We start from the raw sequence: 45,564 nt of genomic DNA, 5'->3' as shown, positions 1-45,564 counted from the left end.
GCGGCGTGCGCGGCGTCAGGCGGCGATGGTGTTCCAGCAGGTGCTCGTCGTTCGCCGCCGCACCTCCCTGGAGAACGTCGCTTTCGGCGCCCTCGGCGAGCTGCCGCTACGGCGCTCTCTTTCCACGAAGCTCTTCCCGGCGGAGCTGAAGGCCCGCGCGCTCGATTCGCTCGACCGCGTGGGGCTCGCCGAGTACGCCTCGCAGCGGGCAGGAACGCTCTCCGGCGGCCAGGCGCAGCGGGTCGCGATCGCCCGGGCGCTCACCCAGCAGCCCCGGGTGCTGCTCGCCGACGAGCCCGTCGCCAGCCTCGACCCCGACGCCACCGAGGAGGTGATGGCGCTGCTCCGCAGCCTCGCCGTCGACGAGGGGATGGCGGTGGTCTGCGTGCTCCACCAGCCCGAGCTGGCGCGCTGGCACGCCGATCGCATCGTCGGGCTGCGTGCCGGCCGGGTGGTGGTCGACAGCCCCGCCGCCGAGGTCGACGACGCCGCCCTGACCCGGCTCTACCGCGGGCTCGGCGTGCCGGCGTGAGCCTCGCCGCCGCCGGTCGCCGCCCCGGCGGCGAGCTGCCCCGCCCCCGCCGCGGCGGCCGCGAGCTGGCCGGCAATGCCGCCGGCGCCGCCGTCATCCTCGTGGTCCTGGCCCAGGCGGTGCACGTCACCCACTTCAACCCCGCGGAGGTCGTCACCGGGGTGGGCGGCATCGTCGACATCCTCCACCGCGGCTCACCTCCGGACGTCACCGACCTGCAGCCCGCCCTGGGAGCGGCGGTCGAGACCCTCGACGTCGCCCTCCTGGGGACGGTGCTGGCGATGGTGATCAGCGTCCCGCTGGCGCTCTGCGCCGCCGAGAACACCACCCCGAACCCGGTCGCCTACTACGCCAGCCGGGCGGTCATCGGCATCTGCCGCGCCATCCCCGACATCGTCTGGGCGCTGCTCTTCGTCACCGCGGTGGGTCTGGGCCCGTTTCCCGGCACGCTCGGGCTGGGCGTGCACTCCGTGGGCATCCTCGGCCGGCTCTACGCGGAGTGCATCGAGGACATGGAGATGGGCCCGGTGCACGTGCTCCGGGTCGGCGGCGCCGGCCGCATGCAGGTGGCCACCCACGCGGTGCTGCCCGGGGTGCTGCCCACCCTGCTCGGCCTCACCATCTACCGCTTCGACACCAACCTCCGCTCCACCATCGCCCTCGGCTTCGTCGGCGGCGGCGGGCTGGGGCTGCAGATCTTCACCACCCTCAACCTCTTCCAGTACCAGAAGCTCACCACCCTGCTGCTGGTGATGCTGGTGCTGATCCTCATCGTCGAGGGGCTCGCCGTGCTGCTGCGCAGGCGCATCCGATGATCCCGGCAGCACCGCGGGCGTTGAGGTTGTCTAGACATGTTGATATGCTGCGGACGGTGCGCACCACCAGCCCGCAGCAGCCGACGTATCTCAGCCTCGCCGACGAGATCGAGGCCGGCATCGCCCGCCGGCCGGCGGGGACGCCCCTGCCCTCCGAGCACGAGCTGGCCCGCCAGCGGGGGGTGAACCGGCTCACCGCTCGCGCCGCCCTCGACGAGCTGGAGCGGCGCCACCTGGTCCGCCGCAGCCAGGGCAGGGGCACCTTCGTGGCCCACCGGGTCGAGTACCGGATTGCCCCCGACCTCCCGCCCAGCTGGAGCCACGCGGTGCGTCTCGGCGGGGCGGTGCCCTCGACCCGCACCGAGCGGCTCCGCCTCGCCCGGGCGCCACGCTGGGTCCGTGAGGTGCTCGAGGTCGACGACGCCACCCCGCTCCTCCAGCTCCGCCGCCAGCGCGGCGTCGACGGCGAGCCCGCCGCCTGCGCCGACACCTGGCTGGTGGCCGAGCTCGTCCCCGGCCTCGCCAGGGTACTGGCCGAGGACGGGTCGCTCCACCGGACCCTCGCCGAGGAGTACCGGCTGCGCCCGGTGCGCACCTGGGCCCGCGCCGAGCTGGTCACCGCGTCCTCCGACGTCGCCCAGCGGATCGGCGTGGCCGGGCGCCCGGCGGTCTACGAGGTGCGCGCGCTCACCGGCTCCGCGAGCCACCGCCGCCCCGTCGAGGTGACCACCTCGTGGCTCCGTGCCGACATCTTCCGGGTCGTGTTCGAGATGGGCCGGGTGCCGTGACCGCCGCCCAGCGCGCCTCCGGCCTGGCCGCGGCGGCGCGCACCCGGCGCGAGGCGCTGCTCTCGCTCGCGGCCGCCATCGCCGCCGGCTCCGGCGCCGGGGTGGTGGAGCCGCCGGCGGCGGCGGTGGTGCCGGTGCGGCTGGCGACGGTGGCGGGCGAGCTCGCGCTCGTCGACGCCGTGGTGACCACCGCCACCGTCGAGCTGGCGGGCCGCCGCGGCTGGGCCTGCGTGCTCGGCTGGGACGACCGCGCCGCGCTCGCCGCCGCGCTCTGCGACGCCCGCGCCGACGACGCGGTGACCGCCCTCGCCACCGCCGCCCTCGCCGACGAGCGGGCTCGGGCAGACGCCGGCGCGGCGGCGGTGGCCGCCACCCGGGTGGTCCCCGGATGACCCGCGCCGCCGCGCTCCATCGCGCCTACCGGGCGGTCCTCGTCGCCCTCGGCTACCCCGGCCGCCGGGTGCCGGTCGCGCCCACCACCGAGGCGGCCCTCGCCCTGGTGCTGGGCTCCACCTGGGACGCCGGCTGCCGGGTGGCCCTGGCGGGCGTGCCGCCGCCCCTGCCCTGGGCGTCCGCCGCGGCGCCGGCGGCCGGCGCCGAGCTGCTGGTGGTGGGCGGCGGCGGCTCCGGCGGTGCCCTCGCCCGCCTGCCCCGCGGCGACGAGGCCTGCCCCGAGGCGGGCGCGACCGCGGTCTATGCGGTCGCCGAGCCGGGGCCCGGCCGGCGGCTGCGGCTGCGGGGCCCGGGGGTGGCGGGGCACCTCGACACCGAGCTGCCGCTCGACGCCTCCGAGCTCGACGCCCGCGACGCCGCCTGCGCCACCTGGCCGCTCGGTGTCGACCTGCTCGTCATCGACTCCGCCGGGCGGGTGGCCGCCCTGCCCCGCACCACCCGCGTCGAGCGGCTGCGCTGATGTACACCACCGTCCTCGACCAGACCGGCGCCATCGCCGCGGCGGCGCGCCTGGCCCGCGACGGCGCCGCCCCGGTCGCCGCCGGCGAGGCCGGGGTCGACGACCTCTGCGCCCTCCTCCCCCTCCTCGTCGACCAGGTCGCCGCCGAGGCGGGGGTGGCGGAGCCGCGGATCTGCGCCCGGGCGCTCCGCCAGGCCCGCGGCGACGTCGCCCGCGCGGTCTCGCTGGTGCGCGCCTGGGCGGCGACCCTGCCCCGGCTCGCCGGCTGCACCGTCGCCGCCGGCGGGATGCGGCCGCTGCGCCGGATCACCCCCGCCTTCGTCGACCCCCCCGGCGGCCAGTACCTCGGCGCCACCCTCGACTACGCCCAGCGCCTGCTCGACCTCGACGAGGACCCCGGGCCGGCAGCCGGCGTCGAGGGCGGGCCGGCGCCCGAGCCCGCCGCGCCGCCGCCGCGGTGCTTTCCCCGGGCGCTCGAGGGGCTGGAGCGTGGTGGCCTGGTCGCCGCCGCCGGGGGCGACGATCGCGGTGACCTGCGGGGGCGGCTGGCCCGGGGCGAGACCGGGGCGATGACCGCACTCGCCTACTCCGGCATCCGCGGCTACGGCCAGCGCAGCGACCCCACCCTGGTCGAGCTCCGTCAGGGGACGCTCTCGGTCTCCGTCACCCACCCGCTCAGCGGCGAGCCGGTGCGGGTGGGCGAGCTGGTCGCGACCAGCGCCGAGGTGGTGCTCTACCGGGTCCACGACGGGGTCGCCGACCCCCGCCTGACCGTCGGCGTCGGGGGCACCTGCGGCCGGGTCGAGCGCCGTGCCATCAGTGCCGCGCTGCTCGACGCCAACTGCGCCCGCGCCTCCCTCGACTCCGACGCGGCGCCGCCGCCCTGCGACGACCGCGAGTTCCTCGAGACCGTCCTCGACGGCCAGGAGGCGGCGGGCTTCGTCGAGCACCTCAAGCTCCCGCACCACGTCACCTTCACCAGCGACCTGGAGCGGCTCGCCGCCCTCGGCGACCGGGTCGAGGACGCCACGGTGGCGGGGCGGTGAGCGCGGCGCTCGACGGGCTGCTCACCGGCGGCGCCGCCGGGCGGCGCGGCTACAACCACGCCTACCTCGACGAGACCGCCAAGCGCGAGGTCCGCCGGGCCCTGCTCAAGGCGCTCTGCATCCCCGGCCACCAGATCCCCTTCGCCTCCCGGGAGATGCCGGTGGCGCGCGGGTGGGGCAGCGGCGGCCTCCAGGTCACGCTCGCGGTGGTGGTGCCCGAGGACAGCGTGAAGGTGATCGACCAGGGCGACGACGACAGCCTCAACGCCGCCGGCATCCGCGACCTGGTGACCCGCACCACGGGCGCCCGCGCGACCACCGAGACCCCGCGGGCGACGCTGATCCAGACCCGCCACCGCATCCCCGAGGAGGAGCTCGACGAGGAGGTGGTGCTGGTGTTCCAGGTGCCGATCGCCGACCCGCTGCGGATCGTCGACCCCCGGCCCTCGGTGACCCGGCGGATGCACGCCGAGGGCGACTACTCCGGGGTCTGGCTCTACCTCTACGAGGACCTGGTCCACCACGACCACGCCTCGTTCACCCACAGCCACCCCGTCGAGGTCGAGGGTGGCTACGTGATGAGCCCCTCGCCGATCCCCCGCCACGACCTGGGGCGGCTCGACGGCGCGCCCCACATCTCGCTCTTCGGCGCCGGCCGCGAGGCCACGGTGTACGCGGTGCCCCCCTACACCGCGGTGCGCCCCCTCGCCTTCGACGACCGCCCCTTCGAGGCCGAGCGCTTCGCCGCCCCCTGCAGCCGCTGCGGGTCGGCGACCAGCTTCCGGGTCGAGTGCTCCGGCGGCGGTGCACCGCCCCGGCTGATCTGCTCCGACACCGACTGGTGCCGCCGCCGCCGCGAGGGGCGGATCCGATGAGCGCGGCCGCCCTCGAGCTCCGCGACGTCACCGTGCGCTACGGCGCCGGCTGCGCGGAGTGCTCCGACCCGGCCGAGGCGCCGGCCCGCTGCGCCGCCTGCGGCGCGGTGATCGGCTGCCGGCGGCTCAGCCTCGACGTGCGCCCCGGAGAGGTGCTCGGCATCGTCGGCGAGTCCGGCAGCGGGAAGTCGACGGCGCTGGGCTGCGCCAACCTCGACCTCGCCCCCACCCGCGGCCGGGTGCTGGTGGGCGGCGAGGACGTCACCGACAGCCGCGGCGGCGCCCGCCGCCGGGTGCGCGCCGAGCGCCTCGGCATCGTCTACCAGACCCCGCAGCAGGGCCTCGACCTCGACGTCTCCGCCGGCGGCAACGTGGCGGTGCGGCTGCTCGCCTCGGGGTGGCGCGGCTTCGACGACATCCGCCGCCGGGTGCTCGACCTGCTCGCCGAGGTGGAGCTGCCCCTCGACCGCGCCGACACCCGGGTCAGCCTCTACAGCGGGGGCATGCGCCAGCGGGTGCAGCTCGCCCGGGCACTGGCCAACTCGCCGGGGGTGCTGCTTCTCGACGAGCCCACCTCCGGCCTCGACGTCAGCGTCCAGGCGCGCATCCTCGACCTGGTCCGCCGCATCCACGAGGAGACCCGGGTGGCGGTCCTGGTGGTCTCCCACGACCTGGGGGTGATCCGCACCCTGGCCCAGCGGCTGCTGGTGATGCACCGGGGACGGGTGATCGAGGAGGGTCTTTGCGACCAGCTCCTCGCCGACCCCCAGCACCCGTACACCCAGCTGCTGGTCAGCTCGCAGCTGTGAGCGTGGGGGTGAGTGTCGGCGGGCTCCGCAAGGGCTTCACCCGTCACCTCCTCGACGGCCTCCGGGTCGAGGTGCTGCGCGGTGTCAGCCTGGAGGTGGCGCCGGGAAGCTGCACGGTGATCACCGGGGAGAGCGGGTCGGGCAAGTCGTCGCTGCTCCGCTGCATCCACGGCACCTACCACTGCGACGCCGGCAGCATCGTGCTCCGCCACCGCGGTAGCGACCTCGACGTCGCCGCCGCCGGCGCCCGCGAGATCCTCGCAGCGCGCCGCGGTCTGATGTCGCTGGCCACCCAGTTCCTCGAGGCCATCCCCCGGATCGCGGCGGTCGACCTGGTCGCCGCCGCGGGGGTGGCGCGCGACGACGCCGCCGACCGGCTGCTCCGCCTCGGCCTCGCCGAGCGGCTGCTGGAGGCACCCCCGGCCACCTTCAGCGGAGGCGAGCGCCAGGTCGTGAACATCGCCCGCAGCCTCGCCCTCCCCCGGCCCCTGCTGCTCCTCGACGAGATCACCGCGTCGCTCGACCACCACCGGCGCGAGCGGGCGCTGGGGGCGGTGCTGGACCGCAAGCGCGAGGGCGCCACCATCCTCGCCGTCTTCCACGACGTGCCCACCGGCGGCGGCCTGGTCGACGAGGTGCTGACCATGCGCGAGGGCGCCCTGGTGGCGGCATGATCGCGTACCGCGGCGCCCGCCTCCCCATCGCCGGTGCCACCCGCCGCGGCTGGTGGGTCGCGGTCGAGGACGGGCACATCGCCGGGGTGGGCCCGGAGCCGCCCGCCGCCGCCACCCGCGTCGACCTCGGCGACCTCGACCTGCTCCCCGGCCTGGTCGACCTCCACTCCGACTGCCTGGAGCAGCGGGCCCGGCCGCGGCCGACCACGGTGCTGCCCCTCGAGGCGGCGCTCCACGACCTCGACGGCGAGCTCGCGGGCCACGGCATCACCACCCACATGCTCTGCATCTCGCTCGAGGACGACGCGGTCAAGCACCGCAGCATCGACCGCGCCCGCACCGTCGCCGCCGCGATCGTCGCCCAGCGGTCAGGGCTGCGCGTCGACCACCGCCTGCACCTGCGCGTCGACGTCACCGGCACCACCGTCGAGGCGGCTCCGGAGATCGCCGCCGGCGGGGCGCTCGGGCTGATCTCGTACATGGACCACACCCCGGGGCAGGGCCAGTTCACCGATGTGACCGCCTGGCGGGGCTACTACACCCAGCTCGCCGAGCACGCCGACGGCGACGTCGACGTGGAGCTGCGGCTGCGCCTGCTGGAGAAGCAGCGTGGCCAGGGGCGGGCCGCGGAGGTGCGCGAGCGGGTCGCCCGGCTGGCGCGCAACGCCGGCGTCGCCCTCGCCTCCCACGACGACGACTCCGCGGCGACGGTGCGACGCGCCGCCGGCCTGGGCGCGGTCATCGCCGAGTTCCCGGTCACCCTGGAGGCCGCCCACGCCGCCCGCGAGGCAGGCCTGGGCATCCTCATGGGCGCCCCCAACGCCCGGCGGGGGATCTCCCACTACGGCAACCTCTCGGCGCGCGGCGCCCTCGCCGACGGCTGCCTCGACGCCCTCGCCTCCGACTACCACCCGCCCTCGCTGCTGGTCGCCGCCTACCTGATCGCCGCCGACACCGGCTGCGACTGGGCGGCGGCGGCGGCGCTGGTGACCGAGGGTCCGGCCCGGCTGGCCGGCCTCACCGACCGGGGGCGCCTCGAGGTGGGCTGCCGTGCCGACCTGGTGGCGGTGGAGTGCGTCGCCGGCCACCCGGTGGTGCGCCAGACCTGGGTGGCGGGGCATCCGGTGCTGGGCGCCGTCGCCGCCGGCGTGGGGGCACGGTGACCCCCGCCGGCGTCTGCGAGCTGCTCCTCCGGCTCGCGGCGCTGCCGCCGATGGGCGAGCCCGTCGACCAGCTCGCCCACGCGATGCAGACCGCCGGCCAGGCGATCGCCGCGGGCGCCGACAACGCCCTGGTGGTGGCCGCGGCGCTCCACGACATCGCCCGGCTGCCCGAGGTCGCCGGGGAGTGCCCGCGGCTTCCCCACGAGGCCGCGGGGGCGCGCTTCTGCTCGGCGGTCCTGGGCGCGCGGGTGGCCTGGCTGGTGGGCGCCCACGTGCTCGCCAAGCGGGTGCTGGTGGCCACCGAGCCGGCCTACGCGGCCACCCTCAGCGTCGCCTCGACGAGCTCGCTCACCGACCAGGGAGGGGCCGCCACCGGCTCCGACCTGGGCCGCTTCACCGCCCATGCCTGGGCGGCCGACGCGCTCTCGCTGCGCCGCTGGGACGACCGGGCCAAGGTGCCCGGCGCCCCCACCCCGCAGCCCGCCGACCTGCTCGACCGCCTCACCCGCCTGTGGCTCTGACCATCCGCCCCGCCACCGGCGGGGACGCCGCCGCGGTCGCCGCGCTCGTGGACGCCATGGGCGGCCACGACGGCGCCACCGGCAATCCCGCGGTCGGCGCCGTCTACCACGCGGCGCTGAGCACCCCCGGGGTGCGCATGCTGGTGGCCGAGGAGGACGGCGCCGTCGTCGGCTACGCCGAGGTGCAGGCCCGTCCGTACATGCTGGACGGCGTCCGCCAGGGCTGGCTGGCGGCGCTCTGCGTGGCCTCGGAACGGCGCGGCGGCGGTGTCGGCGCGGCGCTGGTGGCGGCCGTCGACGAGGCCGCGGCGGCGCTCGGCTGCAGCGAGATCGCGGTCGACTCGTCCTCGTTCCGCACCGCCGCCCACCGCTTCTACCGCCGGGAGGGCTTCGAGCAGCGGCGGCCGGCGATGCGCTTCCGGCGCGCGGTTCGCAACCCGGGGGTGAGCATCGCCGGTGCACCGGTGCCACCATGAGTGACGTGATCGCTCACTCGATGCGCGGCGCCCTCGACCGGGACCTCGCCGCGGTCCGGGAACTGGCCCTGCGGATGGCCGAGTTCGTCGAGCGCGCCATCCCGCGTGCGGTCGCGGCGCTGGTCGAGCACGATGCCGCGCTCTGCGACGAGGTGGTCGCCGGCGACGCCGAGCTCAACGCGCTCCAGCTCCAGCTCCGCGAGCTGGCGACGACCACCATCCTCACCCAGGCGCCGGTGAACGGCGACCTGCGCCGGCTGCTCGCCTACCTGCACATGTCGGCGGAGCTGGAGCGGATGGGCGACCACTGCGCCAGCATCGCCAAGATCGCCCGCGAGCTCGTCGACGATCGCTCCGAGGGTGGCCTTCCCGGCCTCTCCCGGATGGCCGAGCTGTGCCGCACCCAGCTCGGCGACATGCTCGACGCGGTGATCGCCGGTGACGTGGAGGAGGCCCGCACCGTCGCGTCCCACGACGACCGGGTCGACCGCATCTACCGCCGGCTCTTCGACGAGCAGGTGCGCGCCTGCGCGGCGGGCGAGGAGGCCGCCGCCCGCGCCACCCGCCTGACCCTGATCGCACACCACCTCGAGCGCATCGCCGACCGGGTCACCAACATCGGCGAGGACCTCGTGTACCTGCGGACCGGCCTGGTCGAGGAGCTGGGGTGACCGCGGAGACCGGGACCACCACCGGCGCCGCCGTCGACGGCGAGCAGCGACCCGCCGCGCCCTCCGGCTCGCGGTTCCTCAACCGGCACCTCAGCTGGCTCGAGTTCAACGCCCGGGTGCTCGCCCTTGCCCAGGACCCGGAGCAGCGCCCCCTGGAGCGGGCCAAGTACCTGGCGATCTTCAGCACCAACCTCGACGAGTTCTTCGCGGTACGGGTCGCCGGCCTCCATGCGCGGCGCGCCGCGGGGGTGCGCACCCGCTCGGCCGACGGTCTCACCCCGGCCGAGCAGCTGGGGCTGATCCGCCGGCGGGTGCTCGACCTCTACGAGGAGCAGGGCCGCGCCTTCGGGGCGCTCACCGAGTGCCTCCAGGAGGTCGGGTTGCGCTACAGCACCCACGCGTCCCTCGACGACGAGGATCGGCGCCACCTCGACACCGTCTTCGACGAGCAGGTCTTCCCCGTGCTCACCCCGCTCGCGGTCGACCCCGCGCATCCGTTCCCCTACATCAGCAGCCTGTCGCTCAACCTCGCCGTGGTGGTCGCCGACCCCGACGGCGAGGTGACCCGGATCGCCCGGGTCAAGGTGCCCCCGCTGCTGCCGCGGTTCATCGTGCTCCCCGACCACGAGCGGTTCGTCCCCCTCGAGGAGGTGATCGCCGCCCACCTCGACCGGCTCTTCCCGGGGATGCGGGTGCTCGGCACCCACCCCTTCCGGGTGACCCGCAACGCCGACTTCCTCGCCGACGAGCGCGGCGAGGACGTGATGAGCGCGGTCGAGGACATCCTCCAGAAGCGGCGCCACTCGCCGACGGTGATGCGGCTGGAGGTCGACGCCACGATGTCCGGCGAGGTGCTCGAGCTGCTCGTCCGCGAGCTGGAGATCGGGCCCGACGAGGTGTACCGGGTGGAGGGGCCGCTCGACCTCGGCGGCCTCTGGGGCCTGTACAGGATCGACCGGCCGGAGCTGAAGGACCCGCCCCACGAGCCGGTCACCCAGCCCCGGTTGCGCGGTGACGACGAGGGCGGGCCGGCGGACATCTTCCGGGTGATCCGGGACGGCGACGTGCTCGTCCATCTCCCCTATGAGTCCTTCGCCACCTCGGTCGAGGCCTTCATCGAGCAGGCGTCGCGCGACCCCGACGTGCTCGCCATCAAGCAGACCCTCTACCGCACCTCCGACGGCGACAGCGCGATCGTCCGCGCCCTGATCGGCGCCGCCGAGGCGGGCAAGCAGGTGGTCGCCCTGGTGGAGCTGAAGGCCCGCTTCGACGAGGCCGCGAACATCGCCTGGGCGCGGGTGCTGGAGCGCGCCGGGGTGCATGTGGTCCACGGCATGGTGGGGCTGAAGACCCACGCCAAGACCACGCTGGTGGTGCGTCGCGAGGGCGGCGCGATCCGCCGCTACTGCCACATCGGCACCGGCAACTACAACCCGCAGACGGCCCGCCTCTACGAGGACCTGGGGCTGTTCAGCTGCGACCCCGAGCTCGGCGCCGACGTCACCGACCTCTTCAACTACCTCACCGGGTACAGCCGGCAGCGACGCTACCGGCGGCTGCTGGTGGCGCCGAGGACGCTGCGCCCCGGCCTGCTGGAGCTGATCGGCCGCCAGGCGCGGAACCGCGGCCGCATCGTCATCAAGGCCAACCACGTCGTCGATCCGGAGATCATCGAGGCGCTCTACGCGGCCTCGACCGCGGGCGCGCAGGTGGAGCTCATCGTGCGCAGCACCTGCTCGCTGCGTCCCGGCGTGCCGGGGATGTCCGAGCACATCCGGGTGCGCTCGCTGGTGGGCCGCTGGCTCGAGCACTCGCGCATCTACGGTTTCGGCAGCGGTGACGGGGCGGAGTGGTACATCGGCTCCGCGGACATCATGGCCCGCAACCTCGACGACCGCGTCGAGGCGGTGGCACCGGTGCTGGACCCCCGGCTGCAGATTCGGCTCGCGACCATCGTGGACGTGCTCCTCGCCGACGACCAGCTCGCCTGGGAGCTCGACGCCGACGGGGTGTGGCACCGGGTCCCGCGCCGCCGCGGGATCAACGCGCACGAGGTCCTCGCCGAGCTCGCCCGCGGCGCCGAGGAGCATGTCATCGAGATCATCGGCACCGGCCGGGCGGGCGCGTGAACTGCGGTTCACGCGGCGCCGCGAGCCCCCTGTACTTGACGGAGGCGGCCAGAACACAGTAGGGTGCGCCGCTCGGACAGTGGGCATGCCGTCGGCATGCCATGGGCACTGCGGGTGCACAGGAAGGGATGGATGTGATGGCCGCCAGGCTGCGGCCGCGCCGCTGGATGATCCCGGCGGCGCTGCTGCTCGTCGTCGCCATCATCGGCGTGCTCGTCGCCCGCCGCGGGCCCGCCCCGTCCAACCTCCGCACCGCCCAGGTGCAGCGCGGCACCGTGACCCAGACCGTGGACGTCACCGGCACGCTGCAGCCGGCGAGCGAGACCGACCTCGACTTCGGCACCGGCGGCCATATCGCCAGCGTCGCCGTGCAGGCGGGGCAGCACGTGGCCGCGGGCGGCATCCTCGCCTCCCTCGACACCACCGGGGTGGTGGCGCAGCTCGACCAGTCCCGCTCGGCGCTGGCCTCCGCCCAGGCGAGGCTCCGCCAGGACGAGGGAGGGCCCAACAACACCGGGGAGGTGACCGCCGAGGGGGCGGTGGGGTCGGCGCGGGGGGCGCTGGGGCCCGCCCAGGTCAACCTCTCCGACACCGCCCAGCTCGGCCAGGAGGTGGTGCAGGCGGCGCAGATCGCGCTGCAGACCGCCCTCGCCGCGGCCCAGGGACAGATCGGCGCCGACGAGGCCACCGTCGCCGCCGACCAGCGCAGCCTCTTCGACGTCCAGATCTCCGGCCAGGAGACCGTCGCCCTCGCCGCCGCGACCTTCGCCCAGGCGCAGGCGCAGGGCCAGGCGGCGGTGGCGACGGCTCAGGTGGCGGTCACCGCCGGCCAGCGCAACCTCGGCGACGTCCAGCGCCTCGACGGCGCCGCGGTGCAGGCCGCGCAGGTGCAGCTCGCCGCCGCCGCCGCCCTGGTGGCGGTCGACCAGCACGGCCTCGGCACCGACCTCGGCCAGCTCCACCAGGACCAGGGCCGCGAGAACGCCGACTGCGCCCATCCCCCGGCCACCGCCCAGTGCCAGGCCGACCGCCAGGCGGTCACCTCCGACCAGCAGCGGGTCAACGGCGACCAGCAGACCCTGGTCAAGGACGAGGGCGCCGCCGCCGTCGCCCAGAGCCAGGTGGTGCAGGCGCAGGCCCGGCTGCAGCTCGACGCCGGCCAGGCGGAGCAGCAGCTCGCCACCGCGCAGGTGCAGCTGCGCAGCGCCGCCGTCCAGCTGCAGGGGTCGACCCGCCAGGGGCTGGCGCAGGTCGCCCAGGCCCAGGCCCAGCTGCAGAGCGGCGTCGACCAGGCCCAGGCGCAGCTCGCCGCCGCCACGATCCAGCTCCAGAACGCCCGGGTCGCGTTCCAGTCGGCGCAGCAGACCAACTCCAACTCCGTCGTCCAGGCGCAGACCCGGACGGTGCAGGGCACCCACCAGGCCCAGGCCCAGGTCACCACCGCCACCATCCAGCTGCAGAACTCGCTGGCCCAGCTGAGTGCCGTGATGAACGGGACCATCCCCCAGCAGGTGGCCATGGACGAGGCACAGGTGCAGGCCGACCAGTCCCAGGTGGTCGCCGCCCAGGACGCGGTGGCCTCGGCGGTGCTGGTGGCCCCGGTGGACGGTATCGTCGAGCAGGTGAACGTCGCCCCGGGCCAGGCGATCGGCAGCGGCAGCGTGGCCGGCGTGGGCACCGGCACCGTGTCGGTCGGCGGCGGCGCGCTGCTGGCCACCGCGGCGAGCAGCGGGCCCACCGCGGGGAACAACGGCGTCGCCAACCTCACCCACGCCGTCGTCCTGCTCACCCCCACCGCCTACCAGGTCAGTGGCCCGGTGAGCGACGCCCAGCTGCGGCTGATCCGCGCCGGTGACCGCGTCCACGTCACCCCCGCGGGCGGCGGCGAGCAGGTGGTCGGCGCCGTGACCGGGATCGCGCCCGCCGCGCTGGTCAACGCCGGGGTGGCCACCTTCACCGTCACCGCCGCCATCGGGGGCGAGCATCCCGACCTCCATCCCGGCGCCAGCGCCCAGATGGGCATCGTCGTCCAGGAGGTCTCCGGGGTGCTCACCGTGCCCACGAGCGCGATCCACACCTCCGGCTCGGCGATCTACGTCCTCGTCCCCCGCGAGGGCGGCGGGACGGTGGCCCGGCCGGTGACGATCGGTGCCGGCGACCCGGCGCGCACCGAGGTCACATCGGGCCTGCGGGCCGGCGACACGGTGGTGATCGCCGTCGGCCGCTGAGGCGATACCTTAACCAGGGATTGTCATTCCGTTAATCCTGACGCCACACCGACGTCAGCCTGACCTCATCTTCATCGCCTATTCGGGACTGTCATCTCGGGCCAGTGCCAGCGCGCAAGAAGCTCCCCCCGACTGCGTTGTAGCCGATGGCCCGACAAGCGGTCCCACGAGCATTCTCTCGATTGTCAGGAAGGGGGTTCCGGACGAAGATGGCAGTGTCCGATCCGACGTCTGCGTCGCGCCTGGGCTGGGCGGCGTCGAGCCCGGTCCGGGGGCGTGTCGGACGGCTCCACCACCACTTCGAGACCACCTCCGACCGCGTGCCCGACGCGGTCGCCGTGGAGTGTGGCGACCGCCAGGCCCGGTACCGCGAGCTCGACCGCCAGGGCAACCGCGTCGCCCACCGGCTGATCGCCCTCGGGGTCGCCCCCGGCGACCGGGTCGGCATCCTCCTGCAGCGCTCGCTCGAGACCTACGCCGCGGTGCTGGGCGTGCTCAAGGCGGGGGCGACCTTCGTCCCCATCGACCCGGGCCACCCCGCCGACCGGATCGCCTTCATCGCCACCGATGCCGGCCTCCGGGTGGTGCTCACCAGCGCCGCCCTCGCCGCCGCCGCGGCGGGCTCGCTGCCCTGCCCGGCGCTCGAGCTCGACGAACCCTCCTGCCTCGCCGGCGTGCCCGCCACCCGGCCGGACGCCGACGCCGGCCGCGATGGCCTCGCGTACATCATCTACACCTCCGGGTCGAGCGGCCGTCCCAAGGGTGTTGCGGTCAGCCACGGCAACATCTGCGACTTCCTCGATGTGGTCACGCCGATCTACGACGTGACCGCACAGGACCGCGTGTACCAGGGGATGACCATCGCCTTCGACTTCTCCGTCGAGGAGATGTGGCCGGCGTGGATGGCCGGCGCAACGGTGGTGGCGGGGCCCACCGACGGCTGCCGGCTCGGCCCCCAGCTCGCCGACCTCCTGGTCGAGCGCGGGGTGACGGTGCTCTGCTGCGTGCCCACGCTGCTCGCCACCCTCGACCGCGAGGTGCCCTCGCTGCGCACCCTGATCGTCGGCGGCGAGGCCTGCCCGCGGGACCTGGTGCAGCGCTGGAGCCGCCCCGGGCGGCGGATGCTCAACACCTACGGCCCCACCGAGACCACCGTCACCGCCACCTGGTGCGAGCTTCGCCCCGACCGCGCGGTGACGATCGGCCGGCCCCTCCCCTCGTACACCGTCCGGCTGTGCGACGAGCGGCTGCGCCCGGTGCCCGCCGGCGAGCCCGGGGAGATCTGCATCGGCGGCCCCGGCGTCGCCCAGGGCTATGTGAACCGTCCCGAGCTCACCGCCGAGCGGTTCGTCGCCGATCTCACCGCCCCGGGGTCGCGGATGTATCGCACCGGCGACCTCGGCCGTCTGTCCGCCTCCGGGGAGATCGAGTTCCTCGGCCGCCTCGACGCCCAGGTGAAGATCCGCGGCTACCGCATCGAGCTCGGCGAGATCGAGGAGGTGGTCCGCGAGGACGAGGCGGTGGAGAACGTGGTGGTCTCGGCCCTGGAGGTCGACGGCGTGGCCACCGACCTGGTCGCCCATGTCACCCTGCGCCGACCCTCCGGGGAGGCGGAGCTGCGCGGGAGGCTCCACGACCGGCTGCGCCGCCGCCTCCCCGCGTACATGGTGCCGGCGTTCATCGAGGTGCTCGACCGCCTGCCCACGCTGGCCGGCTCGAAGGTCGCCCGCACCCAGCTCCCCGCTCCGGTGTCGCCGCGGCTGGGGCTGCGCGCCGACCAGGTCGTGGCCCCGGCGACCCCGCTCGAGGCCGACCTGCTGGCGGTCTGGACCGAGGTCTTCGGCCACCCCGACATCTCCGTGGAGGCGGACTTCTTCCTCGACCTCGGCGGCCACTCGCTGTTCGCCGCGATGGTGGTCTCGCGCCTCCGCCGCCGGCCCGAGTCGCGCTCGGTGGGGATCGGCGACCTCTACGAGCGACCGACCATCCGGGCGCTCGCCGACCACCTCGAGGCGCTCTCGACGCTGGCGGCGGTGGGGCCGCACGACGGCGCCGCCACGGGCCCCCGGCCGGCGGCGCTGCGTCACCGCGGTGGCCGCGTGCTCGCCGCCGGCGCGGTCCAGCTGGCCGGGCTCTACGCGCTGGTGCTGATCCTCGGCGCTCCCGCCGCCTGGCTGCTGGCGCGGTCCGGCGGCAGCCTGACGGCCTCGCGGCTGGTGCTGGGCGCGCTGCTCCTGCCCCTCGGCTTCCTGGTCACCGCCCTGGTGCTGCCGGTCGCCGGGCGCTGGACCGTGGCCGCGCGGATCCGGCCTGGACGCCACCCGCTGTGGGGCGCCACCCACGTGCGCTGGTGGATGTTCACCCGGCTGCTCGCGCTGGCACCGCTGCGCCTGCTCGCGGGCTCGCCGCTGATGGCCGCCTACCTCCGCCTGCTCGGCGCGCGGATCGGCCACTCCTGCCAGATCGCGACCGAGCGGATCCAGACCCCGTGGCTCACCGAGATCGGCGACGGCGCCAGCCTCGGCTACGGCGTGGACGTGATGCCCGCCGTCGTCGAGGACGGCTGGCTCCTCCTCGACCCGGTCCGGGTCGGCGCCGGAGCGGTGGTCGGCACCGGCTCGGTGCTGGTCGGCGGCGCCGAGATGGGGCCGGGGTCCCGGCTCGCCGACCAGTCGCTGCTGGCCCGCGGCCAGCGGCTTCCCGACGGACAGAGCTGGGGCGGGTCGCCGGCGGTGCCGAGCGCCGAGGGCGACGCTCTGCTCGACGCCATGGCGGCCGCCGGCCACCAGGGGCGGCGCTGGTCGCCGGCGCTGGGTGCGGGGTTCGCCGCCGGCGTGGCGGTGCTCGGGGTGCTCCCCTTCGTCATGGCGATGCCGGGCCTGCTGCTGGTGACGCTGGCGATGGCGCGCCGGGGCCTGCTCGCGGCGATCGCCTCGACCCTGGTGGCCGGGCCGGTGACGGCGCTCACCGCCTGCGCGCTGGTGGCCGCGGGCCGCCGCCTCGTGCTCGCCCGCACCGAGCCGGGCATCCACCCGCTGTGCTCCGCGCTGGGGCTGCGGAAGTGGTTCGCCGACCGGCTGATGGCGATGAGCCTCGAGCTCAGCAACACCCTCTACGCCACCCTCTACGCGGTGCCCTGGCTGCGCCTGCTCGGCGCCCGCATCGGCAGGCGCTCGGAGGTCTCGACCGCCGCTCACATCGACCCCGACCTGCTCACCCTCGGCGAGGAGAGCTTCGTCGCCGACTTCGCCTCGGTGGGCGCGGCCACGTTCGCCCACGGCGCGATCGCGCTGGGACGCACCGAGCTCGGCCGCCGCTGCTTCGTCGGCAACGCCGCGGTGGTGCGCAGCCACACCCGGCTGGGCGACAGCAGCCTGATCGGAGTGCAGTCGGTGGCGCCGGCGAGGCCGGTCGAGGCGGAGACCTCGTGGCTGGGCTCGCCGGCGATCTTCCTCCCCCGCCGCCAGCCGAGCGAGGCCTTCTCCGAGGAGGTCACCTACCGCCCATCGGCGGCGCGGGTAACGGCGCGGCTCGCCGTCGAGTACTTCCGTATCACCCTGCCGGCGACGCTGATCGCGCTCGCCCTCCTGCTCGCCGCCTCCGTCGAGCTGCGCCTCGCCCGCCGCGGCTCCGCGATCGAGCTGATCCTCGCCACCCCGGTGGTCGCCCTCGCCTCGGGCCTGGGCGTGACCCTGCTGGTGGTGCTGCTGAAGTGGCTGCTGGTGGGCCGCTACGTTCCCCGCGTCGAGCCGCTCTGGGCGCTGTTCGTGCGCCGCAGCGAGCTGGTCACCGGCCTCTACGAGAGCGTGGCCGTGCCCGCGCTGCTGGGGGTGCTCACCGGCACTCCGTGGATCGGTCCGCTGCTGCGCCTGTTCGGAGCCCGGGTGGGCCGGCGGGTGTGCCTGCAGACCACCTATCTCACCGAGTTCGACCTGGTGCGGGTCGGGGACGACGCCTGCGTCGGCGCCTCCGCCTCGCTGCAGACCCACCTCTTCGAGGACCGGGTGATGAAGATGTCCACCGTCACCCTGGGGCGGGCCAGCACCGTCGGCGCCCGCGCGGTGGTGCTCTACGACGCCCAGCTGGCCGATGGCGCCATGCTCGATCCGCTGTCGCTGGCGATGAAGGGCGAGAGCCTGCCCGCGGGGGGACGCTGGCGGGGCATCCCGGCCGGGCCGGTCCACCTGCCCGGATGATCGACGTCGCGGTGGCGCGGATCGAGGTGCACCTCGTGCACCTCGACTCCGTCCCGGACGGCGGCCGGCGGTCGGGGCTGGGGCACGACGATCTGCGCCGTGCCGCCCGCATCACCCTGCCGGCCGAGCGTGACGCCTTCCTCGCCGCCCACCGGGCGCTGCGCCGGCTGCTCGCCGAGCGCGTCGGCGGTGCGCCCGAGTCGATCCCGATCACCACCGCCGCCGGCGGGAAGCCCGTGCTCGCCGGGCCCGGCCCCGCCTTCAGCCTGTCACGGCGCGGCCGCTGGTGCGCGGTCGCCCTCTCCGACGACTGCCCCGTGGGGGTCGACGTCGAGCCGCTGCGGCCGCTCACCGACGCCGGGCTGGGGGTCGCCGACCTGCTGCCCGCCGGGGCGCGGGCGGCGGTCGATGCCGCGCCGGCGGCCGAGCGGGCGGCGGTGCTGCTGCGCTGGTGGACCCGGGTGGAGGCGGCGGTGAAGGCCTGTGGCGCCGGGCTCGACGACGCCGCCGCCAGCCTCGAGCGTGCGCCTCAGATGCTCTGCGGCACCGTGACCGGGGTGGCCCTGTCGGCCGCCGGCCTCACCCTGGGCCCGCTCGCCGTGGACTGGCAGCTCCACGGGTAGGGCTTGCAGGCCGCGTCCTCCTGGTCCTCCGGGTACGCGCAGTGGCCGCTGGGAGAGCCGGTGAGGTGGTCGTCGGCGTCGGAGTCGCCGTCGCACTGGCCGCTGCGGCCGGGCGGGGCGAGGCCGAAGTCGTGGAAGACCACGGGGTCGGCGGCGGTGGCCGCATAGGCGGAATGGCCGCGGCGGCCACCCCCGGCCGGCCAGGTGGCGGAGGCGCCGTCGGGGTACAGGTTGGTGACCGTCGCCCGCACCCCACCGCCGGCGTCGACGGTGACGGTGGCGACCTCGGAGCGGCAGGCGCTGCCCCCCTCGCAGGGCGCGTAGCCCTCGGGGTTCGAGGTGTCGGCTGCCGGGGCCCTGGTCTCGCGGATCGTGTACGTGCCCGCCGCGACGCCGGCGAAGCTCACGCACCCGGTGGTCGTGGCGGCGCAGTCGCCCTGCTCCAGCGGGCAGTTGGGGGTGCTCGCCACCCGGGTCTTCTGCCCCGCCGGGGTGTCGGCGCTCATCGAGACGCCGGCGCCGACGAGCTGGTAGCCTGCGCCGCCGATGGCCTGCTTGCAGGAGTCCATGGTCTGGATCCAGATCGTCGCGCCCCCCGCCGGCTGCGTCGACCGCGCCGACGCCGGTGCGCTGCCGGTGGCCAGCGCCGCCCAGCCCGCGGCGGCGACGAGCATCAGCGCCCCGGGCGCCAGCCGCGATGAATTGATCATTCCTGACATATACACGGTGATGGTGTGCAGGCGCAAACACCCCACCTCTTGATCCGGTTTTCACCGGACCTTCTCCCCCCATCTCTCATCCTGGGCTCGGGCCGGCGGGCCCGCCTGCAGGAGGTCGCACAGGAGGAAGTGGGATGACGCCGACGCGCTGCACTGGTCCCCGGCGGGGACGCCGCCGGACCGGCCTGGGGCTGCTGCTCGCGGGGACGCTCGCCGCGGGCGCCGGGGCCAGCCTCGGCACCCCCGCCCGGGCGGCCTCCGGGGACGCCCGATCGGTCCCCACCCAGACCCCGATCAAGCACGTGATCGTGGTCATCGGCGAGAACCGCACCTACGACAACGTCTTCGCCACCTGGACACCGCCGGTCGGCCAGCACGCCCGCACCCTGCTCTCCCAGGGGATCGTCACCGCCGGCGGCGGCTGCGGTCCCGAGGCGGAGCGCTCGGTGCAACGCCAGGCCTCCGACGTCGACGTCTACCGGCTGACGCCGCCGCGGACGGTGGCGTACCCGGCGCTGCCCCGGCCCAACACCACCACCGCCAAGGGGCTGCCCCCGAACGTCCCCGACACCCGGTTCCCCGCCACCCTGCCCAACTGCCCGTACCGGATCACCAGGTACGTCCCCTACCCGTCGTACACGGGCGACCCCATCCACCGCTTCTACCAGATGTGGCAGCAGGTGGACGGCGGCCGCAACGACCTCTGGGTGTGGACCGCGAACACCGCGGGGTTCGACAACGGCGCGACGCCGCCCGACCCGATCCACCAGGGCGGCCTGCAGATGGGCTACTACAGCATGAGCGACGGTGACGCGCCGGTGCTGCGCTTCCTCGCCGACCACTACGCCAGCTCCGACAACTATCACCAGGCGGTGATGGGAGGCACCGGCGCCAATCACATCAGCCTCGGCACCGGCGACGCCGCCTTCCACCAGGACGCCGCCGGCCACCCGACCAAGCCGCCGCAGAACCAGGTCGAGAACCCCAACCCCAAGCCGGGCACGAACAACAACTTCACCCAGGACGGCTACAGGGGAGGCAGCTACTCGAACTGCTCTGACCGCTCGCAGCCGGGCGTGGGTGCGATCCGCTCCTTCCTGGACGAGCACCACCCCTTCCGCGGCGGCGACTGCGCCGACGGCGCCTACTACCTGCTCAACAACTACGATCCCGGCTACCTCGCCGACGGCACCCCGGCGCCGCTGGGTTCCGACCACTTCACCGTCCCGCCGCAGCGGTTCCGCACCGTCGGCGACGCGCTGGCGGCGCGGGGCATCCCGTGGGGCTACTACGGGGTGGGCTGGAACCACGGCAGGCCGACCGCCGAGTACTGCGGCATCTGCGACCCGATGCAGTACGCCACCTCGATCATGACCAGCCCGACGCAGCGCGCCAACCTCCACGGCTACGACGACTTCACCGCCGCGGTCGCCGCCGGCAGCCTGCCGGCGGTCTCCTTCGTGAAGCCCGGCGACAACGACGGCCACCCCGGCTACTCCACCCTGGCGCTGTTCGAGGACTTCACCAAGGACGTGGTGAAGCGGGTGATGGCGCAGCCGAAGCTCTTCGCCGACACCGCGATCCTGGTCACCTTCGACGAGGGCGGCGGCTACTACGACTCGGGGTACATCCAGCCGGTGACCTTCTTCGGGGACGGCCCCCGGGTGCCGATGCTCGCGATCTCGCCGTACGCCCGGCCGGGGGCGGTCGACCACACCTACGCCGACCACGTCTCGGTGCTCAAGTTCATCGAGCGCAACTGGCGGCTCTCGCCGCTCTCCGAGCGAAGCACCGACAACCTGCCCAACCCGGAGGCCGGGGGCGACGATCCCTACGTGCCCGGCAACGGCCCGGCGATCGGCGACCTGATGGGCCTGTTCGACTTCGGCCACCGCCGGGACACGTCACCCGCGCTGCCCTGAACGAAAGGAGGGGGTGCGGTGGTCCGCACCCCCTCCGGTCCGGCGCCTGCGCCGGTGCCGACCGTGCTCCTACAGGTGCAGGTCGATGAACGAGCAGCTGTTGTCGAAGTCGCCCGACCAGTCGGAGTGGTGGACGAGGAAGTCGAAGAGCTCGCCGTGGAGCTCGAAGAAGTCGCGCAGCGAGGTGTCGCCGTCGAGGAAGTCGAGCAGCGAGCGGACGCTGTGGAATCTGATCAGGGTGTCGCAGTCGTTGCGGAAGCTGCGGTCCTCGCTGCGGAACTCGTCGAAGTGGAAGCGATCGCAGTCGTGGAACTCGCAGGACCGGTCGTCACGGAAGAACCCGTGCTCGTGGCGTGAGTCGCGGAAGTGGTCGTCGTGGAACCGCTGGTCGCGCCAGCTGTTGTCCCAGCGGTGCCAGTCGGTCGAGTCGTGCCGCCAGGTGTCGTTGCGCGGGGTCCAGTTCCCCTTGCCGTTGTTCACCGGCCTGGTGTTGTTGTTGTTGTTCACCGGCTTGGTGTTGGCGTTCTGCTGGTGGGTCTGCTGGCCCTGCTGCTGCGACGGCGGTGGCGCGCTCTGGACCCTGTTCGAGCGCGGCGTGCCGTTGGAGCTGGAGTTGGTCGGGGGATGGTACGTGGGCGAATTGCCGGCGTTGGAGTTGGTGCCCGAGCCGTAGTAGCTCTGCGAGCCTTTGCCGCTGGCCGTCGAGCTGTTCCGGGTGCTCGCGCCGCCGTACTGGCCTCCCGAGGAGCCGGATGCGCAGCTCGGGTAGGGCGAGCAGCTGCCGCTGGAGTACCGGCCCTGGCCCTGGGACCCGCTCTGGCCGGAGTACGAGTACGACTTCGAGCCTCCCCCGCCCGAGCCGCCGCCTCCGGAGCCGGTGCTCGCGGTGTGCGAGGGGCCCGGCGGCCGGGAGGTCGCGGTGGCCGCGCTCGCCTGCTGCACCGAGCTCAGCGCCAGCGCGACGCTCCCCGCCAGTGCGGCGATGCCCACCAGAGAACGTGGACTGCGCCTTCTTCCCATATCCCGCCTCCCTTGGAAGCGGCGGGCCGGCGGCGAGTGGGTGTCCGCCAGGTACCACCGCGTTGCCCACAGGATAGCGAAGACGTACGGCGGTTTCCGAGGCGAGCTCGACGGGGGTTTCGACCGACGACATCGCTGTCGTCAGTCGGCGGGGGCGCGGCCCGGCCGCACCCCCGCCCGACGGTTGATCGTCTACAGGTGCAGGTCGATGAAGGTGCAGCTGCGGTCGAAGTCGCCCGACCAGTCGGAGTGGTGGACGAGGAAGTCGTACAGGTCGCCGTGGAGCTCGAAGAAGTCCCGCAGCGAGCTGTCGCCGTCGAGGAAGTCGAGCAGCGCCCGCACGCTGTGGAAGGTCAGCAGCGTGTCGCAGTCGTGCCGGAAGCTGCTGTCCTCGTTGCGGAACTCGTCGAAGTGGAAGTCGTCGTGCTCACGGCGCGAGTTGTCCTGCCACTGCTCATGGCGAGAATCGCGGGAGTGCTCGTTGTGCCAGTTGGGATCCTGCCAGGCCCCGTCCCACTGGTGCCAGCTCTGGGAGTCGTGCTTCCAGTTGGGGTTGCGGTTGTTGTTCCCCGGGAGCGGGGTCGGCGACGTCCGGGCGGCCGCGGTCGGGTTCGACCTCGGGGTGGAGCTCGGATTGGCGCTGGAGACCGGAGCCGTCCCGCGCAGGCTGGGGGTCGGCGAGGCCTTGGCGACCGGCGAGCCCTGGGGGCTGGACACCGGTGAGGAGCCGGGGGTGAAGCTCGGCTTCGCGGCGATCCCCCGGTACGTCGGCGAGCCGGTGGGACCGCTGCTGCCGCTGTGGGTCGGCGACCCGGTGGAGCTGCTGCCGCTGTGGGTCGGCGACCCGGTGGAGCCGCTGAAGCTGTGGGTCGGCGACCCGACCGTGCCGCCCCGGGTCGGCGAGCCCCCTGAGCCGCCGCCGCCGGTGGGGGTGGCCGCCGCCCTGGCGGTCCCGGTGCCGCCCGGCACCGGCGCGGTGGCGCCCTCGACCGAGCTGAAGCCCACCATCGCGCCGCCGAGCATGCCCGCCAGCGCGACGGTCACACCGGCGCGGCGCCGTGCTCTGATTCCCAGCATATTTCCGCCTCCCTTCTCTGATTGCCGCGGCCGTCGACCCGGCGTGTGGGACCACACCGGCGGCGACCGCGGGCTCCAGCATAGCGAGCCGGGACGGATGAGGCAGTCGCCGAACTCGGGCCTGTGCGCAACACCCGACGCCGCCGTCGGCAGACCGCAATCCGCACCAGCGCCCGGGGGACTGTATCCTCACGCCGCGTCAGTCGCGGGCGAGACGCTCCACCAGGGCGCGCTCCTGGGGCCCGAACCAGGGTGGGTCGCCGGCGGCCGCGTTCTCGCGCATCCGCCCCGGACGCGAGGTGGCGGGGAGGGCGGCGTGGCAGCGGCCGTCGCTGAGGATCCACTTCAGCAGCGCCTGTCCCCAGGTGCTCACCCCGAAGCGCCGCAGCGGTTCCAGCGCGCTCGCCGGAGGCGGCCGCCGCATCAGCGCGCCCTCGGCGAACGGCCGCATCACCAGCACGCCGATGCCCAGCTCGGCGGCCAGCGGGAGGATGCGGCGCTCGACCTCGCGCTCGACCGGGTTGTAGGGCACCTGGATGCTGCCGATGCGACCGGTGCGCATCACCGTCTCCAGCTCGGGGAACGCGCTCGGGCTCCAGTGGGTGGCGCCGACCACGCGCACCGTGCCGCGCTCGCGCTCCCGCTCGAGGGTGTCGAGATGCGCCTCCCAGGACACCAGGTTGTGCACCTGGTAGATGTCGACCCTGCCCTCGAACCAGCCCAGCGCGCGCTGGACCTGCAGCTCGCCCTCGGCCGGGTCGGGCGTCCACACCTTGGTGGCGACCAGCACGGCGTCGCGCCGGCCGGCGAGCAGCCCGCCGAGCACCCGCTCAGCCGCGCCGTACATCGGCGAGGTGTCGACCAGGGTCGCGCCGGCGTCGATCGCCTCGCCGAGCACCTCGGCGCGAGCCGCCACCTCGGCCGTGGTGCGCACGTCGAAGGTGCGCCAGGTGCCCATGCCCACCGCGGGCACGTCAAGTCCGGAGTCGCCGAGCGGGCGCCGCTGCACAGCTCCACTGTAGGGCTGCGGGACAATCGACGTCATGACCCTCCGCCCGCGGCTCGGCGCCGCCCTCGCCGCCCTGCTCGCGGCCGCGCCGGCCGCCGCCTGCTCCGGCTCCTCCACCCCGCTCGCGGGCGGCGGCGCGGCGACGAGGCCGGCCGCCGCCCGGCCGGTCGCGACCCCCTCCCCCACTCCGGCGCTCCCCGCCTACGCCATCGAGTCGCTGCGGGCGCGCGGCTACGGCGGCGGCCGGCTGGTGGTCGGCGAGCGGCTCGGCGGCACCGCCACGTACACCGTCCACCGGGTCACCTGGCCCAGCCAGGGCGGCACCATGACCGGTCTCGCCGACATCCCGGCGGGGACGGGCCCGTTCCCGGTGGCGATCGTCAACCACGGCTACATCCCGGCGGCGCAGTACCGCACCGGCCAGGACAGCACCAGGTACGCCGGCGCCTTCGCCGCCGAGCGCATCCTGACGGTGGCGCCCGACGACCCCGGGTACGCGGGATCCAGCCCACCCGAGCCCGACCTGGTGCCGATCGAGGCGGCGGCGGTGGCGGTGATGGACCTGATCGGTTCGCTGTCCACCCTGCCCCAGGCGGACACCCGGCGGATCGCCGTCGCCGGCCACAGCAACGGCGGCGGGGTCGCGGAGCTGGTGATGGTCGTCGACCCGCGGGTCCGCGCGATCGTCCTCTACGCACCGGTCAGCACCGACATGGCCGACAACGCGCGGAAGTGGTGGACCGGCCATCCCGGCGGCACCGGTCCGCTCGGCACCCCGGATGCCGATCCGGTCGGGTATGCCCGGATCTCGCCGCGCACCCATCTCCGCGCCGACGGCCCGCCGGTGCTCATCCTCCAGGGCACCGACGACGAGGACATCCCCGCGGAGTGGACCGCGGCGACGGTGGCGGCCCTCCAGGCCCGGGGTGTCCGCAGCCGCTTCGTCAGCTTCCCCGGGGCGCGTCACATCCTCACCGGCGCCGACCTGGTGCGGGCCAACGGCCTCGCCGTCGAGTGGATGCTCGGCGCCTCATAACCCCCGCACCACCGCGCCTTCGCCCGCCGACAACCGTGAGGTGCGCGGCCGGTGGGGTAGCATGCGCTCCCCATGACCTCCGCGGAGCCGGCCACCGCCTTCCGCGACCACTACAGCGTCCTCGGGGTCGACGTGGACGCTGGGGACGCGGAGATCAAGGCCGCCTTCTGGGAGCTGGCCAAGCGCCATCATCCCGACGTCAACCCCGGAGGGGTGCGGGCGGCCCGCCGCTTCGCGGAGGTCAGCGAAGCGAAGAGCGTGCTGCTGTCGCGCAGCCGCCGCGCCGCCTTCGACCGCGAGCGCGACACCTTCCTCCGCACCGGGGTGGCGGGGTCCGCGCCGGAGCCGGCGGCCGAGCCGGTGGCGCTGCCGCGGTACGCGGTGCCGGGCCGGTCGCTGCTGGTGGCGGGGGCGGTGACGGTGCTGCTGACCGTCCTCCTGCTCCCCCTGGCCAGCCTCCCGGCGCGGCTCGAGCCGGTCCCGGTCCGGGCCTTCGACGCCGGGGTCATCGGCGGCGCCGCCTGCTGCGCCGGCTGCGTGCTGGTCGGCGCGCTGAGCTGGCCGGGGTGGCGGGGTGCGCTGAGCCCGGCGCGGTGGGAGGCTCTGCTCGTCGCCCTCGTGCTCTGGCTAGGCCTCGGGCTGGCCGGGCACGTCGACCCCCACGTGCTCCTCGGCGGGCTCTTCTCCTCCGACCTCGCCGGGGCGACCGGCGGCGACGTGCTGGTCCTCGGCATCGTCCTCATGCTCGGCGGCACGCTGCTGCTGCGGCCCGCGGGGCGCCGCCGCGGCGGAGGCTGACCCGCGCCGGTGGGTGCCGTCGCGACGCAGCACCACCAGTGACCTCGCCGGCATCTCCAGCTCGGCTCCGGCACCCAGCTCCCGGGCTCCCTCCGCCTCCTCGGGCCGGGCGGTGTCGAGCAGCACCTCCCAGCGGTGACCCCAGCCGGTGGGCAGGCGCCAGCCGACGTCCTCGCCGCCGGCGTGGAGCAGCACCAGCAGGGTGTCGCCGCGGATCCGCTCACCGCGGTCGTCGCGCTCGGGGATGAGGTCGCCGTCGAGCAGCATCCCGAGCGACTGGCGCCGCTGGTCCCCCCAGTCCTCATCGTCCATCTCGGTGCCGTCGGCGCCGAACCAGGCGATGTCCTTGCGGCGGGTGCCGCGGCCCACCTGCCCCTGGAAGAAGTGGCGGCGGCGCAGCACCGGCTGGGCGTGGCGCAACGCGAGCACCCGGCGGGTGAAGTCGAGCATCGTCTGGTCCAGGTGCTCCCAGTCGATCCACGAGATCTCGTTGTCCTGGCAGTAGGCGTTGTTGTTGCCGCGTTGGGTGCGCCCCAGCTCGTCGCCGTGGAGCAGCATCGGGCAGCCCTGCGACACCATCAGCGTGGCCATGAGGTTGCGGCGCTGGCGGGCACGCAGCGCGACGATCGCGGGGTCGTCGGTCTCGCCCTCGACCCCGCAGTTCCAGCTGCGGTTGTCGTCGGTGCCGTCGCGGTTGTCCTCGCCGTTCGCCTGGTTGTGCTTCTGGTTGTGGGTGACCAGGTCGCGGAGGGTGAAGCCGTCGTGGGCGGTGACCAGGTTGACCGAGGCGAAGGGGCCGCGGCCGTCGTCCTGGTAGAGGTCGCTGGAACCGGTGAGCCGGTAGGCGAGGTCGCTCACCCCCCGGGCCTGCCCGCGCCAGAAGTCGCGCACGGTGTCGCGGTACTTCCCGTTCCACTCCGCCCAGCGCACCGGGAAGTTGCCCACCTGGTAGCCGCCCTCGCCGACGTCCCAGGGCTCGGCGATCAGCTTGGTCTGGGACAGCACCGGGTCCTGGTGGATGATGTCGAAGAACGCCGAGAGCCGGTCGACGTCGTAGAACTCCCGCGCCAGCGCCGAGGCGAGGTCGAAGCGGAAGCCGTCGACGTGCATCTCGGTCACCCAGTAGCGCAGCGAGTCCATGATCAGCCGCAGCGTCTGGGGCTGGCGCGCGTTGAGGGTGTTGCCGGTGCCGGTGACGTCGCTGTAGCGGCGCGGGTTCCGCTCGTCGAGGCGGTAGTAGGTGGGGTTGTCGATGCCCCGCAGGCTCAGCGTGGGGCCGAGGTGGTCGCCCTCGGCGGTGTGGTTGTAGACCACGTCGAGGATCACCTCGAGCCCGGCGCGGTGGAGGGCGCGCACCATCGCCTTGAACTCGCGCAGCTGGGCGCGGTGGCCGGCGGCCCGCGAGTACCGGGTCGCGGGCGCGAGGTAGCCGATGCTGTCGTAGCCCCAGTAGTTGGTGAGGCCCCGCTCGACCAGGAACCGCTGGTCGATGAAGTGGTGTACGGGCATCAGCTCGACCGCGGTCACCCCCAGCCGGAGGAGGTGGTCGATGGCGGCGGGATGGGCCATCGCCATGTAGGTCCCGCGCAGCTCCCTGGGGATCTCCGGATGGAGCATGGTGAAGCCGCGGACGTGGACCTCGTAGATCACGGTCTCCGCCCACGGGGTCAGCGGGGGGCGGTCGTCGCCCCAGGGGAAGAGCTCGTCGGCGACCAGCGAGTGGGGCACGCAGCCCGCGGAGTCGAGCTGGCTGGGGAGGTCGTCGTCGATCCGGTCGCCGTCGACGTGGTGGCCGTAGACCTCGGGGCCCCACCGGACGTCGCCACCGATCTCCTTGGCGTAGGGGTCGAGGAGCAGCTTGCGCGGGTTGTGGCGCAGCCCCTCTGCGGGGCGGTACGGGCCGCGCACCCGGTAGCCGTAACGCTGCCCCGGCCCCACTCCGGGCACGTAACCGTGCCAGTGGAACTCGGTGCGCTCGGACAGCTCGAAGGCGCGCTCCTGCCGCCCCTCGCGGTCGAGGAGCACCAGCTCGACGCCGTCGGCGTGCTCCGCGAAGAGCGAGAAGTTGGTGCCCTCGCCGTCCCAGGTCGCGCCCTGGGGGACGTGGCTCCCGGGCCGCGGCGACCGCACCTCAGCCGGGGCCGGAGGGCAGCGGGAACCGCAGCGTCTCGCCGGCGCGGTGGCTCCGCCGCTCGTCGCCGTCGCCGATGATCCACAGCCGCTGGCGGCCGCGCACCGTCCAGTCCTCGAGGCCGCCGACCAGCGCGGTCTGCTCGTCGACGCCGACCGTGGTCACGCCGGGCGGGGCCTCGGCGCGGATCCGGCCCGCCAGGTTCGGCAGCACCCGGTCGAAGCGGTCGAAGTGGGGGATCACCGCCAGCTGGGGCACCACGCCGAGGGCGGGCTCGATCCGCCCGATCTCGGTGCTGCGCGGGTCGGGGACGACGGCGGAGAGGGCGATCGCCCCCGCCGAGCAGCCGGCCAGCGCCGTCCCCGCCTCCCAGGCGGCGCGGATGGCACGCCAGACCAGGGTGTCGCGGAGGGTTTCGACCAGGTAGGCGGGGTTGCCGCCGGAGAGGTAGACCAGGCCCGCACCCTCGACCTGGGCGGCGAGCTCGGGATCGCCGGCGTCCTCCCGGCTCAGCACCCGCAGCGGCACCGGCTCGACCCCCATGCCGCGGTAGTGGGAGGTGCCGAGGTCGATCCAGTAGCGGAGCCGCTCCTCCCCCTCCGGGGCGGCGGCGGTGGGCAGGAAGACGGCCCGTTGGGGGCGGCCGGTGAGCAGCTCGGCGTCGACCTCGCGCATCACCGGCAGGAACTCGCCGCTCCCCACCAGGGCGATGGGCCCGACCACCGTTCCCGTGCTCATCCGCTGCCTCCTGCCGTCCACAGACCCATCGCGCGCCATCCCCGGTCGGGGAAGCCGGCGGCCTCCGCCACCCGGCACGAGGCGCCATTCTGAGGGTCGTGGATGTAGGTCGGGACGGCGCCGTCGTCGAGGATGCGGCGGGCCAGCCGCGACACCAGCGCCCGCGCCAGGCCGCGACCGCGCGCCGCGGCCTCGACGCCGACGCTGATCTCGTGGCCGTGGGGATCGTGGCGCTTGCGCCCGGCGCCGCCGAGATATGCGCCGTTCTCGTCGAGGGCGATCAGCACCTCGCTGTCGAACGCGTTGAGCCAGGGCGGCACCCGGGGGTCGGCGGGGTCGAGCCAGACCCCCAGCCCGGGGGCCGGGACCGGGCTGCCGGTCCAGCGGAAGACGCCGCTGCGGCGCACCGCGTCGGGCTCGCCGGTGAGCGCGGCCACCTCCCGCCAGAGCTCGTCGGATTCCAGGTCGAGCCGCCGGTCGCGGAGCCGCTCGGCCGCCGCCGGGGGCACCGACAGCACCGCGCCCTCCGGGGAGGCGATGGCGAGGGCCGGCATCCACCAGCGACCGCCCTGCTCGCGCTCGCGCCGCCGGTCTCCGATCACCTCCACCGTGCCGGGCGGCGGCGGCCAGGCGCCGAGGCGGGCGCGCAGGTGGGCGGCCAGGCGCTGGCCGGCGGCATCGCTCACCCCGCGAGGTTGACGTACTTGACCTCGAGGTACTCGCGAATGCCCTCGTGGCCGCCCTCACGTCCGAAGCCCGACTGCTTCACCCCGCCGAAGGGTGCGGCCGCGTTGGAGACCACGCCCTGGTTGAGGCCGACCATCCCGGTCTCCAGCGCCTCCACCACCCGGAGCGCCCGGGCCAGGTCGCGGGTGAAGGCGTATGCCACCAGGCCGAACTCGGTGTCGTTGGCCTGGGCGATCGCCTCCTCCTCGGTGCTGAACGTGGTGATCGGCGCCACCGGCCCGAAGATCTCCTCGCGGAGCAGGCGGGCGTCGCGGGGCACGTCGACGAGCACGGTGGGCTGGTAGAACCAGCCCGGCCCGTCGACCGGGGCACCGCCGGTCAGCACCCGGGCGCCGCGGTGGACGGCGTCGTCGACGAGCTCGACCACCTTGCGCCGGGCAGCCTCCTCGATCAGGGGCCCGACCTGGGTCTGCGGGTCGCTGCCCCGGCCCACCCGGAGCGCCCCCATCCGCTCGGCGAGGCCCCGGGCGAACTCGCCGGCGAGGCCCTCGGCGACGTGGAACCGGTTGGCAGCGGTGCAGGCCTCGCCGATGTTCCGCATCTTCGCGAGCATCGCGCCCTCGAGCGCGGCGTCGAGGTCGGCGTCGTCGAAGACCAGGAACGGGGCGTTGCCGCCCAGCTCCATGGAGACGCGGAGGACGTTGTCCGCCGCCTCGGCGGCGAGCCGGCGGCCGACCTCGGTCGAGCCGGTGAAGGAGAGCTTCCGGGTGCGCGGGTCCCTCAGCAGCGGCGAGACCACCGCGCCCGAGCTCGAGGTGGTGACCAGGTTGAGGACCCCCGGCGGCAGGCCCGCATCCTCGAGGATGCGGGCGAGCTCGAGCATCGACAGCGGGGTCAGCCGGGCCGGCTTCACCACCATGGTGCAGCCGGCGGCGACCGCGGGCCCGATCTTGCGGGTGCCCATCGCCATCGGGAAGTTCCATGGCGTCACCATCACGCTCGGGCCCACCGGCTGCTGCATCACCAGGATGCGCCCGTTCCCGGTGGGGCCCATCGTCCAGCGCCCGTCGATGCGCGCCGCCTCCTCGCCGAACCAGCGCAGGAAGTCGGCGGCGTAGAGCACCTCGGCCCTCGACTCGGCGAGCGCCTTGCCCATCTCGAGGGTCATGAGCAGGGCGAGGTCGTCGGCGCGCCGCACCAGCATCTCGTAGGCGCGGCGGAGGATCTCGCCGCGCTCGCGGGGCGGCTGCGCGGCCCAGGCCGCCTGGGCTCCGGCGGCCGCCGCCAGCGCCTCCATGCCGTCCTCGGGGCTGCCGTCGGCGACCTCGCAGAGCGGCTGCCCGGTGGACGGGTCGTCGACGGCGAAGGTCGCCCCCGACGACGACTCCCGCCAGCGGCCGCCGATGTACAGGCCCTTGGGAACCGCCTCGACGACGGCGTGCTCGCGGTCGCTCAGCGCGGTGCTGGTGGGCACGGCTAGACCGGGAGGTTGCCGGTGAGCAGCCAGGGCAGCGCCTCCGCGGTGGGCCGGAGCAGCGCCTCGCGGTGGGCGCGCTCGAGGTCGGGCCCGGCGAGCAGCGCCAGGGCGGTGCCGAGCAGCGCGCGCTCGGCGCGGTGGCCGGTGTCGCCGTGCTCCACCCGCCACGCGATCATCGGGGTGCCGCGCTCGGTGAGGCCGAGCAGGCGGTTGCGCAGCTCGTCCCACGCCTGGCCGCGACCCGACTGCTCCAGGAGCCGGACGGCGGCGCGCTCGGCGGCGACGTACGGCGGGTGGAGCTCGCCCTCGGCGAGGACCTCCCAGCCGTGCGCGATCCGCTCGATGCCGGCCGGCGAGAGCGTGCGGCAGTCCTCGAGGAGGCGGTCGAGCGGCGTCTGCCCCTCACGCACCCCGTATCCGTCCCGGTCCATCGCGTCTCCTCACCAACGCACGGCAGCGGCGTCGGATCAGCCTACCCGCAGGGGACCACCCCACGCCCTGGATTCGCCCCCGGCCGGTCTGGGTACGTACCCCCCGTCAGCTCCTGACCCGAGGCAACCGGGCCTCCGGTCGGAGCTCGACTGGGATACCAAAGAACATGACCGAGCTGAACTCCGAACTCCTCCCCGTGCTGCCCCTCGACGACGTCGTGGTGCTGCCCCACATGACCGTCACCCTGGCGCTGAACGACGACGCCCAGAAGGCGGCCGTCGAGGCCGCGGGGCGGGGCAACCGGCTGGTGCTGCTGGTGCCGCGCATCGAGGGCCGATTCGCCCGCGTGGGCACCGTGGCCCGGGTGGAGAGCTCCGGCCGGCTGCCCACCGGCGTCGAGGTGGCCATCTTCAAAGGTGAGCACCGCGGCCGTCCCGGCGGTGGCCAGGCCGACATCGAGGGCGCCCTCTGGGTGCAGGTCGAGCGTCTGCCGGAGACGGGGGACGACACCGACCGGGTGCGTGAGCTGGCGCGCGAGTACCGAGCGCTGATCGAGAGCGTGCTCGAGTCGCGGGGCGCGCCGGGAGCGGTGCAGTTCGTCCGGAACGCCCGCAACCCCAGCCACCTCGCCGACCTCGCCGGCTACTCGCCCGAGCTCAGCACCGACCAGAAGATCGAGGTGCTGGAGACGCTCGACGTCGAGCAGCGGCTGACCAGCCTCATCGAGTGGACCAGGCAGAACCTCGCCGACGCGTCGCTGAAGGAGCAGATCCGCAGCAAGGTGTCCGAGGGGATGGAGAAGACCCAGCGCGACTTCCTGCTGCGCCAGCAGATGGAGGCGATCCGCAAGGAGCTGGGCGAGGGCAGCGGCGACGTGGTCTCCACGTACCGCAGCCGGGTGGCCGAGGCGGGCATGCCCGAGGCGGTGCGCACCGAGGTGGAGCGCGAGCTCGACCGGCTGGAGCGCACCAGCGAGCAGAACCCGGAGAACGGCTGGATCCGGACCTACCTGGACTGGATGCTCGACCTGCCCTGGGACGTCCGGTCGGAGGACAACTACGACCTGACCGAGGCGAGGCGCATCCTCGACGAGGACCACACCGGCCTCGAGGACGTGAAGGACCGCATCCTCGAGTTCCTGGCGGTGCGCAAGCTGCGCCAGGAGCGTGGCCTCGAGGTGCTCGGCGGCCGCGGCTCGGGCGCGATCATCACCCTGGTGGGCCCGCCCGGCGTGGGCAAGACCTCGCTCGGGGAGTCGGTCGCGCGTGCGCTCGGACGCAAGTTCGCGCGGGTGTCGCTCGGCGGCGTGCACGACGAGGCGGAGATCCGCGGTCACCGGCGCACCTACATCGGGGCGCTGCCGGGACGGATCGTGCGCGCGCTGAAGGAGGCCGGCACCAAGAACCCGGTCATCATGCTCGACGAGATCGACAAGGTCGGCGGAGACTGGCGGGGCGACCCGTCCGCGGCGCTGCTCGAGGTGCTCGATCCCGCGCAGAACCACAGCTTCCGCGACCACTACCTCGAGGTCGACCTCGACCTCTCCGAGGTGCTCTTCATCCCCACGGCGAACGTGTGGGAGACGATCCCGGCGCCGCTGCTCGACCGCATGGAGCTGATCCGGCTCGACGGCTACACCGAGCAGGAGAAGGTGGCGATCGCCCGCGATCACCTGCTTCCCCGGCAGGTGGCCCGCGCCGGCCTGCGTCCGGAGGAGGTCAGCGTCACCGACGCCGCCCTGCTCAGGGTGATGAGCGACCACACCCGCGAGGCGGGGGTGCGCAACCTCGAGCGCGAGCTCGGCAAGCTCACCCGCAAGGTGGCCACCGGCTTCGCCACCGGGCGGCTGACGCCGCCGGTGCGGATCGACGGCGACCAGGTGCGCGAGTACCTGGGCAAGCCGAAGGTCGACAACGAGGTCGCCGAGCGCACCGCGGTGCCGGGGGTGGCCACGGGGCTCGCGGTCACCGGCACCGGTGGCGACGTGCTCTTCGTGGAGGCCACCAGCACCCCGGGCCGGGGTCTGACCCTGACCGGACAGCTGGGCGACGTCATGAAGGAGTCGGCGCAGATCGCGCTGTCCTACGTGCGCTCCCACGCCGTGGAGCTGGGCATCGACCCGTCCGCGGCGGCGAGGGCGTTCCACATCCACGTTCCCGCGGGCGCCATCCCCAAGGACGGCCCGTCGGCCGGGGTCACCATGACCACGGCGATCGTCAGCCTGCTCAGCGGCCGACCGGTGCGGAGCACCGTGGGGATGACCGGCGAGGTGACGCTGCAGGGCCTGGTGCTGCCGATCGGCGGGGTGAAGCAGAAGGTGCTCGCCGCGCACCGGATGGGGCTGCGCGAGGTGATCCTCCCGCGGCGGAACCAGAACGACATCGACGACGTGCCCGAGAGCGTGCGCAACGACATGACCTTCCACCTGGCGACCCGGGTCGAGGACGTGCTCGCCGTGGCGCTCGAGGGGGAGGCGCACGCCGGCTCGCTGAGGGCCGCGTAGACAGACGGCGCCAGGCGGACCGGCCGGGGCGGCGTGCTCCGGCCGGTCACCGGCCAGGCCCCCCGGTCCTCGGCGGTGGCCACGGTGCTCAGCCGCGCCCGAGTACCAGCCGCCATCATGGTCCAGCCCATGCCCACACCGACACGGGTCGGCCTCGTCCTCTCCGGCGGCGGCGCACGGGGGGCCTACGAGATCGGCGTCCTCTCCGTCCTCGCCCCGATCCTCGAGGCCCGCAACGAGCGCCCGCAGATCATCGTCGGCACCAGCGCCGGCGCCATCAACGCCGCCCTCCTCGCCGCCGGCGCCCACCTCCCCTTCGGGGACGCAATCCAGCGCGCCGAGGGCACCTGGCAGATGACCCGGTACGAGGACGTCCTCGGCCCGCTCATCTCCCTCGGCGAGCTGAAGCGCCTGCTCCTCTACGGCCTCGAGCTCGCCGGCGTCCCCGGGGCCAGCGTCCCGAGCCTGCTCGACTCGGGCCCGCAGTCGCAGACCCTGGCCAGCAGAATCGGCTTCGACCGCGTCGCCCGCAACGTCACCGAGGGCAGGCTGCAGTCGGTGGCCGCGGTGGCGACGTCGTACCGCACCAACCGGAGCGTCGTCTTCCACCACGGCGGATCACCGCCGCCGCACGACCCGGTCCGCGGCATCGACTACGTCGCCACCCGGCTGAGCGAGGTGCACGTGCGCGCATCGGCGGCGATCCCGGTGCTCTTCCCCGCGGTCGAGGTCACCCGCCCCTCACGGGCCGCCGGCTGGTACGGCGACGGCGGCACCCGGCTCAACACCCCGCTCAAGCCGGCGCTCCGGCTCGGCGCCGACCGGCTGGTGGTGATCGGCCTCAACTCGATCGCCGGCACCCGCGAGCCCACCGACGGCGAACGCCCCGACATCTTCGCCGGGGCGGCGCAGATGCTCCAGGCCGGCCTCGCCGACCAGCTCGCCAACGACGTGGCCACGCTGGTCATGGTCAACCAGCTCCTCGCCCGCGGGAACACCCCCGCCGCCGCGCAGGTCCCCGGCGCCCGCCGGCCGGTCCCGTACATCTTCGTGGCGCCGCCCGGCGGCGACACCGTGGGCCGGCTCGCCGGCGAGATCCACCGGCGGTACTTCGCGGGCCTGGGCGGGCTGCGCCGGTCCCGCGACCTCCACCTGCTCGGCCGTGTCCTCGACGTCGGGCGCAACCCGCAGCGCGGCGAGGTGCTCAGCTACCTCCTCTTCGCCCGCGAGTTCTTCGACCCGATGATGGACCTCGGCCGCGCCGACGCCCGGCGATGGCTCGCGGGCCGACCCGCCGCCGACCCGTGGCGGTGCGAGGACCTGCCCGGCGGCGAGGCCCCCGCACCCACCGACGGTCTGGTCTCTAGTCGCCGCCGCCCTCGTACTTGAACGATACGTTGAGCCGGGTGCGGAATTTCGCCACCTTCCCGTCCTCGATGGTGCAGTCGAGCTTCACGACCTCGGCCACCCGCAGGTCTCGCAGCGTCTTCGCCGCGGTCTCGACCGCAACCTGGGCCGCCGCCTCCCAGGAGTCGCTGCTCACGCCCACGAGATCGGTGACGCGATACACGGTGTCGGCCATCCCGGCTCCTCCACACTGGCCGCGGCCATGCCGCGGCCGGGCGGCCATTCTGCGCCGGGCGTCCGGCGGCCGTCAGCGCGCCGAGCCGGCTACGGCGTCACCACCACCTGTCCGAACGAGCCCGCCTCGACGGCCTCGTGGGCGGCGGCGACGTCCTCCAGGCCAAAGCGCCGGCCGATGATCGGGGCCAGGCTGCCGTCCTCCAGCGCCGCCGTCACCTCCGCGTTCGCCGCCGCCCGCTGCTCCGCCGAGATCAGGTACACGAGCACCATGCGGAGCACCGCGGCCCTGCCCAGCATCGCGTACACCGGCAGCACCGGCTCCGGGTTCAGCGCCGACCCGAAGGCGCAGATCACCCCGCCGGCGCGGACCGCGTCGAGATCGCGGCCGAGGTTCTCGCCGAGCTCGGCGTCGACCACCCGGTCGACGCCCGCGCCGCCGGTGCGCTCGCGCGCCCACGCCCCGACGTCGGCGCTGCGGTAGACCACGCCCTCGTCGAAGCCCCGCTCCGCCAGCGCGGCGAGCTTCTCCGGCGACCCGGCGGTCACCAGCACCCGGGCGCCGGCCCGCCGCGCCAGCTGCGCCGCGGCGAGCCCGACCGCGCCGGTGGCCCCCTGGACGAGGACGGTGCGGCCCTCCACCGGGCCGTCCGCGTGCACGCAGCGATGCGCGGTCACCGCCGGCACCCCCAGGCACGCGGCGGCGTCGAACCCGGTTCCCCCGGGCAGCGGCACCGCCTGCGCCGCGGACACGACCACCGCCTCGGCGGCGGTGCCGAAGGCGCCGCGCAGCTGGGCGTCGTACACCCAGACCCGCTCCCCGACCCGCGACGGCGGGATTCCCTCCCCGACCGCGTCGATCACCCCGGCACCGTCGTCGTGAGGCACCACCAGGGGGAAGGGCAGCTCGCCGCGCATCCCCGCGCGGCGCTTGACGTCGGCCGGGTTGATTCCCGACGCCGCCACCCGCACCCGCACCTGCCCCGGCCCCGCCTCGGGGTCGGGGATCTCGCCGACCTCCAGCACCTCGCGCGCCGGTCCGACGCGCCGGAAGTACGCAGCCCTCACCGCACCACCTCAGACCATGCGCTCGCGACCCGCCCAGTGGGGCGCGCGCAGCGCCTTCTTGTCGATCTTCCCGTAGGTCGTCTTGGGCAGCGCGCCGACGAACTCGAAGGCTCGCGGCTTCTTGTAGGGGGCGAGGTGCTCGCTCGCGAAGCTCTTCAGGTCGGAGGCGGTCACCTCCACGCCGTCCGCCAGCACCACCACCGCCATCGCGGTCTCGCCCCAGCGATCGTCGGGGATGCCGATGACCGCGCACTCCGAGACCGCGGGATGGCGCAGCAGCACCTCCTCGATCTCGCGCGGATAGACGTTGAGCCCGCCGGAGATGAGCATGTCCTTGGACCGGTCCATGATGTACAGGTAGCCGTGGTCGTCGAGGCGGCCGATGTCGCCGGTGTGCAGCCAGCCGCCGCGCAGGGTCTCGGCGGTGGCCTCGGGCCGCTGCCAGTACCCCTTCATCAGCGCCGGTCCGCGCACGCAGATCTCGCCGGTCTCGCCGGCGGCGACGGGACGGTCGTCGCCGTCGACGATGGCCACCTCCATGCCCGAGCGCACGTGGCCGCAGGAGGCGAGCCGCTCGCTGCCCGGGCCCTCGACGATGTGCTCCTGGGCCCGGAGATGGGTGGCGGTCATCGGCGACTCGGTCTGTGCGAAGAGCTGCACGAACACCGGGCCGATCCGCCGGATCGCCTCCCGGAGGTGCTCGACGTGCATCGGCGCGCCACCGTAGACGATGGTGCGCAGGGTGGAGAGGTCGGCGCCGTCCAGCCCGGGATGGTCGAGCACCATCTTGACCTGGGTCGGCACCAGCCAGGTGTGGGTGACCCGCTCGCGAGCGATCGTCGCCAGGAAGCGGGCGGCGTCGAAGCCGGTGGGCTGGAGCAGCACCTGGGTGCAGGCCTTCATGGTGAAGGCGAGCGCCATGATCCCGGCCCCGTGGGTGAGCGGTGCCGCGTAGAGGCCGACGTCCTCGGGCTCGAGGTGCTGCAGGTCGGCCAGCCAGGACACCGCCACGAAGGTGAGCGCGCCGTGGGTGAGCATCGCGCCCTTGGGCCGTCCGGTGGTGCCCGACGTGTACGCGATCCAGGCGACGTCGTCGTCGGCCACGTCCACGGTGGTGAAGGGCTGCCCGGCGTGCGCCGCCGCCAGCCCGCCGAGGTCGGCGGCACCGTCGCCGCCGCCCTCGAGCACCAGCGTCTCCGCCCCGATCCGGTCACGCATGCCGGTGAGGGTGGCGGCGAAGTCGGCGCCTCCGATGAGCACCCGGGCCCCGGAGTCGGCGACGTGGTAGGCGATCTCCTCGGCGGTGAAGCGGGCGTTGAGCGGCACCACCGTCGCCCCCGCCTTCCACACCGCGAACATGGCCTCGAGCAGGGTCGGGCCGTTGTACATCATCACCGCGACCCGGTCGCCGTGACCGACGCCGAGATCGCCGGCCAGCGCGCCGGCGAGGGCGTCGGCGCGCTGGTTCAGCTCGCGGTAGCTGCGACGCCCACCGCCCTCGTCCCAGACGAGGGCGGTGGTGTCGGGATACACCCGTGACGCGTTGGTGAGGATGTCACCGAGGTTCATCGGGTGACGGTCAGTGCACGGCCTGCAGCACCTGCGCGGGAACGCCGGCGCCGTTGAGCCTGCCCAGGTCCGACGCGGACACCGGCGCCGGCACCTGGCTCACCTGGCCGGTGACGACCGGCTCGCCGAGGAGGCCGAAGCTCTGCTGCACGCCGAGCGCCTCGCGGTGCCCGAAGGCCTGGCACACCGAGGCGAAGCCGACGGCGCGGGGCCGGCCGATCACCAGGTTGTGCGCGCAGAAGGCCTGGTACAGCGCGGTCTGCTTGTAGTTGCTGGAGCCGCGGATCACGCAGTGCACCGACTTGTGCGGCCCGGTGGCGTACACGGAGTCGAGCGACCGGTTGACCCGGTGGTTCTCCCGGGGCGGCATCCCCGCCTGCACCTGGGCGGCCACGTCGGCGAGCGCCTTGCGCTGGCCGTCCGGGTCCAGTGGCTTGATCTTCTCCTCGACCATCTGCGCCATCTGGACGACCTGCTCCATGACCGCGCGGTTGAACACGCCGCCGAGCACCTTGCAGTTGGCGACGCGCGGGTTGCGCCGGTGCCAGACCGGGTGCGGGGACGACCAGTTCGACATCACCAGCGCGGTCTGATGCTGTCCGGGCAGCACCACCTCGAAGTACGCCGCCGGCGGGTACTTCACGTACTGGTTCTGCTCGAGGTAGTGGTGGTCGGCCATGAGGATGGTGAAGATCGTCGCCGTCGACGCCTTGGTCGGCATCCCGCCCCAGATGGAGAGGATGTCGAGGCTGTCGACCCCGGTGGTCTCCAGGCAGATGTGGGCGGCGATGTCGCTGGTGGTGAACTGGTGCGCGCAGGAGGGCGAGATCAGCAGCCCCTTCTCGGCGAAGCGGGCGCCGAACCTCTCGTCGGCGACCATGCACCAGTCCTGCTCGCCGGTGGTGTCGAGGTAGTGGCAGCCGGCGTTCAGCGCCGCCTCGGCGGCCTGGGGGCCGTAGGTGATGAACGGCCCGACCATGTTGCACACGACCTTGGCGCCCGAGAAGAGCTCGGTGAGCGCTCCCACCGAGTGCTCGACCTCCCGGACCTCGTAGTCCGCGGTCTCGATCCCCGGCACGCTCTCCAGCACGCTGCGGACCCGTGACGCGTCGCGGCCGGCGGCGATGAAGGGGAGGTTGTACTCGCGCAGGTACTCGCAGACGAGCCTTCCCGTGTACCCGTTCGCTCCATAGACGACGACAGGTTTGTTGGTGCCCACGACCAGGACCTCCTTCGCTGACCTACCAATCACCTCCACCGGGCTGGTAGTATCTATCGGACGTTCGATAGTCGTCAACGTGCGGGGAGATGAGCCAGCACACAGCGTCCGCGGACGGCGCCCCTCGCCCCGGCCGGCAGGCCGGCGGCACCGCCCGGTCGGTGCCGCAGCAGCGCAAGCCGACCGTCGTGCGCACCCGCGAGATCCTCGAGGTCGCCGCCCGGCTGTTCGCCGAGCGCGGCTACGCGGAGACCACGATGCGAAACATCTGTTCCGCGGTGGGGCTGACCCTGGGCTCGCTCTACTACCACGTGGAGAGCAAGGAGGCGGTGCTCGTCCACATCGTCACCGACACCGGCGGCGCCTTCGTCGCGGACATGCGGCGGATCTGCGAGCGCGACGTGCCCGTGGTCGAGTGCGCCTACGAGGTCGCCCGCCGCTGGATGTACGAGGTCGACCACTTCCGCGACCAGTGGCGGGTGCTGGTGCGCGAGCAGTGGCGCATCCGCGGTCCCCAGTACCGCCAGGTCCTCGACCTCCGCCGCGAGACCGAGGTGCTGGTCGAGCTGCTGCTCGAGCGCGGCGTCCGCGAGGGCAGCATCCGCCCCCACGACGTCCGGCTCACCAGCATGGCCATCGCCGGGCTGATGAACTCCACCCTGCAGTGGTACCAGCCGGGCGCGCGGCTCGACCCCGACACCATCGCCGACCACTACATGACCCTCGTGCTGAGGGGCATCGTCACCCAGGAGCTGCACGCTCGCCTGCCGCTGGGCACGCGGGCGGCGAGCGCAGGCAACGGGCAAGGAGAAAGGAGACAGGATGGCTGAGCTGCAGGGAAAGCGCACCCTGGTCACCGGCGCGGCGTCGGGCATCGGGCGGCAGATCGCCGAGCTCTTCGTCGAGGAGGGGGCGCAGGTGATGCTCCAGGACATCAGCGCCGGGGTGAAGGAGATCGCCGACAGCCTCGGCTGCCCCTCGGTCACCGGTGACGTGTCCAGGGGCGAGGACGTGAAGAGGGCGATCGACGCCGCCTCCGCGGCCTTCGGCGGCCTCGACGTGCTGGTGAGCAACGCCGGCATCGAGCAGGTGGTCAGCCTCCTCGACCACGAGGAGGCGGACTTCGACCAGATCCTCCAGGTCAACATCAAGAGCGTGTGGTTCGGGATCAAGTACGGGGCGCCGGCGATCATCGCGTCGGGCGGCGGCAACATCGTGAACATGTCCTCGGTCGCCGGGCTCGGGGGCTGTCCCATGTTCGGCGCCTACGCGGCCACCAAGGCGGCGGTGGTGTCGCTCACCCGGACCGCGGCGGCCGAGCTGCGCGACGCCGGCGTGCGGGTGAACTGCGTCTGCCCCGCGTTCCTCGACACCCCGATGGTGACCGAGCGGGCCTTCGGCAAGCTGGCGGCGGCCTTCGGCGACCTGGGCCCCATCCTCCAGGCCAAGCAGGGACGGCTGGGGACCCCCCGCGAGGCCGCCCAGGCGGTGCTCTTCCTCGCCACCGACCGCGCCTCGTTCGTCAACGGTGCCCACATCACTGTCGACAACGTCCTCAGCGAGCGGCTGCTGTAGCCGGGGAGCAGCGGTGAACGTCGCATCGGACGCGCCCGGCCCGGTGCCGGGCGCGTTCCGGCCGCGGTGCCGCGGCGCATGACCCGCGCCGACCACAGCGCCGCGCGCATCGCCGTCGCCGACCTGCGGCGGATGACCGAGGCGTCGCGCAGCCTGGTGGGGCTGCTCGACGCCTCCGTCGTCGCCCGGCGGGCGGCCTGCCGCTTCGGCCCCATCGTCGGCACCGACGCGACCGGGGTGAGCCTGCGCGAGGGCCCGCGGCTCATGGTCACCCGCGGCGCCTGGCGGGTGCGCACCCCGGGGGTGCGCAACGGCCTCGAGGTGGCGTACGGCGACGGTGTCGCCGGCAAGGTGCTGCAGCACCGGCTGTCGGTGTCGGTCGCCGACTTCGAGACCGAGCCGGAGATCTCGCCCCGGCTGGTCGATCACATGGTCCGCCAGGAGGGGATCCACGCCATCCTCGGGGTGCCGATCATCCATCGCGGCCGGGTGATCGGGGTCCTCTATGCCCTGAATCGCACACCCGGCGACGTCGGCGACCGCGCCCGGCGGCTTGCCGAGGAGTTCGCCGCCGAGCTGGGCCCGACGTTGGGAGCCGCGATGGGCGCGCAGCGGACCGCCCGGCTCAGCGCGATGGAGGAGCGGCAGCGGCTCTCCCGCGACCTCCACGACAACCTCAGCCCGCTGCTCTTCGGCATCGGCAGCGCGGCGCAGCGCGCCAGCACCACCCTGGGAGGTGGCGCGCCCGACGTGGTGGAGCAGATCCGCGCCATCGAGGCGCAGGCGTCACAGGCGGCCTCCTCGCTGCGCGACATCCTCCGCGCGCTCGCGCCGGCCGCCTGCGACGACGGCCTCCCGGCGGTGATCGGCCTGGACGTGCGCGGCTTCGCGACGTTCACCGGCACCGCCACCGACTTCGCGGTCCTCGGCGAGGCGTATCCGCTGAGCAGCGAGCAGGAGGGGGTGCTGCTCGCGGTGGTGCGCGAGGGGCTCCACAACGTGGGCAAGCACGCCGGGGCGTCGACGGTGCTGGTCACCATGCACTACGGCGAGGAGAGCGCCGAGGTCCTGGTGCAGGACGACGGGCGCGGCCTTCCCGAGGACTTCCAGGTCACCCACGTGCCCCGGGACGGTGAGCACTACGGGCTCGCGTCGCTGAGCCAGCGGCTGGCCCGGGTCGGCGGCGAGCTCTCCCTTCAGAGCAACGCCGACGGCGGCATGACCCTCTGCGGCAGCGTGCCCACGTTCGCCGCCTCGGCGGGAGCCCCCTCACCGACCGATCCTCTACAGTAGGTGCCGACATGGAGCGGACACTGAGCCGTGCTCTGCACCGCGCGGCCCAGGGGAAGACCCTGTCGCCCGCCGAGGTCACCGCGCTCCTGGGTGCGCGGGGCGAGGCCCTCGCCGAGCTCTGTGCCGTGGCCACACGGCTGCGTGAGCTCGGCCACGGCGACGTCGTCACCTACTCGCGGAAGGTGTTCGTGCCGCTCACGATGCTCTGCCGCGACCACTGTCACTACTGCACGTTCGCGAAACCACCGGCTCGGGTCGCCGCCCCCTTCCTCTCCCCCGACGAGGTGCTCGCCATCGTTCGCGCGGGACGCGAGGCGGGGTGCAAGGAGGCGCTGCTGACCCTCGGCGACAAGCCCGAGGACCGCTATCCGACGGCGCGGCGCTGGCTCGAGGAGCGCGGCTACCGGAGCACCCTCGAGTACCTGCGCGCGATCTGCATCCTGATCATCGAGGAGACCGGCCTCCTCCCCCACCTCAACCCCGGGGTGATGTCGTGGGAGGACATGGCGCGCCTCAGGCAGGTGAGCGCCTCGATGGGGATCATGCTCGAGCAGACCTCGGAGCGCCTGCTCGAGAAGGGCATGGCCCACCACCGCTCCCCCGACAAGGTCCCGGCGGTGCGACTGCGCACCATCGAGGACGCGGGCCGCCTCGGCATCCCCTTCACCACCGGCATCCTGGTCGGCATCGGCGAGACCGAGGCGGAGCGCGCCGACGCGCTCCTCGCCATCCGCGAGGCGCACCGGCGCCATCGCCACGTCCAGGAGGTCATCGTCCAGAACTTCCGGGCGAAGCCGCGCACCGCGATGCGCGACCATCCCGAGCCCGGGTTCGACGAGTTCCTCGCTGCCGTCGCCACCGCGCGGGTGGTGCTGGGCCCGCGGATGAACGTGCAGGCGCCGCCGAACCTCAGCGACCCCCACTACCCGCGGCTGCTGGCGGCGGGCATCAACGACTGGGGCGGGGTCTCGCCGGTCACCCCCGACCACGTCAATCCCGAGGCCCCCTGGCCCGCCCTCGACGATCTCGCGGCGCGCACCGCCGAGCACGGGCTCACCCTGCGCGAGCGCCTCTGCGTCTACCCCGAGTTCGCCACCCGTCCCGACCCCTTCCTGGCCACCCGGATGCGCGCGCCGGTGGCGGCGCTGCTGGGCGGGGACGGGCTCGCCGTGGAGGGTGCACGCGCCGAGCCCCAGCCCTGGCAGGACCCCGACGTGGAGTGGAAGCCGCGCCAGACCGCGCTCACCTACGCGAAGGGCGCCGACGCCGGGCTGCGCGACGACGCGCTGGCGGTGTACGGCGACATCCACGCGCTGCCGGTGACCGCCGCGTGGACGCCGCGCACCGGGGCGCCGCTCGACGCCGAGATCCGCGCCGCGCTCGGCAACGCCGAGGCGGGCCGTCCGGTCACCGACGAGCAGGCGCTGGCACTGTTCCAGGCGGAGGGCGTGGCGCTCGAGGAGCTGTGCCGGGTCGCCGACCGGCTGCGCGCGGCCGCGGTGGGCGATGCCGTCACCTACGTGGTGAACCGGAACATCAACTTCACCAACGTCTGCTACACCGGCTGCCGCTTCTGCGCCTTCGCCCAGCGCGAGATGGACCCCGACTCCTACACGCTGCGCCTCGACGAGATCGCCGACCGCGCCGAGGAGGCGTGGGGATACGGCGCCACCGAGGTGTGCATCCAGGGCGGCATCCATCCGGGGCTGCCCGCCGACTTCTACTTCCTGATCCTCGACGCGATCCGCGCCCGGGTGCCGGAGATGCACATCCACGCCTTCAGCCCGATGGAGGTGCTGAACGGGTCGACCAGGCTGGGCATCTCCTTCCGCGAGTTCCTCGAGGAGTGCCGCCACCGCGGGCTCGGCACCATCCCCGGCACCGCCGCCGAGATCCTCGACGACGAGGTGCGCTGGGTGCTCACCAAGGGCAAGCTCCCCGCCGACACCTGGGAGGAGATCGTCAGCACCGCCCACGCGGTCGGCCTCCGCTCCTCGTCGACGATGATGTACGGCCACGTCGACGCGCCCCCGCACTGGGTGGGCCACATCCGCCGGCTGGCGCGCATCCAGGAGCGCACCGGTGGCTTCACCGAGTTCGTGCCCCTCCCCTTCGTCCACCAGAACTCGCCGATCTATCTGGCCGGCCTGGCCCGCCCCGGCGCCTCGGTCGCCGACAGCCGGCGGGTCCACGCGATCGCCCGGATCATGCTCAGCGGGCTGATCGACAACGTGCAGGTCTCGTGGGTGAAGCTCGGGCTCGAGGCCTCGAAGGAGCTGCTCCAGGGCGGCGCCAACGACCTCGGCGGCACCCTCATGGAGGAGACCATCTCGCGGATGGCCGGCGCCGAGTGGGGGGTGCGCAAGGAGCCCGAGGAGCTGGAGGCGGCGATCCGCGAGATCGGCCGGGAGCCGGTGGAGCGCACCACCGTCTACGGCCGCGCCCCGGCGCGTCACCGGGCCCCGGCAGCGCTGCGGTAGCCGGCGCGGCCGCCGCGGTGGTCACGGTCCTCTGCGGCGGGTTCGGCGCCGCCCGGTTCCTCGGCGGCCTGCGCGGACGGACCGCCGGGCTCTGCTGCATCGGCAACACCGCCGACGACCTGGAGTGGCTCGGCCTCCACGTCTCCCCCGACCTCGACAGCGTTCTCTACGCGCTCGCCGGCTGCTTCGACGAGGAGCGCGGCTGGGGGCTGCGCGGAGACACCTTCCACTGCAACGCGGCGCTCGCCCGCCACGGCGCCGGCTGGTTCCACGTCGGTGACCGGGACATGGCCCAGCACCTCGAGCGCACCCGGCTGCTCCGCGAGGGACGCAGCCTCGGCGAGGCCACCGCGCGGCTGGCCGAGGCCTGGGGGGTGGAGGCCCGGCTGCTGCCGATGAGCGACGCGCCGGTGCGCACCATGGTCAGCACCGACGAGGGCACCCTGACCCTGCAGGAGTACCTGGTGCTGCGCCACGCCCAGCCGCGGGTGATCGCCGTCCACCAGGCCGGGATCGAGGTGGCGACGGCGGCGCCGGGGGTGCAGGAGGCGATCGCCGCCGCCGAGCTGGTGCTGCTGGCGCCGAGCAACCCGGTGAGCAGCCTGGGCCCCATCGTGGCGTTGCCGGGGGTTCGCGAGGCTCTGGCGGGGCGCGGCGGGGGTACCGTGGCGGTCACCCCGGTGGTGAGCGGCCAGGAGCCGGCCACGCCTCCCGAGCAGGGCCGCGCCCGGGTGCGCGCCGCCTTCCTCGCGGCCCGCGGGCTGCCCCACC

39 protein-coding genes and 1 pseudogene are annotated in these 45,564 nt (G+C 74.2%); 27 read left to right on the top strand and 13 right to left on the bottom strand.

Annotated features, from left to right (window positions below; genetic code table 11):
* The 17 genes from VGL20_04815 to VGL20_04735 form a co-directional block, all read left to right on the top strand.
* Window positions 1-532: ATP-binding cassette domain-containing protein (locus VGL20_04815; GenBank protein HEY2702992.1), on the top strand; the 532-nt coding region annotated here is incomplete at its 5' end.
* Entirely contained in the window at window positions 529-1,347 is an 819-nt protein-coding gene (phnE, locus tag VGL20_04810) for a phosphonate ABC transporter, permease protein PhnE (protein HEY2702991.1), read from the top strand. The genes VGL20_04815 and phnE, both read left to right, overlap by 4 nt.
* Window positions 1,348-1,391: 44 nt before the next feature.
* Entirely contained in the window at window positions 1,392-2,135 is a 744-nt protein-coding gene (locus VGL20_04805; protein HEY2702990.1) for a GntR family transcriptional regulator, read from the top strand.
* Entirely contained in the window at window positions 2,132-2,527 is a 396-nt protein-coding gene (locus VGL20_04800) for a hypothetical protein (protein HEY2702989.1), read from the top strand. The genes VGL20_04805 and VGL20_04800 overlap by 4 nt, the downstream gene beginning before the upstream one ends.
* Window positions 2,524-3,048 (top strand): phosphonate C-P lyase system protein PhnH, encoded by a 525-nt coding sequence (locus VGL20_04795; GenBank protein HEY2702988.1) that lies wholly within the window; start codon window positions 2,524-2,526, stop codon window positions 3,046-3,048. Before VGL20_04800 ends, VGL20_04795 begins: the two co-directional genes overlap by 4 nt.
* Complete coding sequence (locus VGL20_04790) at window positions 3,048-4,094, top strand: carbon-phosphorus lyase complex subunit PhnI (protein ID HEY2702987.1); 1,047 nt, start codon at window positions 3,048-3,050, stop codon at window positions 4,092-4,094. Before VGL20_04795 ends, VGL20_04790 begins: the two co-directional genes overlap by 1 nt.
* Entirely contained in the window at window positions 4,091-4,969 is an 879-nt protein-coding gene (locus VGL20_04785; GenBank protein HEY2702986.1) for an alpha-D-ribose 1-methylphosphonate 5-phosphate C-P-lyase PhnJ, read from the top strand. The genes VGL20_04790 and VGL20_04785 overlap by 4 nt, the downstream gene beginning before the upstream one ends.
* The gene (locus VGL20_04780; protein HEY2702985.1) at window positions 4,966-5,778 is read left to right on the top strand and encodes an ATP-binding cassette domain-containing protein; all 813 of its coding nucleotides are present in this window, start codon (window positions 4,966-4,968) and stop codon (window positions 5,776-5,778) included. Before VGL20_04785 ends, VGL20_04780 begins: the two co-directional genes overlap by 4 nt.
* Window positions 5,775-6,452: an ATP-binding cassette domain-containing protein gene (locus VGL20_04775; GenBank protein HEY2702984.1), complete on the top strand. Its 678-nt coding sequence runs from the start codon at window positions 5,775-5,777 to the stop codon at window positions 6,450-6,452. Before VGL20_04780 ends, VGL20_04775 begins: the two co-directional genes overlap by 4 nt.
* Window positions 6,449-7,615 (top strand): alpha-D-ribose 1-methylphosphonate 5-triphosphate diphosphatase, encoded by a 1,167-nt coding sequence (locus VGL20_04770; GenBank protein HEY2702983.1) that lies wholly within the window; start codon window positions 6,449-6,451, stop codon window positions 7,613-7,615. The genes VGL20_04775 and VGL20_04770 overlap by 4 nt, the downstream gene beginning before the upstream one ends.
* The gene (locus VGL20_04765; GenBank protein ID HEY2702982.1) at window positions 7,612-8,136 is read left to right on the top strand and encodes an HD family phosphohydrolase; all 525 of its coding nucleotides are present in this window, start codon (window positions 7,612-7,614) and stop codon (window positions 8,134-8,136) included. Before VGL20_04770 ends, VGL20_04765 begins: the two co-directional genes overlap by 4 nt.
* Complete coding sequence (locus VGL20_04760) at window positions 8,127-8,612, top strand: GNAT family N-acetyltransferase (GenBank protein ID HEY2702981.1); 486 nt, start codon at window positions 8,127-8,129, stop codon at window positions 8,610-8,612. Before VGL20_04765 ends, VGL20_04760 begins: the two co-directional genes overlap by 10 nt.
* Window positions 8,609-9,283, top strand: a complete 675-nt coding sequence (gene phoU / locus VGL20_04755) for a phosphate signaling complex protein PhoU (GenBank protein HEY2702980.1) — start codon at window positions 8,609-8,611, stop codon at window positions 9,281-9,283. The genes VGL20_04760 and phoU overlap by 4 nt, the downstream gene beginning before the upstream one ends.
* Complete coding sequence (gene ppk1, locus VGL20_04750) at window positions 9,280-11,412, top strand: polyphosphate kinase 1 (GenBank protein HEY2702979.1); 2,133 nt, start codon at window positions 9,280-9,282, stop codon at window positions 11,410-11,412. Before phoU ends, ppk1 begins: the two co-directional genes overlap by 4 nt.
* A 137-nt stretch (window positions 11,413-11,549) precedes the next feature.
* Window positions 11,550-13,640: a hypothetical protein gene (locus VGL20_04745; GenBank protein ID HEY2702978.1), complete on the top strand. Its 2,091-nt coding sequence runs from the start codon at window positions 11,550-11,552 to the stop codon at window positions 13,638-13,640.
* 215 nt (window positions 13,641-13,855) lie between these two features.
* Window positions 13,856-17,836: a Pls/PosA family non-ribosomal peptide synthetase gene (locus tag VGL20_04740; GenBank protein HEY2702977.1), complete on the top strand. Its 3,981-nt coding sequence runs from the start codon at window positions 13,856-13,858 to the stop codon at window positions 17,834-17,836.
* On the top strand, window positions 17,833-18,459 hold the full coding sequence (locus tag VGL20_04735) for a 4'-phosphopantetheinyl transferase superfamily protein (protein ID HEY2702976.1): 627 nt from the start codon (window positions 17,833-17,835) through the stop codon (window positions 18,457-18,459). The genes VGL20_04740 and VGL20_04735 overlap by 4 nt, the downstream gene beginning before the upstream one ends.
* On the opposite strand, the gene VGL20_04730 is transcribed toward VGL20_04735, so the two are convergent.
* Entirely contained in the window at window positions 18,366-19,169 is an 804-nt protein-coding gene (locus VGL20_04730) for a hypothetical protein (protein HEY2702975.1), read from the bottom strand. The two genes, VGL20_04735 and VGL20_04730, sit on opposite strands and share 94 nt — an antisense overlap.
* A gap of 143 nt (window positions 19,170-19,312) precedes the next feature.
* Between VGL20_04730 and VGL20_04725 the strand changes: the two genes are divergently transcribed.
* On the top strand, window positions 19,313-21,100 hold the full coding sequence (locus VGL20_04725) for an alkaline phosphatase family protein (GenBank protein ID HEY2702974.1): 1,788 nt from the start codon (window positions 19,313-19,315) through the stop codon (window positions 21,098-21,100).
* Between the two features lie 69 nt (window positions 21,101-21,169).
* Here the strand turns inward: VGL20_04725 and VGL20_04720 are convergent, their stop codons facing one another.
* The 3 genes from VGL20_04720 to VGL20_04710 form a co-directional block, all read right to left on the bottom strand.
* Window positions 21,170-22,090 (bottom strand): hypothetical protein, encoded by a 921-nt coding sequence (locus VGL20_04720; GenBank protein HEY2702973.1) that lies wholly within the window; start codon window positions 22,088-22,090, stop codon window positions 21,170-21,172.
* A 222-nt stretch (window positions 22,091-22,312) separates the two neighbouring features.
* Window positions 22,313-23,197: a hypothetical protein gene (locus tag VGL20_04715; GenBank protein ID HEY2702972.1), complete on the bottom strand. Its 885-nt coding sequence runs from the start codon at window positions 23,195-23,197 to the stop codon at window positions 22,313-22,315.
* Between the two features lie 199 nt (window positions 23,198-23,396).
* Window positions 23,397-24,206, bottom strand: a complete 810-nt coding sequence (locus VGL20_04710; GenBank protein HEY2702971.1) for an aldo/keto reductase — start codon at window positions 24,204-24,206, stop codon at window positions 23,397-23,399.
* 34 nt (window positions 24,207-24,240) lie between these two features.
* Between VGL20_04710 and VGL20_04705 the strand changes: the two genes are divergently transcribed.
* Together VGL20_04705 and VGL20_04700 are read left to right on the top strand one after the other, a co-directional pair.
* The gene (locus VGL20_04705) at window positions 24,241-25,242 is read left to right on the top strand and encodes a prolyl oligopeptidase family serine peptidase (GenBank protein ID HEY2702970.1); all 1,002 of its coding nucleotides are present in this window, start codon (window positions 24,241-24,243) and stop codon (window positions 25,240-25,242) included.
* 72 nt (window positions 25,243-25,314) lie between these two features.
* Window positions 25,315-25,524: pseudogene (locus VGL20_04700) on the top strand (J domain-containing protein).
* 345 nt (window positions 25,525-25,869) lie between these two features.
* On the opposite strand, the gene glgX reads toward VGL20_04700, so the two are convergent.
* The 5 genes from glgX to VGL20_04675 are packed head-to-tail and all read right to left on the bottom strand — an operon-like array spanning window position 25,870 to window position 31,504.
* Window positions 25,870-28,170, bottom strand: coding sequence for a glycogen debranching protein GlgX (gene glgX, locus VGL20_04695; GenBank protein ID HEY2702969.1), 2,301 nt, complete (start codon window positions 28,168-28,170; stop codon window positions 25,870-25,872).
* Between the two features lies 1 nt (window position 28,171).
* Window positions 28,172-28,909 carry a Type 1 glutamine amidotransferase-like domain-containing protein gene (locus VGL20_04690; GenBank protein ID HEY2702968.1) on the bottom strand — a complete coding sequence of 246 codons (738 nt, stop codon included), beginning with the start codon at window positions 28,907-28,909 and terminating at the stop codon, window positions 28,172-28,174.
* Window positions 28,906-29,595 carry a GNAT family N-acetyltransferase gene (locus tag VGL20_04685; protein ID HEY2702967.1) on the bottom strand — a complete coding sequence of 230 codons (690 nt, stop codon included), beginning with the start codon at window positions 29,593-29,595 and terminating at the stop codon, window positions 28,906-28,908. The genes VGL20_04690 and VGL20_04685 overlap by 4 nt, the downstream gene beginning before the upstream one ends.
* Entirely contained in the window at window positions 29,592-31,070 is a 1,479-nt protein-coding gene (locus VGL20_04680) for an NAD-dependent succinate-semialdehyde dehydrogenase (GenBank protein HEY2702966.1), read from the bottom strand. The genes VGL20_04685 and VGL20_04680 overlap by 4 nt, the downstream gene beginning before the upstream one ends.
* A 2-nt stretch (window positions 31,071-31,072) precedes the next feature.
* Window positions 31,073-31,504, bottom strand: coding sequence for a hypothetical protein (locus VGL20_04675; GenBank protein ID HEY2702965.1), 432 nt, complete (start codon window positions 31,502-31,504; stop codon window positions 31,073-31,075).
* A gap of 167 nt (window positions 31,505-31,671) precedes the next feature.
* Between VGL20_04675 and lon the strand changes: the two genes are divergently transcribed.
* The gene (gene lon, locus VGL20_04670) at window positions 31,672-34,008 is read left to right on the top strand and encodes an endopeptidase La (protein ID HEY2702964.1); all 2,337 of its coding nucleotides are present in this window, start codon (window positions 31,672-31,674) and stop codon (window positions 34,006-34,008) included.
* A gap of 129 nt (window positions 34,009-34,137) precedes the next feature.
* Complete coding sequence (locus tag VGL20_04665; protein ID HEY2702963.1) at window positions 34,138-35,397, top strand: patatin-like phospholipase family protein; 1,260 nt, start codon at window positions 34,138-34,140, stop codon at window positions 35,395-35,397.
* Here VGL20_04665 and VGL20_04660 read toward each other — a convergent pair.
* The 4 genes from VGL20_04660 to VGL20_04645 all read right to left on the bottom strand — a co-directional run bounded on the left by VGL20_04660 (window position 35,372) and on the right by VGL20_04645 (window position 39,445).
* Window positions 35,372-35,590 carry a dodecin family protein gene (locus tag VGL20_04660; GenBank protein ID HEY2702962.1) on the bottom strand — a complete coding sequence of 73 codons (219 nt, stop codon included), beginning with the start codon at window positions 35,588-35,590 and terminating at the stop codon, window positions 35,372-35,374. The two genes, VGL20_04665 and VGL20_04660, sit on opposite strands and share 26 nt — an antisense overlap.
* Window positions 35,591-35,679: 89 nt before the next feature.
* A complete protein-coding gene (locus tag VGL20_04655; GenBank protein ID HEY2702961.1) occupies window positions 35,680-36,657 on the bottom strand; it encodes an NADPH:quinone reductase in 978 nt (325 codons plus the stop codon).
* A gap of 9 nt (window positions 36,658-36,666) precedes the next feature.
* Complete coding sequence (locus VGL20_04650; GenBank protein ID HEY2702960.1) at window positions 36,667-38,226, bottom strand: long-chain fatty acid--CoA ligase; 1,560 nt, start codon at window positions 38,224-38,226, stop codon at window positions 36,667-36,669.
* Between the two features lie 10 nt (window positions 38,227-38,236).
* The gene (locus VGL20_04645) at window positions 38,237-39,445 is read right to left on the bottom strand and encodes a DUF5938 domain-containing protein (protein ID HEY2702959.1); all 1,209 of its coding nucleotides are present in this window, start codon (window positions 39,443-39,445) and stop codon (window positions 38,237-38,239) included.
* Between the two features lie 89 nt (window positions 39,446-39,534).
* Here VGL20_04645 and VGL20_04640 point away from each other — a divergent pair, with 89 nt between their 5' ends.
* The 5 genes from VGL20_04640 to VGL20_04620 all read left to right on the top strand — a co-directional run.
* Complete coding sequence (locus VGL20_04640) at window positions 39,535-40,275, top strand: TetR/AcrR family transcriptional regulator (protein HEY2702958.1); 741 nt, start codon at window positions 39,535-39,537, stop codon at window positions 40,273-40,275.
* Window positions 40,268-41,020 carry an SDR family oxidoreductase gene (locus tag VGL20_04635; protein HEY2702957.1) on the top strand — a complete coding sequence of 251 codons (753 nt, stop codon included), beginning with the start codon at window positions 40,268-40,270 and terminating at the stop codon, window positions 41,018-41,020. Before VGL20_04640 ends, VGL20_04635 begins: the two co-directional genes overlap by 8 nt.
* Window positions 41,021-41,086: 66 nt before the next feature.
* On the top strand, window positions 41,087-42,313 hold the full coding sequence (locus VGL20_04630; GenBank protein ID HEY2702956.1) for a GAF domain-containing protein: 1,227 nt from the start codon (window positions 41,087-41,089) through the stop codon (window positions 42,311-42,313).
* 8 nt (window positions 42,314-42,321) lie between these two features.
* On the top strand, window positions 42,322-44,793 hold the full coding sequence (locus tag VGL20_04625; protein HEY2702955.1) for a bifunctional FO biosynthesis protein CofGH: 2,472 nt from the start codon (window positions 42,322-42,324) through the stop codon (window positions 44,791-44,793).
* A gap of 17 nt (window positions 44,794-44,810) precedes the next feature.
* Window positions 44,811-45,564: 2-phospho-L-lactate transferase CofD family protein (locus VGL20_04620; protein HEY2702954.1), on the top strand; the 754-nt coding region annotated here is incomplete at its 3' end.

The sequence above is a fragment of the Candidatus Dormiibacterota bacterium genome (assembly GCA_036495095.1).
Classification (GTDB): Bacteria; Chloroflexota; Dormibacteria; order Aeolococcales; family Aeolococcaceae; genus CF-96.
Note: the sequence above shows the minus strand (reverse complement) of the source record. Positions and strands in the feature narration are given on the sequence as shown.

Bases quoted from the DNA above. Each gene is read 5' to 3' on its own strand.
- VGL20_04805 (HEY2702990.1), top strand. From the start codon at position 1,392: ATGCTGCGGACGGTGCGCACCACCAGCCCGCAGCAGCCGACGTATCTC.
- VGL20_04795 (HEY2702988.1), top strand. From the start codon at position 2,524: ATGACCCGCGCCGCCGCGCTCCATCGCGCCTACCGGGCGGTCCTCGTC.
- VGL20_04790 (HEY2702987.1), top strand. From the start codon at position 3,048: ATGTACACCACCGTCCTCGACCAGACCGGCGCCATCGCCGCGGCGGCG.
- VGL20_04780 (HEY2702985.1), top strand. From the start codon at position 4,966: ATGAGCGCGGCCGCCCTCGAGCTCCGCGACGTCACCGTGCGCTACGGC.
- VGL20_04770 (HEY2702983.1), top strand. From the start codon at position 6,449: ATGATCGCGTACCGCGGCGCCCGCCTCCCCATCGCCGGTGCCACCCGC.
- phoU (HEY2702980.1), top strand. From the start codon at position 8,609: ATGAGTGACGTGATCGCTCACTCGATGCGCGGCGCCCTCGACCGGGAC.
- VGL20_04745 (HEY2702978.1), top strand. From the start codon at position 11,550: ATGGCCGCCAGGCTGCGGCCGCGCCGCTGGATGATCCCGGCGGCGCTG.
- VGL20_04735 (HEY2702976.1), top strand. From the start codon at position 17,833: ATGATCGACGTCGCGGTGGCGCGGATCGAGGTGCACCTCGTGCACCTC.
- VGL20_04730 (HEY2702975.1), bottom strand. From the start codon at position 19,169: ATGATCAATTCATCGCGGCTGGCGCCCGGGGCGCTGATGCTCGTCGCC.
- VGL20_04725 (HEY2702974.1), top strand. From the start codon at position 19,313: ATGACGCCGACGCGCTGCACTGGTCCCCGGCGGGGACGCCGCCGGACC.
- VGL20_04715 (HEY2702972.1), bottom strand. From the start codon at position 23,197: ATGCTGGGAATCAGAGCACGGCGCCGCGCCGGTGTGACCGTCGCGCTG.
- VGL20_04705 (HEY2702970.1), top strand. From the start codon at position 24,241: ATGACCCTCCGCCCGCGGCTCGGCGCCGCCCTCGCCGCCCTGCTCGCG.
- VGL20_04690 (HEY2702968.1), bottom strand. From the start codon at position 28,909: ATGAGCACGGGAACGGTGGTCGGGCCCATCGCCCTGGTGGGGAGCGGC.
- VGL20_04675 (HEY2702965.1), bottom strand. From the start codon at position 31,504: ATGGACCGGGACGGATACGGGGTGCGTGAGGGGCAGACGCCGCTCGAC.
- lon (HEY2702964.1), top strand. From the start codon at position 31,672: ATGACCGAGCTGAACTCCGAACTCCTCCCCGTGCTGCCCCTCGACGAC.
- VGL20_04665 (HEY2702963.1), top strand. From the start codon at position 34,138: ATGCCCACACCGACACGGGTCGGCCTCGTCCTCTCCGGCGGCGGCGCA.
- VGL20_04660 (HEY2702962.1), bottom strand. From the start codon at position 35,590: ATGGCCGACACCGTGTATCGCGTCACCGATCTCGTGGGCGTGAGCAGC.
- VGL20_04650 (HEY2702960.1), bottom strand. From the start codon at position 38,226: ATGAACCTCGGTGACATCCTCACCAACGCGTCACGGGTGTATCCCGAC.
- VGL20_04640 (HEY2702958.1), top strand. From the start codon at position 39,535: ATGAGCCAGCACACAGCGTCCGCGGACGGCGCCCCTCGCCCCGGCCGG.
- VGL20_04635 (HEY2702957.1), top strand. From the start codon at position 40,268: ATGGCTGAGCTGCAGGGAAAGCGCACCCTGGTCACCGGCGCGGCGTCG.
- VGL20_04625 (HEY2702955.1), top strand. From the start codon at position 42,322: ATGGAGCGGACACTGAGCCGTGCTCTGCACCGCGCGGCCCAGGGGAAG.